At 64.2% G+C, this 55,949-nt stretch carries 55 protein-coding genes (1 of these 55 running past the window's edge); 25 read left to right on the forward strand and 30 right to left on the reverse strand.

The genetic code is table 11. The features are described from left to right. From IHE39_RS25735 to IHE39_RS25745, 3 genes are all read right to left on the reverse strand, one after another. Positions 1–160 (reverse strand): leucine zipper domain-containing protein (locus IHE39_RS25735; protein ID WP_192568495.1); only part of this gene is annotated, 160 nt, incomplete at its 3' end. A 92-nt stretch (positions 161–252) separates the two neighbouring features. After that, positions 253–510: a putative hemolysin gene (locus IHE39_RS25740; RefSeq protein ID WP_184766977.1), complete on the reverse strand. Its 258-nt coding sequence runs from the start codon at positions 508–510 to the stop codon at positions 253–255. A gap of 124 nt (positions 511–634) precedes the next feature. Next, positions 635–1,717, reverse strand: a complete 1,083-nt coding sequence (locus IHE39_RS25745) for a citrate synthase (RefSeq protein WP_192568496.1) — start codon at positions 1,715–1,717, stop codon at positions 635–637. A 74-nt stretch (positions 1,718–1,791) separates the two neighbouring features. Between IHE39_RS25745 and IHE39_RS25750 the strand changes: the two genes are divergently transcribed. Both IHE39_RS25750 and IHE39_RS25755 read left to right on the forward strand, forming a co-directional pair. After that, positions 1,792–3,003 carry a citrate synthase family protein gene (locus IHE39_RS25750; RefSeq protein ID WP_192568497.1) on the forward strand — a complete coding sequence of 404 codons (1,212 nt, stop codon included), beginning with the start codon at positions 1,792–1,794 and terminating at the stop codon, positions 3,001–3,003. 64 nt (positions 3,004–3,067) lie between these two features. Further along, positions 3,068–3,454 (forward strand): DUF1801 domain-containing protein, encoded by a 387-nt coding sequence (locus IHE39_RS25755; protein WP_192568498.1) that lies wholly within the window; start codon positions 3,068–3,070, stop codon positions 3,452–3,454. Positions 3,455–3,470: 16 nt separating this feature from the next. Here IHE39_RS25755 and IHE39_RS25760 read toward each other — a convergent pair whose 3' ends face one another. Then, a complete protein-coding gene (locus IHE39_RS25760) occupies positions 3,471–4,067 on the reverse strand; it encodes a TetR/AcrR family transcriptional regulator (RefSeq protein WP_192568499.1) in 597 nt (198 codons plus the stop codon). A gap of 95 nt (positions 4,068–4,162) precedes the next feature. Here IHE39_RS25760 and IHE39_RS25765 point away from each other — a divergent pair, with 95 nt between their 5' ends. The 3 genes from IHE39_RS25765 to IHE39_RS25775 all read left to right on the forward strand — a co-directional run bounded on the left by IHE39_RS25765 (position 4,163) and on the right by IHE39_RS25775 (position 6,341). After that, on the forward strand, positions 4,163–4,921 hold the full coding sequence (locus IHE39_RS25765; RefSeq protein ID WP_192568500.1) for an SDR family oxidoreductase: 759 nt from the start codon (positions 4,163–4,165) through the stop codon (positions 4,919–4,921). Positions 4,922–4,951: 30 nt separating this feature from the next. Next, positions 4,952–5,509: a class I SAM-dependent methyltransferase gene (locus IHE39_RS25770; protein WP_192568501.1), complete on the forward strand. Its 558-nt coding sequence runs from the start codon at positions 4,952–4,954 to the stop codon at positions 5,507–5,509. A gap of 175 nt (positions 5,510–5,684) precedes the next feature. Then, the gene (locus tag IHE39_RS25775; protein WP_192568502.1) at positions 5,685–6,341 is read left to right on the forward strand and encodes a DUF930 domain-containing protein; all 657 of its coding nucleotides are present in this window, start codon (positions 5,685–5,687) and stop codon (positions 6,339–6,341) included. 56 nt (positions 6,342–6,397) lie between these two features. On the opposite strand, the gene rpoD is transcribed toward IHE39_RS25775, so the two are convergent. Next, entirely contained in the window at positions 6,398–8,422 is a 2,025-nt protein-coding gene (gene rpoD, locus IHE39_RS25780) for an RNA polymerase sigma factor RpoD (RefSeq protein ID WP_184766970.1), read from the reverse strand. 324 nt (positions 8,423–8,746) lie between these two features. Next, entirely contained in the window at positions 8,747–10,705 is a 1,959-nt protein-coding gene (gene dnaG / locus IHE39_RS25785; RefSeq protein ID WP_192568503.1) for a DNA primase, read from the reverse strand. Positions 10,706–11,034: 329 nt separating this feature from the next. Here dnaG and IHE39_RS25790 point away from each other — a divergent pair, with 329 nt between their 5' ends. Together IHE39_RS25790 and IHE39_RS25795 are read left to right on the forward strand one after the other, a co-directional pair. Then, entirely contained in the window at positions 11,035–12,699 is a 1,665-nt protein-coding gene (locus tag IHE39_RS25790; RefSeq protein ID WP_192568504.1) for a Na/Pi cotransporter family protein, read from the forward strand. A 120-nt stretch (positions 12,700–12,819) separates the two neighbouring features. Further along, positions 12,820–14,046 (forward strand): amidohydrolase, encoded by a 1,227-nt coding sequence (locus tag IHE39_RS25795; protein ID WP_192568505.1) that lies wholly within the window; start codon positions 12,820–12,822, stop codon positions 14,044–14,046. 12 nt (positions 14,047–14,058) lie between these two features. Here the strand turns inward: IHE39_RS25795 and IHE39_RS25800 are convergent, their stop codons facing one another. Then, positions 14,059–14,508, reverse strand: coding sequence for a GatB/YqeY domain-containing protein (locus IHE39_RS25800; protein WP_184766966.1), 450 nt, complete (start codon positions 14,506–14,508; stop codon positions 14,059–14,061). A gap of 288 nt (positions 14,509–14,796) precedes the next feature. On the opposite strand from IHE39_RS25800, the gene carA reads away from it, so the two are divergent. Beyond that, the gene (carA, locus tag IHE39_RS25805; protein WP_192568506.1) at positions 14,797–15,999 is read left to right on the forward strand and encodes a glutamine-hydrolyzing carbamoyl-phosphate synthase small subunit; all 1,203 of its coding nucleotides are present in this window, start codon (positions 14,797–14,799) and stop codon (positions 15,997–15,999) included. A 105-nt stretch (positions 16,000–16,104) separates the two neighbouring features. Here the strand turns inward: carA and IHE39_RS25810 are convergent, their stop codons facing one another. The 10 genes from IHE39_RS25810 to IHE39_RS25855 form a co-directional block, all read right to left on the reverse strand. Continuing rightward, complete coding sequence (locus IHE39_RS25810; RefSeq protein WP_192568507.1) at positions 16,105–16,956, reverse strand: alpha/beta fold hydrolase; 852 nt, start codon at positions 16,954–16,956, stop codon at positions 16,105–16,107. 108 nt (positions 16,957–17,064) lie between these two features. After that, complete coding sequence (locus IHE39_RS25815; protein WP_192568508.1) at positions 17,065–17,550, reverse strand: SRPBCC family protein; 486 nt, start codon at positions 17,548–17,550, stop codon at positions 17,065–17,067. Between the two features lie 28 nt (positions 17,551–17,578). After that, positions 17,579–17,920, reverse strand: coding sequence for an ArsR/SmtB family transcription factor (locus tag IHE39_RS25820; RefSeq protein ID WP_192568509.1), 342 nt, complete (start codon positions 17,918–17,920; stop codon positions 17,579–17,581). Between the two features lie 270 nt (positions 17,921–18,190). Further along, positions 18,191–18,790, reverse strand: a complete 600-nt coding sequence (locus IHE39_RS25825) for a YdeI/OmpD-associated family protein (protein ID WP_192568510.1) — start codon at positions 18,788–18,790, stop codon at positions 18,191–18,193. Then, positions 18,790–20,046, reverse strand: a complete 1,257-nt coding sequence (locus IHE39_RS25830; RefSeq protein WP_192568511.1) for a TCR/Tet family MFS transporter — start codon at positions 20,044–20,046, stop codon at positions 18,790–18,792. Before IHE39_RS25830 ends, IHE39_RS25825 begins: the two co-directional genes overlap by 1 nt. A 195-nt stretch (positions 20,047–20,241) precedes the next feature. Next, positions 20,242–21,159, reverse strand: a complete 918-nt coding sequence (locus IHE39_RS25835) for an aldo/keto reductase (RefSeq protein WP_192568512.1) — start codon at positions 21,157–21,159, stop codon at positions 20,242–20,244. Continuing rightward, positions 21,159–22,070: a KPN_02809 family neutral zinc metallopeptidase gene (gene ypfJ, locus IHE39_RS25840; RefSeq protein WP_184766959.1), complete on the reverse strand. Its 912-nt coding sequence runs from the start codon at positions 22,068–22,070 to the stop codon at positions 21,159–21,161. The genes IHE39_RS25835 and ypfJ overlap by 1 nt, the downstream gene beginning before the upstream one ends. Before the next feature lie 118 nt (positions 22,071–22,188). After that, positions 22,189–22,377 (reverse strand): hypothetical protein, encoded by a 189-nt coding sequence (locus IHE39_RS25845; protein ID WP_184766958.1) that lies wholly within the window; start codon positions 22,375–22,377, stop codon positions 22,189–22,191. Between the two features lie 25 nt (positions 22,378–22,402). Continuing rightward, the gene (locus IHE39_RS31190; protein ID WP_210327694.1) at positions 22,403–22,549 is read right to left on the reverse strand and encodes a DUF418 domain-containing protein; all 147 of its coding nucleotides are present in this window, start codon (positions 22,547–22,549) and stop codon (positions 22,403–22,405) included. Between the two features lie 174 nt (positions 22,550–22,723). After that, positions 22,724–23,896 (reverse strand): MFS transporter, encoded by a 1,173-nt coding sequence (locus IHE39_RS25855; RefSeq protein ID WP_192568513.1) that lies wholly within the window; start codon positions 23,894–23,896, stop codon positions 22,724–22,726. A gap of 146 nt (positions 23,897–24,042) precedes the next feature. On the opposite strand from IHE39_RS25855, the gene IHE39_RS25860 reads away from it, so the two are divergent. Then, on the forward strand, positions 24,043–24,384 hold the full coding sequence (locus IHE39_RS25860) for an ArsR/SmtB family transcription factor (protein ID WP_184766955.1): 342 nt from the start codon (positions 24,043–24,045) through the stop codon (positions 24,382–24,384). Between the two features lie 10 nt (positions 24,385–24,394). Further along, entirely contained in the window at positions 24,395–25,150 is a 756-nt protein-coding gene (locus tag IHE39_RS25865; protein WP_192568514.1) for a metallophosphoesterase family protein, read from the forward strand. Between the two features lie 47 nt (positions 25,151–25,197). On the opposite strand, the gene IHE39_RS25870 is transcribed toward IHE39_RS25865, so the two are convergent. Both IHE39_RS25870 and IHE39_RS25875 read right to left on the reverse strand, forming a co-directional pair. Further along, positions 25,198–27,600, reverse strand: a complete 2,403-nt coding sequence (locus IHE39_RS25870) for a DNA/RNA non-specific endonuclease (RefSeq protein ID WP_192568515.1) — start codon at positions 27,598–27,600, stop codon at positions 25,198–25,200. Positions 27,601–27,695: 95 nt separating this feature from the next. Then, positions 27,696–28,292 (reverse strand): TetR/AcrR family transcriptional regulator, encoded by a 597-nt coding sequence (locus IHE39_RS25875; RefSeq protein ID WP_192568516.1) that lies wholly within the window; start codon positions 28,290–28,292, stop codon positions 27,696–27,698. A gap of 130 nt (positions 28,293–28,422) precedes the next feature. Here IHE39_RS25875 and IHE39_RS25880 point away from each other — a divergent pair, with 130 nt between their 5' ends. From IHE39_RS25880 to IHE39_RS25900, 5 genes are all read left to right on the forward strand, one after another. Beyond that, positions 28,423–29,427 (forward strand): NADP-dependent oxidoreductase, encoded by a 1,005-nt coding sequence (locus tag IHE39_RS25880; RefSeq protein ID WP_192568517.1) that lies wholly within the window; start codon positions 28,423–28,425, stop codon positions 29,425–29,427. 97 nt (positions 29,428–29,524) lie between these two features. After that, on the forward strand, positions 29,525–30,526 hold the full coding sequence (locus IHE39_RS25885) for an NAD(P)-dependent oxidoreductase (RefSeq protein ID WP_192568518.1): 1,002 nt from the start codon (positions 29,525–29,527) through the stop codon (positions 30,524–30,526). A gap of 248 nt (positions 30,527–30,774) precedes the next feature. Next, positions 30,775–34,269 (forward strand): carbamoyl-phosphate synthase large subunit, encoded by a 3,495-nt coding sequence (gene carB, locus IHE39_RS25890; protein WP_192568519.1) that lies wholly within the window; start codon positions 30,775–30,777, stop codon positions 34,267–34,269. 304 nt (positions 34,270–34,573) lie between these two features. Beyond that, complete coding sequence (locus tag IHE39_RS25895; RefSeq protein ID WP_246470505.1) at positions 34,574–34,948, forward strand: hypothetical protein; 375 nt, start codon at positions 34,574–34,576, stop codon at positions 34,946–34,948. A gap of 243 nt (positions 34,949–35,191) precedes the next feature. Continuing rightward, the gene (locus IHE39_RS25900) at positions 35,192–35,560 is read left to right on the forward strand and encodes a hypothetical protein (protein ID WP_246485637.1); all 369 of its coding nucleotides are present in this window, start codon (positions 35,192–35,194) and stop codon (positions 35,558–35,560) included. A gap of 119 nt (positions 35,561–35,679) precedes the next feature. Here IHE39_RS25900 and IHE39_RS25905 read toward each other — a convergent pair whose 3' ends face one another. Continuing rightward, entirely contained in the window at positions 35,680–36,162 is a 483-nt protein-coding gene (locus IHE39_RS25905) for a GNAT family N-acetyltransferase (protein WP_192568520.1), read from the reverse strand. Between the two features lie 8 nt (positions 36,163–36,170). Beyond that, positions 36,171–37,232 carry a lytic transglycosylase domain-containing protein gene (locus IHE39_RS25910; RefSeq protein WP_192568521.1) on the reverse strand — a complete coding sequence of 354 codons (1,062 nt, stop codon included), beginning with the start codon at positions 37,230–37,232 and terminating at the stop codon, positions 36,171–36,173. A gap of 172 nt (positions 37,233–37,404) precedes the next feature. Here IHE39_RS25910 and IHE39_RS25915 point away from each other — a divergent pair, with 172 nt between their 5' ends. After that, positions 37,405–37,986, forward strand: a complete 582-nt coding sequence (locus IHE39_RS25915; protein ID WP_192568522.1) for a methylated-DNA--[protein]-cysteine S-methyltransferase — start codon at positions 37,405–37,407, stop codon at positions 37,984–37,986. Between the two features lie 109 nt (positions 37,987–38,095). Here the strand turns inward: IHE39_RS25915 and IHE39_RS25920 are convergent, their stop codons facing one another. Then, on the reverse strand, positions 38,096–38,422 hold the full coding sequence (locus IHE39_RS25920; protein WP_192568523.1) for a hypothetical protein: 327 nt from the start codon (positions 38,420–38,422) through the stop codon (positions 38,096–38,098). Positions 38,423–38,767: 345 nt separating this feature from the next. Here IHE39_RS25920 and IHE39_RS25925 point away from each other — a divergent pair, with 345 nt between their 5' ends. Beyond that, positions 38,768–38,977, forward strand: coding sequence for a cold-shock protein (locus tag IHE39_RS25925; RefSeq protein WP_109575191.1), 210 nt, complete (start codon positions 38,768–38,770; stop codon positions 38,975–38,977). Positions 38,978–39,277: 300 nt separating this feature from the next. On the opposite strand, the gene IHE39_RS25930 is transcribed toward IHE39_RS25925, so the two are convergent. From IHE39_RS25930 to IHE39_RS25940, 3 genes are all read right to left on the reverse strand, one after another. Then, positions 39,278–39,889, reverse strand: coding sequence for a glutathione S-transferase family protein (locus tag IHE39_RS25930; protein WP_192568524.1), 612 nt, complete (start codon positions 39,887–39,889; stop codon positions 39,278–39,280). A gap of 103 nt (positions 39,890–39,992) precedes the next feature. Further along, positions 39,993–40,754 carry an EAL domain-containing protein gene (locus IHE39_RS25935; RefSeq protein WP_192568525.1) on the reverse strand — a complete coding sequence of 254 codons (762 nt, stop codon included), beginning with the start codon at positions 40,752–40,754 and terminating at the stop codon, positions 39,993–39,995. 67 nt (positions 40,755–40,821) lie between these two features. Beyond that, positions 40,822–41,733, reverse strand: a complete 912-nt coding sequence (locus tag IHE39_RS25940; RefSeq protein ID WP_192568526.1) for an EAL domain-containing protein — start codon at positions 41,731–41,733, stop codon at positions 40,822–40,824. Between the two features lie 281 nt (positions 41,734–42,014). Between IHE39_RS25940 and IHE39_RS25945 the strand changes: the two genes are divergently transcribed. From IHE39_RS25945 to IHE39_RS25960, 4 genes are all read left to right on the forward strand, one after another. Beyond that, a complete protein-coding gene (locus IHE39_RS25945; RefSeq protein WP_192568527.1) occupies positions 42,015–43,217 on the forward strand; it encodes a pyridoxal phosphate-dependent aminotransferase in 1,203 nt (400 codons plus the stop codon). A 265-nt stretch (positions 43,218–43,482) separates the two neighbouring features. Further along, positions 43,483–43,830, forward strand: coding sequence for a hypothetical protein (locus IHE39_RS25950; protein WP_192568528.1), 348 nt, complete (start codon positions 43,483–43,485; stop codon positions 43,828–43,830). Between the two features lie 120 nt (positions 43,831–43,950). Beyond that, positions 43,951–44,121, forward strand: a complete 171-nt coding sequence (locus tag IHE39_RS25955; protein ID WP_018428911.1) for a type II toxin-antitoxin system antitoxin — start codon at positions 43,951–43,953, stop codon at positions 44,119–44,121. Positions 44,122–44,450: 329 nt separating this feature from the next. Next, the gene (locus IHE39_RS25960; protein WP_192568529.1) at positions 44,451–46,337 is read left to right on the forward strand and encodes an MFS transporter; all 1,887 of its coding nucleotides are present in this window, start codon (positions 44,451–44,453) and stop codon (positions 46,335–46,337) included. 73 nt (positions 46,338–46,410) lie between these two features. On the opposite strand, the gene IHE39_RS25965 is transcribed toward IHE39_RS25960, so the two are convergent. After that, positions 46,411–47,304 (reverse strand): NAD(P)/FAD-dependent oxidoreductase, encoded by an 894-nt coding sequence (locus IHE39_RS25965; RefSeq protein WP_192568530.1) that lies wholly within the window; start codon positions 47,302–47,304, stop codon positions 46,411–46,413. Between the two features lie 187 nt (positions 47,305–47,491). Between IHE39_RS25965 and IHE39_RS25970 the strand changes: the two genes are divergently transcribed. Continuing rightward, positions 47,492–47,938 (forward strand): Rrf2 family transcriptional regulator, encoded by a 447-nt coding sequence (locus IHE39_RS25970; protein ID WP_184766938.1) that lies wholly within the window; start codon positions 47,492–47,494, stop codon positions 47,936–47,938. A 135-nt stretch (positions 47,939–48,073) separates the two neighbouring features. Here IHE39_RS25970 and IHE39_RS25975 read toward each other — a convergent pair whose 3' ends face one another. Together IHE39_RS25975 and IHE39_RS25980 are read right to left on the reverse strand one after the other, a co-directional pair. Beyond that, on the reverse strand, positions 48,074–48,532 hold the full coding sequence (locus IHE39_RS25975) for a hypothetical protein (RefSeq protein ID WP_184766937.1): 459 nt from the start codon (positions 48,530–48,532) through the stop codon (positions 48,074–48,076). A gap of 255 nt (positions 48,533–48,787) precedes the next feature. After that, a complete protein-coding gene (locus IHE39_RS25980) occupies positions 48,788–50,335 on the reverse strand; it encodes an MFS transporter (RefSeq protein WP_246485638.1) in 1,548 nt (515 codons plus the stop codon). 42 nt (positions 50,336–50,377) lie between these two features. Here IHE39_RS25980 and IHE39_RS25985 point away from each other — a divergent pair, with 42 nt between their 5' ends. Further along, the gene (locus tag IHE39_RS25985) at positions 50,378–51,055 is read left to right on the forward strand and encodes a winged helix-turn-helix transcriptional regulator (RefSeq protein WP_192568531.1); all 678 of its coding nucleotides are present in this window, start codon (positions 50,378–50,380) and stop codon (positions 51,053–51,055) included. Between the two features lie 110 nt (positions 51,056–51,165). Continuing rightward, positions 51,166–52,080, forward strand: coding sequence for a pyridoxal-phosphate dependent enzyme (locus tag IHE39_RS25990; RefSeq protein ID WP_184766934.1), 915 nt, complete (start codon positions 51,166–51,168; stop codon positions 52,078–52,080). 22 nt (positions 52,081–52,102) lie between these two features. On the opposite strand, the gene arsK is transcribed toward IHE39_RS25990, so the two are convergent. Both arsK and IHE39_RS26000 read right to left on the reverse strand, forming a co-directional pair. Then, entirely contained in the window at positions 52,103–53,290 is a 1,188-nt protein-coding gene (gene arsK / locus IHE39_RS25995; RefSeq protein ID WP_192568532.1) for an arsenite efflux MFS transporter ArsK, read from the reverse strand. 293 nt (positions 53,291–53,583) lie between these two features. Further along, positions 53,584–55,173, reverse strand: a complete 1,590-nt coding sequence (locus IHE39_RS26000; protein WP_192568533.1) for an ABC transporter substrate-binding protein — start codon at positions 55,171–55,173, stop codon at positions 53,584–53,586. 298 nt (positions 55,174–55,471) lie between these two features. Here IHE39_RS26000 and IHE39_RS26005 point away from each other — a divergent pair, with 298 nt between their 5' ends. Further along, positions 55,472–55,949, forward strand: the 5' end (the start) of a protein-coding gene (locus IHE39_RS26005) for an elongation factor G (RefSeq protein WP_192568534.1). The gene runs 1,574 nt beyond the window's last position; only the first 478 of its 2,052 coding nucleotides appear in the window; it begins with the start codon at positions 55,472–55,474; the stop codon falls past the right edge of the window.

The following is a 55,949-nucleotide window of genomic DNA, read 5'->3' on the forward strand; positions in this document are numbered from 1 at the left end:
CCCGGTCGCCGGCCCGGTAGCGGCCGAGCCAGCGATGGGCCGTCCGTTCCGAAACCCCGGCCGAACCGGCAGCACACCGCACGCTCCAGCCCTGTTCAATCCGTTGCACCAAAAGCACTCGACCTGAAGGCGTCAGACGCGCATTCTTATGGACGTTCATTCGAGGAGCCCCACTGAAGGTTGGTTGGCTTCGCAACCCCAGCTTCTCAGTCCCTCCTCGAATGAACAACCTTCATAGCTTCGACATCTAGGTCACTCCTTCGGCGCCACGCATTTCTGGTCGCGGAACAGCGCCCACTCCTCGCAGATGCTGCCGTCGGGCATGCGGCAGTAGCCGGTCTCGTTGCCGGCCCCATCCTTGCGGATCTCGAGCTTGCCGCCGATGTTGCCGCAGTGCACCGAGGCCGGATTGGCCATGCCGATGGGCTTTTGCGCCGGTGCCGCCGCAGCCCCCATCATCACCAGCGACATCGCCGCCAGTCCCGCCGAGCTTGCCACAAACCGCCGCATCGCGCCCTCCCTTCAAGCTTGCTCTCCAATCGCTGCAACTAGAGTTGCTCCAGGCAAAGGCAATTGCCAATGAAAAAGCCCGGGCTCGGGCCCGGGCTTTTCGGAAGTGCTCGTGCCGGCCGCCTCAGGCGGGCATCGGCCCGGTATAGACCGAGGCCGGACGCAGCAGGCGGCCGGTGCGCTGCTGTTCCAGCGCATGCGCGACCCAGCCGGCCGTGCGGCCGACAGCAAAGACCGGCGTGAACGCCTCGCGCGGAATGTCGAGCGCGCCGAGCAGGATCGCGGTGTAGAACTCGACATTGGTGTCGAGACGCCGGCCAGGCTTGGCGCGGGCCAGTGCCTCGCGGGCATAACCTTCGACCTCGGCGGCGAGGCCAAGATCCATGCCTTCGGAGCCCAGCGTGCCCACCGACCGCTTCAGCACATCGGCGCGTGGATCGCGCACCTTGTAGATGCGGTGGCCAAAGCCCATCAGCCGCTCGCCGCGCGCCAGTGCCGCGTCGATCCACGGTGCTATGTTGTCGGCCTTGCCGATTGCTTCCAGCATGTCGAGCACCGGGGCAGGTGCTCCGCCATGCAGCGGGCCCGACAGCGCGCAATAGCCAGCGGTCACCGCCATGAACAGGTCGGCCTGGGTCGAAGCGACGACACGCGCGGCGAAGGTCGAGGCATTCATGCCATGGTCGCTGACCGTCACCAGATAGGCGTCGAGTGCGGCGGCTTCCGCGTCGCTCGCAGCTTGGCCGCGCATCATCCGCAGCATGTCGGCGGCCTGGCCGAGCCTGGCATCGGGCGCCACCGGTGCAAGGCCTTCCGCACTGCGCGCCAGTGCCGCCGCCAACACCGGCATCGCGCCCAGAAGCATGACCTCGTCGTCGAGCCCTTCTTCCCGGTCGATCGCCGCGATGGCCGCGCGGAAGCCTGCGCCGAGTGCGAGGGCCTCCGTCGCCGGCAGAATTTTGTCCAGCCGCGCAAAGGCACGCCGACGTGCTTCACCAAGCTTCGCCCGCAACTCGCTGGCGTCGGTCTGTTTGCCCGCAGCCGAAAGCAGCCGCGCGGCGGCGCCTTCGAAATCCGTCTCGGCGGCCAGTTGCGCGACGCGGCTGCCGGCAATGATCAGTTCCCCGCCCTCGCCGTCGACATGGGAAAGCGCGGTCATGGCCGCGGTCACGCCGTCCAGTCCGGCGGTGGTCTGATGAAGTGTCATGGGCTTGCTCCTTGCTGCACTGCAGAAAGATGCGGCTCTTTTCATATTGATCAATCTTGATTAGCTTGATCAATATGAAAAAAGCCTCCGAACCGCTCTACCTCTCCGCTCGCGAGGCCGCAGGCGAGCTCGCCGTCTCGCCGGCTACACTTTATGCCTATGTCAGCCGAGGCCTGATCCGTTCCGAACCATCCGACGACGCCCGCGCCCGGCGCTACCGCGCCGACGACGTCCGCGCACTCCTGGCGCGGCGCGCACCTGCGGGCCCGGCTAGTGCCGGCGAAACCGAGGCGCCGGTTCTCGACTCCGCCATCTCGACCATAACAAGCGAAGGCTCGGTCTATCGCGGTGTCCAGGCGGTGGCGCTGGCCGAACACGCGACGCTGGAGCAGGCAGCGACTTTGTTGTGGGACATGAACGATGCCGATCCCTTCGCCGCCACAAACATGCCTGTCGTCAGCGACACCATGCGCGCGGTGGCTTCGGTCACAGCTGGCGAAGCGCCCATTCCCCGCGCCATCGCCATGCTGGCGCTGGCCGGCGGCAACGATTCACGCGCCTTCAACCGCTCGCGCCAGGGCCGCGTCGAGGTAGGGGCGCGGGCCGTCCGATTGCTCACTTCCGGCATCCTCGGCACCAACCCCTCGCCCGCCCCGGTCCATCTGCAGGTCGCCGGCGCCTGGGCACCCGACAATCCGCATGCCGAGGCGATCTTCCGCCGCGCACTCGTGCTGCTCGCCGACCACGAGCTCAACCCGTCGACCTGGACGGTGCGCTGCGCAGCCTCCACCGGGATCAATATCTACGACGCGTTGATATCAGGCCTGGTCGCGCTGAAAGGCCCCAGGCATGGCGGGGCCGGACCGCTGGCCGCGCATATGGTGGCCGATTTCGCCGCCACCGACGTCGCCGCCAACATCCGTGAGCGCGTCGCAATCGGCGACCGCATCCCCGGCTTCGGCCACACCGTCTACCGCGACGGCGACCCGCGCGCCGACAGCCTGCTTGCAGCCCTGGCCGGGGCCGGGGCCGACAGGCGCCTGGCCGTCGAGGCGCCGGCTCTGATCACCGAAGCCACCGGCCTGCACCCCAACATCGACTATGCGCTGGCGGTGATGGTACGCATGTTCGGGCTGCCTATCGGTTACGAAACGGCGTTTTTCGCCATCGCGCGTTCCACCGGCTGGGTCGCCCATGCCATCGAACAGCTGACCTCTGGGGTGTTGATCCGCCCGCGTGCCCGCTATGTCGGCCCCGCGCTGGGGCGCGGCGGCAGCCAGGCCTGAACGCTGGCAGCATGGCGCGGGCGACACGATCGGGATAGCTTCCCGGCACGGGGAGGACAGCCGGATGATGCGCAAGGAAGTTCCAGCCGAAAGCCCGCACGCCTATGTCGAAGCGCTCGATGGCTGGCGCCGCGACATCGTCGCGGCCTTGCGCACCGCCGTCCGTGCCGGCGGCGATCCTGAGGTGCGCATCAAATGGGGCCACATCGTCTGCTTTTCCAACGGCCCGGTGCTGCTTATCCGCGCGGAAGACGCCCGCGTGCTGTTCGGCTTCTGGCGCGGCAAGCGGCTGCGCGGCATCGAGCCACGGCTGAAGGCCAGCGGCAAGTACGAGCTCGCCACAATGACTTTTCGCGAAGGCGATACGGTCGACATCACACGCGCTGAAAAGTTGGTCCGGGAAGCGGTGCGGCTGAACGCCGAGGCCGGCGACCCGACGAAGAGCAGCTAGAACAGCAGAAGCAGCTCTAGGCAGCGATACCGAGATAGCCGGCGACTGCCCGGCGCATTCGCGCCTTGAGGTCGTCGAAATCACGCTCGCCAGCCTGGACGGCGGCATCGACGATGCCCCGCGACAACGACATCAGGTCGAAGGCCGTTCGCTCCGGCTGTTCGATGCCGTGGTCGCGCAGTACGCCAACGACGAGGTCGCGCATGTCGGCCTTCAGCGCCAGCGTCTCTTTGTCGAGCTTGAGCTCGAGCTCCTCGCGCTCCAGCGCCTGCGCCAATGCCGGCCGCCTGAGATGATGGCGCATGCTCGCAGCCACCATCGCATCGACCGCGTGGGCAAGATCCTTGCCTTCGGCCTCGCGCGCAGCAGCCGTGAAATCGGCCAGCATGTCCTGCCGCTGGCGGACCAGCGCCGCCAGTATCGCCTCCTTCGCCGGGAAGTACTGATAGAGCGTGCCGACAGAAACGCCGGCCAGGGCAGCGACATGATTGGTGGTGAGTCCCTGGCTGCCCGACGTCTCCAAAATGCGAGCAGCCGCCTCCAGGATCGCGGCACAAGTGACCGCGCTGCGCTCTTGCCGCGGTGTCTTGCGGGGGTTCAGCCTGGATTTCAAAGGGGTTCTCGGATGCGAGTAGAGGGGCGAGCGAATATTCGCAATATTCCCTCCACCCGAGCACGGGTCAACAGGCAAGCCGACCGGGTCAGGGAATGCGCCACAGTTTCGACTTCAACAACAAGACGGTGCTCGTCACCGGCGGCGCGCGCGGCATCGGCCTGGAACTATCTCGCCAATTGGTCTCCAAGGGGGCGCACGTCATTGCGATCGGACGCGACGCGGCATCGCTGGATGCGTTGGCGATGCAGTTCCATGGTTCGGTCACCATCATGCAGGCCGACCTCGGCACCCCGGGCAGTGCCAGGGCCCTGTCACAATGGGTACGCGAAACGCGCCCAGAATGCAGCGTCCTGATCAACAACGCAGCGATCATGCATCACACCGACCTGACGGTGGACAGCCCGGCACGGCTCGCCGCTATTTCAGCCGAGATTACGGTCAACCTGACTGCACCGCTGCAGCTGTCGGTCGCGATGCTGCCCGTGCTGTCCGCCCACCCCGCCCCAGCCATCGTCAACATCACCTCCGGGCTCGCCATCGCGCCAAAGCGCGAGGCCGCCGTCTACTGCGCCAGCAAGGCCGCCCTGCGCAGCTTCACCCGCTCGCTGCGTGACCAGTGCCGGGCGTCGAAGCTGCCGATCCAGGTCAGCGAAGCTGTCATGACGCTGGTCGACACCACGCTGTCGCGCGCCGGCTCGTTCAGGAAGTACCCGCCGGTACGCGCGGCCGCCGACCTGATTGCCGGTGTCGAACGCGGCCTCGACGAGATCTGGATCGAAAAGACGAAGCTGCTGCGCATCGTGCACCGGCTTTCGCCAGAGCTTGCCTACCGCATCATGCGCGACCGCTGACCGCACATCTCCCAGCCAGGAACCAAAATCATGACCGAATTCAATGCGTTTGCAGCCCAGCTGTTGCGCAGGCCCCGTCAGGTATCCGCCCTTGCCCCCTCCTCGCCGACGCTGTGCCAACTGATGGCAGGCCAGCTCCCGCGCTGGGCGCGGCGGGTCGCCGAATTCGGGCCCGGCACCGGCAACATCACCCGTGAAATCCTAAAGCTCGGCATCGACCCGGGCGAACTCTTCCTCTACGAGGTCAACCCGGTCTTCTGCCGCATGCTGCGCGACCGCCATCCCGACGTGACGGTCTTCTACGAACCTGCCGAGGCACTGGCGTATCACGGGCCGCAACAGGTCGATGCCGTCGTCTCAGGCCTGCCGCTGCTGTCGATGTCGGCGGCCCAGCAGCAGGCGATCCTTACCGCCGCATTCTCGCGGCTCGGACCCGACGGCGTCTACATCCAGTTCACCTATGGGCTGTTTTCGCCGCTGCGCAGGAGCGTTGCCGACAGCCTCGGCCTGGAGTTCACGCGCTCGCCCCGTGTCTGGCGCAACCTGCCCCCGGCAGTCGTCTACGTCTACAGGCGCAAGCGCAACTAGGCAGGCGCGGCACCAAGGAAAGGCTCGGGACATGCCCGGGCTTTTTCGCCTGTTCCTCCACGGTACAGGAGCTGCTTCACCTACGATTGCGTCGTGCACCGATCCGATACCCGGCGCCGCAATGGCGCCACAGTGACAGGCGAACCAACGGGCTGCATCAGAAGAACCCGGTTGCATGACGCCTGCCGCGAAACTGAATCCCAGCTGGCCCGCCTCGCTCGCATTGCATGCCTTGCTGCTGGCGGCCATCGTGCTGTCTCCCAGGCCGCAGCCGTTCAAATTGCCGGCCGAAGACGTGGTGCCGATCGAACTGGTCGCGCCCCGGCCCGAGCCAGCTGACATCCCATTGCCGCGCCAGCCGGACGCTCCTGCGGCAGCGCTGGCACCTGCCCGCAGCACTGCGGTCATGCCAAGGCCCGAGGCGCCGGCGGCGCAGCGCCCCGCCATGGTCGAGGCCCACAGTTTCTACGCCGCGAAGCTGCTTGCCGACCCGCGCAGCCGTCGCGCCAGGGCGGCGCTCGCCACCTTTGCCCCAAGCGAACGCACAATCCAGTTGTGCAACATCGAGGCCATGGAACAGATCCGTCGCTGGAAAGCCGAACTCCGCCCCGATCTCGTGGTCCCCTACGCAACCAGCAACCTCAGAATGGACAGCAACTCGATCCAGGCGGATGGCGCAGCGTTCCGGTCCGCCCGACGCTGGTACGGCGTGAAATTCACCTGCGCTGTCACCGACGGCGCTGTCACTGCCTTCACGTTCAGCGTCGGCGAGACAATTCCCGAGACCAAATGGGCCGAATACAATCTTGTCGCCGGCGACCCGGAAGATTAGGCCCTCAAACAAAAAAGCCCGGGACATGCCCGGGCTTTTTTGTTTTCGTTCCAACCTCAGCTGTCGAGGAAGCTTCTGAGCTTGCGCGAGCGGCTTGGGTGCTTGAGCTTGCGCAGCGCCTTCGCCTCGATCTGGCGGATACGTTCGCGTGTCACCGAGAACTGCTGGCCGACTTCTTCCAGCGTGTGGTCGGTGTTCATGCCGATGCCGAAGCGCATGCGCAGCACGCGTTCTTCACGCGGGGTCAGCGAGGCGAGCACGCGCGTGGTGGTCTCGCGCAGGTTCGCCTGGATCGCCGCATCGATCGGCAGGATTGCCATCTTGTCTTCGATGAAGTCGCCGAGGTGCGAATCCTCCTCGTCGCCGACTGGCGTTTCGAGCGAGATCGGCTCCTTGGCGATCTTCAGCACCTTGCGCACTTTTTCGAGCGGCATGGCGAGCTTTTCGGCCAGTTCTTCCGGCGTCGGCTCGCGGCCGATCTCGTGCAGCATCTGGCGCGATGTTCTCACGATCTTGTTGATCGTTTCGATCATGTGCACCGGAATGCGGATAGTGCGGGCCTGGTCGGCGATCGAACGCGTGATCGCCTGCCTGATCCACCATGTCGCATAGGTCGAGAACTTGTAGCCGCGGCGGTACTCGAACTTGTCGACGGCCTTCATCAGGCCGATGTTGCCTTCCTGGATCAGGTCCAGGAACTGCAGGCCGCGGTTGGTGTACTTCTTGGCGATCGAAATCACGAGACGCAGGTTGGCCTCGACCATTTCCTTCTTGGCGATAGCGGCTTCGCGCTCACCCTTCTGGACCTGGTTGACGATCTTGCGGAATTCCAGGATCGAGATCGCCGTTTCGGTGGCGAGGTTCTGGATCTCGGCGCGCAGGTCGCGGATCGTATCCTTCTCGTTCTTGGTGAACTCCTTCCAGCCGCGGCTGGACAGGTTGGCGATCGAACGGGTCCAGTTCGGGTCGAGCTCGGAACCCTGATATTCCTTCAGGAACTCCTCGCGGCGCACGCCATAGCTTTCGGCGAGACGCAGCAGCTTGCCTTCGTTCTGCACCAGGCGCTTGTTGATGTCGTAGAGCTGCTCGACAAGTGCCTCGATACGGGCGTTGTTGAGCGACAGCGACTTCACGGCCTTGACGAGCTGGTCCTTCAGCTCCTTGAGGCGGCGGTCCTGGCTCGGCGACAGCGTGCCGGCGGCAGCAAGGCGGTTCTCGACCTGTTGGTCCTGCAGCTTGCGCAGCTTCTTGTAGGTGTCAGCGATGACGTCGAGGGTTTCCATGACCTGCGGACGCAGTTCCGCTTCCATGGCAGCCAGCGACAGGCTTGCCTCGTCTTCGTCTTCCTCGTCATCCTCGCCACGGGTGTCGCCACCCACATTGGTGATGTCGTCTTCTTCGTCGCCACCGCGGCGGCGGCCGCCCTTTGGCTCTTCCTTGGCCTTGGCGTCTTCTTCGACGCGCTCGACGATCGGCGCCTGCTTGGCCTCGGGGCCGGCATAGGTCGCTTCGAGATCGATGATCTCGCGCAGCAGGATCTTGGCTTCGTTGAGCTCGTCGCGCCAGATGATGATGGCCTGGAAGGTCAGCGGGCTTTCGCACAGGCCGGCAATCATCGTCTCGCGGCCGGCTTCGATGCGCTTGGCGATGGCGATTTCGCCTTCACGCGACAGAAGCTCCACCGAGCCCATTTCGCGCAGATACATGCGCACCGGATCGTCGGTGCGGTCTGTCGGCTCTTTTTTGGTCGTGGTCGCGGCAACGGCCGTGCCGGTCTGCTCGGCAAGTTCGTTGGCATCTTCCTCGGCATCGCCTTCGGCGGCCTCGGCTTCCTCGCCCTGCTCGTCGTCCTCGACCACATTGATGCCCATGTCGGAGAGCATCGCCATGGTGTCTTCGATCTGTTCGGAGGTCACTTCCTCCGACGGAAGCACCGCGTTGAGCTCGTCCATGGTGACATAGCCGCGCTTCTTCGCGACTTTGATCATCTTCTTGACAGCGTCATCGGAAAGGTCGAGCAAAGGTCCGTCTGGGGCGCCTTCGCGTTCGGTCTCGACCTCTTCCTTTTCTTTTGTCGCCATTCTTCGCTTTCTCCAGGCGGCCCGTCAGCCGCTTAAACTCTTGGACAGTGCAAATCAGATGCGCTCATCGAACCTGCGCCTGAACTGCCAGTAGCTGCACCTGTGTTAAGTCCAGATTAACCGTGATATCTGTGGCGGAATATCTTCCTGTCCAGTGACAAGTGTCCCAATCCGCATTTCAGGCCATCGACACGACTGGCGACCTGGCCGCCGGTTAACTTTTTCGAATCGACCTGATTCCGTCATTCCGGCGGAAGGTCAAGCGCCTCTCGCATGATTCGCGCCAAAAAAGCGAATCAATTGCGGGATATTCGGTCCGCAGCGTCAGTTACGCCCGCTTCGGCCCGAAGACACCCCGAAGCCTTCGATAAGCGCTTCGGTGGCCTGCACGTCGTGAAACTGCGCCTGAACTTCCACCAGATGTCGGTAGTTTTCGTCGGTAGGATCTGTAGCCAGCGCAACTTCGGCCTGTTTCAGCTCCTTATGTAAGGTGCGGGCGCTGCGGTGCAAGTGCAACGTCTGTGCGAAGGCGTCGCGGGCGTCCTCGATCGCCGCGTCTTCGAACGCCGTCCATTGCCGGGCGCGCCGCGCCAGCGTCACGGCACGCTCCCACATCTCGGCGCATGAAGCACGCTCGATCGCCGCCACCACCGCCTCGCGTGTGTTGGCCTCGCCATGCGCCATCGCGTCGATCAGCACCGAATGCAGCTGCTTGAGTTCGCCATGGCTGAGGTCGAGCCGCTCGACATGCTCGAAATTCTCATCGATCAGCGAGGGGTGATTGACCAGCGCCACAACGAGGGCCGCTTCGCGCAGCGGCATGATGCCGGCGGTACGCTTGACCATCGCCGAACGCGTCAGGCTGTCCGACACTGCGAGCCGGCCGGCTGCGGCACCTGCCCCCCCCTTGTTCCATTGGCCGCGCTCACCGCCGCCCTTGTTGAATGAGCCCTTGTTGTACGAGCCCTTGCCGCCGCCCTGCCCTTGCTGGCGGCCGCGCTGGTTGCCGAAGAAACTCAGCACCCGTTCGCGCATTTCCTGCTGGTAGTGATAACGGACGCTCTCGTCCTTGATCCTGCTGGTCAGCTCGCGCAACGTCTTTTCAAGCTCGGCGCGACGCTCCGGCGTGTCGAACACCCCGCCCGACGTCTCACGCATCCAGATCAGATCGGACAAAGGCCGCGCCGCGTTGAGCACGGTGCGGAACGCCTCCGGTCCTTCCGCCTTGACCAGGTCGTCGGGGTCCTTGCCCTCGGGCAACAGCGCGAAGCGCGCCGTATGTCCGGGCGCCACCAGCGGCAGCGCCAGGTCGGCGGCACGATAGGCGGCCTTGAGGCCGGCCTTGTCGCCGTCGAAACACAGCACCGGCTCGCCCGACATGCGCCACAGCAGGCTAAGCTGGTTTTCCGTCAGCGCGGTTCCGAGCGGCGCAACCACGTTTTCAAAACCGGCCTGGGCCAGCGCGATCACGTCCATGTAGCCTTCGACGGCGATCACCGCCCCGCCCTTCTGCAGCGCCTTGCGGGCCCGGGCGAAGTTGTAGAGCACGTTGCCCTTGTGGAAGAGTTCGGTCTCCGGCGAATTCAGGTACTTGGCCGAGATCTCGGCCGACATCGCACGTCCGCCAAAGGCGATGATGCGGCCGCGTGAATCCGGAATCGGAAACATGATGCGGTCGCGGAAGCGGTCGTAGGAAACCGGAACGTCCTCGAAGACGGTCAGCCCGCAAGCCTCCATCTGCGCCTTCTCGATGCCCTTGGAGGCGAGGAATTCCTTGAGCGCGTTGCGGCTGTCGGGCGCGAAGCCGAGCCGGAACTGCTGCTGCGTCGTCTGCGCCAGGCCACGGTCGCGCAGATAGGCACGCGCACGCGCTCCATCCGATGTCTGCAGGCAGTCCTCGAAGAACGTGGTCGCCAGCTCCATGACGTCGTGCAACGAGGCACGTTCGCGTTCGCGCTGCTCTTCCTGGGCATCGCGCGCCGGCATCGGCACGCCGGCCATCTCGGCGATACGCTCGACCGCCTCGGGGAAGGTCATGCCGTCGAGTTCGGTCAGGAAGCGGAAATGATCGCCGGTGACGCCGCAGCCGAAGCAGTGATAGCGGCCCTTGCGGTCCTCGCAGTGAAACGACGGCGATTTTTCGCCGTGGAACGGGCAGCAAGCCCAGAAATCACCGCGCTGGGTGTTGGTCTTCTTGCGGTCCCAGGTCACGCGTTGGCCAATCACGGCCGAAATCGGCACGCGGTCGCGTATCTCGCTCAAAAATCCGTCGGAAAAGCGCATCGGGTCCTGCTTGTTTCATCCTGATATAGGCGCTCGCCTCGTCGGACACTAACCCTAATCGCCGCCATACCCGCTGTTCACAGCCCTTGCCCGCGAAAACATCCAGATTGCGCCCTCCGCCGGTCGCTGTGGAACCGGAATCGAAGCCGCGCGTATCACTATATCGACGATCGCATCTTGCGATCCTATGCACACGTGTGCACTATGGACGAAAAATATTATCCGGCTAATCTAAATGGCATGCTTATGACAGTGATTCGCATCCGCGCCCGAACCGCCGCGGCCGCCTCCTCGACCGCCCCTGGATGCAGGCCCATCGGGTGCTCGCGATGAGCGGCTCGGTCGTCCTGCTACACCTCGCAGGTGCTGTCGCCCTGCTGTTGTTTGCCACCCGCATGGTGCGCACCGGCGTCGAGCGCGCCTATGGCGACGTTTTGCGCCACAAGCTGCGCAACACCATGCGCAACCCGATCCTCGCCGTGCTCGCCGGTACCGCGCTTGCCATCGCCTTCCAGAGCTCGACCGCCGTCACCTTGCTCGTCGGCTCCTTCGCCGGCGCCGGCATCGTCAGCGGCATCGCCGGCCAGCTTGCCGTGCGTGGCGCCGAAATCGGCTCGGCGCTGGTCATCAAGATCCTGAGCTTCGACCTGTCGCTGCTGGTTCCGCTGTGCCTCGTCGCCGGCACGACGATGTTCCTGGCCACCGACCGGCGCAGCTGGCAGCAGACCGGTCGCATCCTTGTCGGCATCGGCCTGCTCGTGCTGTCGCTCGAAATGGTCGGCCAGGCCTCCGAGCCGCTGCGCGAAAGCAAGCTTCTGCCAGTCATCATCGACTATTTCGCCGGCGACCCCATTACCGCCTACCTGCTTGCGGCCATCGTCACCTGGCTGTTCCACTCCTCGATCGCCGCCGTGCTTTTGATCGTCACGCTTGCCGGCCGCGGTTTCGTTCCGCCAGAGCTCGGCATCGTTTTGGTGCTTGGCGTCAACCTCGGCAGCTCGATCATCGCGCCCTTGCTTACCCGCAACGCCGAACCCGGCGTGCGTGTCGTGCCCATCGGCAATCTTCTGATGCGCGGCGCCGGCTCGCTGGTCATGCTGGTGGCATTCCTGTGGACCAAGCCCTCGACCGCCTTCCTCGGCTCGACCGGCCCCGACCAGATCATCAACGCCCACATCCTGTTCAACTGCATCATCCTGGTGGCCGGCATTCCGCTCGCCAAGCTCGTCTACAGCGCCTCGGAGAAGATCGTGGCGCTGGGCACCAAGACCGATCCGGCCAAGGAGATGGCGATCGCCGAACTCAGCGCGCTCAATGAAGCCGCCCTCGACACGCCGTCGCAGGCGCTTGCCAACGCGACGCGCGAAACCGTGCGCGTCTGCGAAACAGTCGAGATCATGCTCCAGCGCATCATCGAGCTCTACGAGAAGCCCGACGCCGACAAGATCAAGGCACTTGCCTCGCTCGACGACCGGGTCGACCGCAAGCATGCGGCGATCAAGCTCTACCTCGCCAAGGCGACGATCCGGCCGATGACCGAGGACGAGGCGCTGCGTTGCCAGGAACTGCTCGGCGCCTGCGTCAAACTCGAGCAGGTCGGCGACATCATCGTGCGCAACATGCTCGCTCATGTGCAAAAGAAGCTCGATCGCGGCCTCGAATTCACCCCAGAGGGCTGGCGCGAGCTGACCTCTTTCCATGCCTCGGTCATGGCTAATGCGCGCCTTGCCTTCAACGTGCTGGTCTCCCGCGACGCCAACACCGCCCGCCAGCTCGTGCTCGAAAAGGACAGGCTGCGCGATGTCGAGAAGCAGACCAGCCAGAGCCACTTCCTGCGCCTGCGCGACGGCACCATCAAGAGCGTCGAGACGAGCTCGATCCACCTCGATACCATCCGCGACCTCAAGCAGATCAACTCGATGCTCGCCTCGATGGCCTATCCCGTGCTCGAGGAACAGGGCTTGCTTCGTGGTTCGCGCCTCAAGGCGAGCTAAGCTGCGCAGTTCGTCTTCGCTGTGGCAGAAGGAACCCCCATTCCTGGCCCCACCGACAAGCCTTGCCTGCCACCGCCAATCCGGGCGACGCTGCACCCTCCAAACCAGGGATCAGCAAAAATGGCCGCGCTCGACCAGAAAGACCTCGTCGCCGAGATGACCGCCTGGCGGCGCGACCTGCACGCCCATCCCGAGTTCGGCTTCGAGGAAAAGCGCACAAGCGCCTTTGTGGCTGCCCAACTCAGGACCTTCGGCCTCGACGAGGTGGTCGAGGGCATCGGCGGGACCGGCGTCGTCGGCACCCTGCGCCGCGGCAGCGGCAACCGCGCCGTGGCACTCAGGGCCGACATGGACGCGCTGCGCATCACCGAGCAGGCGAGCCACGACCACGCCTCGCAAAATCCCGGCGTCATGCATGCTTGCGGCCATGACGGCCACACCACGATGCTCTTGGGAGCAGCAAAGCTGCTCGCGAGCGAGGGCGGCTTCGACGGCACCGTGCGCTTCATCTTCCAGCCGGCCGAGGAGTGGGGCAAGGGCGCGCTCGCCATGCTCGACGACGGCCTGATGGCGCGCTTTCCCTTCGACGAGATCTATGGCCTGCACAACATGCCCGGCCTGCCGGTCGGCCATTTCGAGACGCGGGCCGGCCCGATCATGTCGGCGGAGGACAATTTCGAGATCGTGCTGCGCGGCCTGGGCGGCCACGCCGCCCGCCCGCATCTTGGCCGCGAAGTGCTGGTCGCCGCCTGCGCCGTCGTCACCAACCTGCAGACCATCGTTTCGCGCCGGCTCAGCCCGGCCGACATATCGGTGGTTTCGGTGACAGAACTCATCACGGACGGCACCCGCAACGCCCTACCCGGCTTCGCCCGCATTCTCGGCGATGCCAGAAGCTTCCGCCCCGAGGTCAGCGCCGAGATCGAAAAGCAGATGCGCATCATCGCCGAAGGCACGGCACTGACCCACAACTGCACGGCTGAGGTCGCCTACAGCAGGGAATTCGTGCCCCTGATCAACGACACGGAGGCTACGGCCGCCGCGGTCGAAGCCGCCGCTTCGGTGTTTGCCACGGGCGCGGTCAACGGCAAGGGCGAGATCGTCACCGCCTCGGAAGATTTCGCCCGCTTCCTCGACCATGTACCCGGCTGCTTCGCCTATATCGGCAATGGCGAAGCCTCGGCGCCGCTGCACAATGCGTCCTTCGATTTCAATGACGAAGCCCTGATCCACGGCACCCGCTTTCACGCGGCGATCGCACGCCAGCGCCTGCCGGCATCGGAACACCGCCAAAGAAAACGCCCCAAGCTGAAGCCAGCCGGGGCGTCTTTTGCTCATTTGGCCTGAGCCGACAAGAGCCTACTGCAGCAGGTCCTTGACGATGCCGCTCGCCTTGCCAAAATCCATCTGGCCGGGATAGCGCTCCTTGAGCGCGTTCATGCAGCGGCCCATGTCGCGCAGGCCATCGGCACCGACATCCGCGATCACCTTCTGGGCGGCGTCGCGCACCGCACCTTCCTCCATCTGCCTGGGCAGGAAGTCGCTGATGATGACGATCTCGTCGCGCTCCTGGGCGGCAAGCTCCAGCCGCGAGCCTTCCTCGAAGGCCTTGGCCGATTCCTGGCGCTGCTTCACCATCTTGGTCAGGATCTGCAGGATTTCCTCATCGGTGACCGGGTCCTTGCCGGCACCGCGATGGGCGATATCGCGATCCTGGATGGCAGCCTGGATCAGCCTGAGCGTCGAGGTGCGGCGCTTGTCGCCGGTCTTCAATGCAGTCTTCAGTGCCTCGGCGAGTGTCTCGCGCATGGCCGTTACTCCTGAACGTGTCGCAAACAATAGCGCCGACCTGCCACAGTGGCAAACCGAATGACAATGGCCAACTTCCTGTTTTTGCTAGGAAAAATAATTAGCCACGAATCCCGGCCCAGTCATTGACCATATGCCGGCCTTCGCCTATTGTCCGCGCCTTGCAAGGACTTGTTTGTTTTGTGCACGGGGCCCGCCTGACGGTGGTCGTCCGTGCTTTTCGCTGCGCGATATGGCCCCTTGCGAGCCATTTTTCAAGTCGCGGCCTAGTTACGCAGGAGCATCGCCATGGCCGCAGAGACCGCCCCCTGGGCAACCGAAGTGCCGACCGCCGTTCTGGTTCTGGCCGACGGGACGGTGATTACCGGCCGAGGCCTGGGCGCCACCGGCAGTGCCGTCGCCGAAGTCTGCTTCAACACAGCGCTGACCGGCTACCAGGAGGTCCTCACCGACCCTTCCTATGCCAGCCAGATCGTCACCTTCACCTTCCCGCATATCGGCAACATCGGCACCAATGATGAAGACATCGAGGACCTGAACCCAGCGGCCCGCTTCGGCGCGGTCGGTGCGGTGTTCAAGGCCGACGTCACCAACCCGTCGAGCTATCGCGCCGCCGGTCATCTCGACCAGTGGCTGAAGCGGCGCGGCATCGTCGCCATGTCGGGCGTCGACACCCGTGCGCTGACAGCACTTATCCGCGAAAAGGGCATGCCCAACGCCGTCATCGCGCATGCGCCCGACGGCAAGTTCGACATCGACAAGCTCAAGGCCCAGGCCCGCGCCTGGTCCGGTCTCGTCGGCCTCGACCTCGCCAAGGAAGTCACCTCGGGCCAATCCTCGTCCTGGACCGAGACGCCCTGGGTCTGGAACGAGGGTTATGGCGAGCGTGCTGAAGAAACCATGCACGTCGTTGCCATCGACTATGGCGTCAAGCGCAACATCTTGCGCCTGCTCGCCGGCCTCGGCGCCAAGGTGACGGTCGTTCCGGCCAAGACCTCGGCCGACGACATCCTGGCGATGAAGCCCGATGGCATCTTCCTGTCCAACGGCCCCGGCGATCCGGCAGCAACGGGCGAGTATTCGGTGCCTGTCATCAAGGACCTGCTCAAGACCGAGCTGCCGGTGTTCGGCATCTGCCTCGGCCACCAGATGCTGGCGCTGGCCCTTGGCGGCAAGACGGCAAAGATGCATCAGGGCCACCATGGCGCCAACCACCCGGTCAAGGACCACACCACCGGCAAGGTCGAGATCGTGTCGATGAACCACGGCTTCGCGGTCGATGCCGGGTCGCTGCCGGAAGGCGTCGAAGAGACCCACGTCTCGCTGTTTGACGGCACCAATTGCGGCATCGCGCTGACCGGCCGCCCGGTGTTTTCGGTCCAGCACCATCCCGAGGCGTCGCCCGGCCCGCAGGACTCGCACTACCTTTTCCGCCGTTTCGCCAATTTGATCCGCGAGCGGCAGGGCGAACCGGCGCTCGCCGAACGCTGAGCCAGTCGGCAGTCAACAATGCAAAGAGGCCTCGTCAAAACGGGGCCTCTTTCTTTTGCCGATGCGAGTGGCTTGGAGCCGCCAGCGCGCCGAAGCAAGCCGGCCCTACTTCGGCGCCGGCGCGTTCAGGAAGACATTGGCGGCAGCCGCAACCTGCTGCGCTTTTGCCGGGTCGGCGAGGATGCCCATATGCGTCGTGCCTGAGAGCACCAGCAACTGGCTGCGGGACGGGCCGTTAATGTCGCCATTGTCGTGACCACCGAGCGCCGCGTGCATGTCGGCGAGATGGCCAAGCGTCACCACATCGGCGTCGCCGGCGACCAGCAGCACCGGTGCCTTGACCTTGGCGAGCTCCGCTGTCCAGTCGAACGGCTTCAGCTCCAGCTGCTTGATCTTGTCGACAAGTGCTGGGAAATCCGGTTTGGGCGAGAGCTTCTGGTACTCCGCGACCATCGGCGCGCCGGTGAACATATCTGCCGTCAGGCGCTGCACCATTTCCTTGTGCCCCGGCGCCAGCCCCTTGTCGCTGGCGGCAGCCGACACGGCGACGATGCGATCGACACGATCGGGATGGCGCAACGCCATCTGCAGGGCAACGTTGCCGCCCATCGAATAACCCATCACGGACGCCTTCTCGATTCCCAGCTTGTCGAGCAGTCCGGCGACGTCGTCGGCCATGGTCTCGTAGCCGAGTTCACCGTTGCGGTCGGCCGTGCGGCCGTGGCCCTGCAGCTCGACGGCGATGACCTTGTTGTACTTGGCCAGCTCTTCAAGGCTTGTTACCCAGTTGGTCTCAATGGTCATGAAGGCGCCGTGCAGGAGAACCAGCGGTGGCCCCTCCCCGTGGACCTGGTGATGCAGTTCGAGCGGTGCGGGCTCCTGTGCCGAAAGAACAGCCGGGGCGATGGCGGAAAAAAGCGCGAGCAGGGCCGCGCCCGCGATGGATAGCGGTTTCATGGTCATTACCTTGTTTTGAGAGGATGAGCGATCCCGCCCGGCCGCCTCGCGGCCGGTTGGGTCGTAGCTGACGATGGCAGGAAAGCCGGTCCCGCGACCGGCGGAAGATCAGGCGGAGACGAGTTCGCCGAGCAGCTCTTCGAGCTGGTTCATGCTGTCCTGGGCGCCGGCTTCCATGCCCGAGGCAACCATGCCGTCGCGGTCGTCGATGCTGTCGAAGCGGGTGACGCCGCTATAGTGGGTCTTGCCGTCCTTCTCTTCGAAACGATGGGTCTCGATGACATTCTTGTCTTCGAACATGCCTTCGAGCGCGAAAGTGTTGACCAGCTTTTCCGGCTCGTCGACCTCGATGTACTTGCCGATGAAGGCAAAGACGGTGCCGTCTGGCGTCGTCTGCTCGAAGCGCCATTCGCCGCCAGGGCGGACGTCGAGCTTGACCACCCTGGTCGCGCCCATGGCACGCGAACCCCACCAGCGCGCCACATGCTCGGGCCGGGTCCAGGCCCGCCAGACCAGCGCGCGCGGCGCATCGAAGGTGCGGCTCATGCGGATGATGGGTTCGCCTTCCGGCGTCTCGACTGTCATCTTGTTCATGTCATTTTCCTTGTCGTGTTCCGTGAATTCACTGCTTGGCGGTGTCGTCGCCGCGCTGCATGTCGGCGAGGAAAGAGTCGAGCTGGTCGAGATTGTCGCGCCACAGTTCGCGATAGGCGCCGACCCAACCGTCGATGTCCTGGAGCGGGCCGGCCTGGAGCTTGCAGTAGCGATACTGCGCGTCCTTCTCGCGGGCGATCAGGCCGGCGTTTTCGAGCACCTTGATGTGCTTCGACACCGCCGCCAGGCTCATGTCATAGGGCGCTGCCAGTTCGCCGACGCTGGCCTGCCCCTGGGCAAGCCGTGCCAGGATGGCGCGGCGCGTCGGATCCGCAAGCGCGGAAAAAGTAAGGGAGAGAGTATCGGTCATGCCATTATTCAACCCATAAGTTGTTAACTTTACGGTTGAATAACATTCACCCAAAATGTTGTCAACCAGTTGGTTGAGAACGTCGCACGAAATGTCTCCGGCCTGTGCAACAAGAACAGGCCGTCCCCCGCGGCAGCTCTTCCGTCCGGCATCTTGCGTGAGTGAAGCGCCCGCGAAAGCCAGCCAGACGCGGCCGTGCGCGAGTTCGGCCTTCATTGAACGAAGCTGAGCGAACGAAGCAGAGCGCGTCGGGCGCTCCACCGTTGCAGCTCACTTCTTGCCCTGCGGATAAATCGTTTCGCCGCGCTTGAGCATGGCGACGAAGGTCTCGATCTTCTTCTTCCGCCCCGCTTCGGTCTTCATGTTGTGGGTGCGGAAAGCCAGCGCGAAGCGGTTCTGCTCGCTGAGTCTGCCGAGCATCGCCTTCGCCTCCGGCTCGGCGTCGATCGCGGCCTGGAGATCGTTTGGGATCAGCATGTCCTTGCCGCTCTTGTAGGCGCGGTCCCAGCGCCCGTCCGCCTTGGCCGCCGCGACTTGCTTCATCCCATGCTCGGTCATCCGCCCCTCGGCAATCAGGCGCGCCACGCTGTCGACATTGATCTGGCTCCAGGTGCCCTTCTTGCCGCGCGGCGAGTAGCGCTGCAGGAAGCTCTTGTCGTCGAGGCCCTTGCGCACGCCGTCGATCCAGCCCCAGCACAACACGACCTCGATCGCCTCCTTCGGGGTGATCGACTTCAGCCCCGATCCGACCTTGTGGACCTTGATCCAGACCTCGTCCTGGGTGTCGTGGTGCTGGCCTAGCCAGGCATAAAAACGCGCGGCATCGACGAATTCTTGAACCTTGCTTGGATCGACATAGACCGGTGCCATCAGTTGACCTGCTCCATTTCGGCGGCAGCGACTTTATCCCGCGTTGGCCGCTCGACCTTGAAAATGAGCACCAGCAGCGACAGTGCGAGGAAGATGCCGCCGACCGCATAAGGCGCGCCGGCGAACGTCACCGGCGCGCTCGGCCCGGTGAACCAGGCGAAGATGCCGGTGTAAAGCAGCGGTGTGATGATGCTGGTGATCGAAAACAGGCTGGTCATCGCGCCCTGCAATTCGCCTTGCGCATCGGGCGGCACCTTGGCCGCGGCCAGGCTCCTCAGCGGCGGGTCAGCGAGTGCTTCCAGGCAGGTCACGACGATCACCGCATAGATCATCCAGCCTTGCCAGGCGGCGGCGTAGCCGAAGGCGGCGATGGTGGTGAAGCCGAGGCCGAGCGCTGCCGTGCGCCACTCGCCGAGCCTCGGGATGACCCGCGGCAGCACCAGTGCCATGACAAGCGCGCCGCCAAGGCCGAACACGCCGAGCGAAAAGCCGATCTGCCGTTCGCTCCAGCCATAACGATAGCTGCTGACGAACGACCACACCGCCGGATACATCATGTGGCCGAGCGCCATCAGGAAGAACACCAGGCCGATCCAGCCGATGCCCTTGTATTTGCGCATCTGCTTGAGCGCGCCGAGCGGATTGGCGCGGCGCCATTCGAAGGCGCGCCTGTTGTGGCGGGCCAGTGTCTCGGGCAGGAAAAACAGCGCCACCACGAAGTTGACGAAGGCCAGTGCCGCAGCGCCCCAAAACGGCACGCGCGGCCCGAATTCGCCAAGGAAGCCGCCGAGCACCGGCCCGATGATGAAGCCGACACCGAAGGCGATGCCGAGCAGGCCGAAATTCTTGGCCCGGTTGCCGTCGTTCGACACGTCGGCGATGAAGGCCGCGGCCGTCGAGTAGCTCGCGCCGCTGATGCCGGCGAGCACGCGACCTACGAACAGCATGGGATACGACCAGGCCAGCGCGCAGATGGCATTGTCGATGGCGAAGGTGAGTACCGAGGCGAGCAGGATCGGCCGACGTCCGAAGCGGTCGCTGAGATTGCCCATCAGCGGCGCAAACAGGAACTGCATCGCGGCATAGACGAAAAACAGCCAGCCGCCTTCGATCGCCGCCTCGCCGACGCCGACGCCGGTCAGTTCCTGCAGGAAAGCCGGCAGCACCGGCATGATGATGCCGAAGCCGATGATGTCGAGCAGCAATGTGACGAAGACGAGCGCAAGGCCTCGTCTGGCGGTCTTTTCATCAACCATGTCGAACCCACAAGCGCCCCTTCGAATCCCGAAAGTCACGCCAAATCGAGCCATTCAGCACCCTGCAACGAATGCACGGGCGCTGCCTCAAACCGCCGGGGGCATGCGGAGAACTGCTTATAAGCGAAGCAGCCATCAAGAACAATACAAGAACATATCAATTTTGTTCATAGCCGGACGTCATCCGGCGGAACATTACGGGACCGCGCGGCCCTCGCTCGCCTCGAGAATGGCGAACCATTGCTGCCGGTCGAGCGCAACGTCCAGCGCCTTGACCAGACCGGCCAGCCGCTCCGGCTTCATCGTGCCGAGCACCGGTACCAGCCGCGCCGGATGCCTGAGCAGCCAGGCGATGGCGACAGTCGAGACATCGCCGACACCGGTCTCGGCGGCGACGTCCCGCAGCGCCACCCGCACCTTTTGCTCGCGGACACCCTCGCCGGTGAACAGCGAACCGCCACCCAGCGGCGACCAGATCATCGGCGCGTAACCCAGCCGTTGCGCATGGTCGAGCCGTCCGTCGGTCAGCGCCGAGGTCTCCAGCACCGAATGCTCGATCTGGTTGGTGACAAGAGGAAATGGCAGCCGCGAGGCCAGCAGGTCGAACTGCGCGGGCGTAAAATTCGACACGCCGACCGCACGCACCTTGCCGGCTGAAACCAGCCGCTCGAAGGCGCGCGCCGTGTCGTCGGCGTCCATCAGCGGGTCGGGCCGGTGGATCAGCAGCAGGTCGAGATAGTCGGTGCGAAGGTTCTTCAGCGAGCGCTCGACCGAAGCCTCGAGGTGGGCGGCACCGGTGTCATAATGCTTCAGCCGGTTCTGCGGCCGGTTGGGCATGGCCAACATGATGCCGCATTTGGAGATCAGCTCGATGCCGTCGCGCCGGCCCTTCCAGCGCGCCAGCCCGGCGCCGAAGGCTTCCTCGACCGCGTAGCCGCCATAGATGTCGGCATGGTCGAAGCTGGTCAGGCCGAGATCGACTGCCGTATCGATCAACCGCGCCACCGCATCGGCATCGGGGCTTTGGCCATCGAGCAGCCGCCAGGCGCCGAAGACCAGCCGCGACAGCGACAGGCCACCGGCCGTCAGTTCGATGCGTTTCGGCGTGGTCATCAGATCGGATTGTTGAAGGTGTCGCACTCCGACAGCTTGCCGCTCTTGAAGCCGGCGGCAAACCAGCGCTGGCGCTGCTGCGAGGTGCCGTGGTTGAAGCTCTCCGGCACGACATAGCCCTGCATGCGCTTCTGCAGCGTGTCGTCGCCGATCTGCTGAGCGGCGTTCAGCGCTTCTTCGATGTCGCCCTGCTCGAGCAGGCCCTTCTGGTCGGTGTAGTGGCCCCACACGCCGGCGAAGCAGTCGGCCTGCAGCTCTACACGCATCGACATCTGGTTGGCATCGGCCTCGCTCATCTGCTGCCGCATCTGGTTGAATTTGGGCAGGATGCCGGTCAGGTTCTGGACGTGGTGACCGACCTCGTGGGCAATGACATAAGCCTGGGCAAAATCACCGGCAGCGCCGAACTGCTTGGCCAGCTGGCCGAAGAAGGCGGTGTCGAGATAGACCTTCTGGTCGCCGGGGCAATAGAACGGACCGGATGCCGACGAGGCGAAACCGCAGGCCGAACGTACCTGGCCCGAAAACAGCACCAGCTTCGGCTCCTGGTATTTCAGCCCTTCGGCTTGGAAGATGCCGTTCCAGGTGTCTTCGGTCTCGGCCAATACGGTCGAGACGAACTGGGTCATCTCGTCATTGGCCGGAGCGCCGCCTTCGCTGACCTGGCCACCACCGGAAACCGGGCCGCCATCGCCGCCAGCCAGAATCTGCATCGGATCGATGCCGCAGGCACGCAGCGCAAAGAACAGCACGACGAGGATGATGATGCCGGAAAGCCCGCCACCGCCGGTCGACATGCGCGGTCCCATCGGCAAGCGTCCGCCACCGAGGCCTCCGCCCAGTCCACCTCCGCCACCCTGGCCGCGCGTATCCTGGACATTGTCACTCTGGCGGCGGCCTCTCCAGCGCATAGGCGTATCCCTCAATGTTTGTCGCGGGCGACCCCGCTCACTGCAGACAATTAGCTTAACCCCTGCGGCAAGTCACAGGGTTTTTGCTTGTGCCACCCGTTGGCCGGGCGCTGCAAAATCAGCTTTTCTGCTTAGTGCCGGCGCTCTTGCCGTCGGAGCTTTTGGAACGCTCCTCGAAGCGCTTTTCGCCTTTCGCGAATTCGCGGCCAGTCTTGGCCTCGACCTTGCGCTCCTGCTTGGCCGCAGCCTGGCGCAGGCCTTTGGCGGCCTGTTTTCCCTTGGCGGTCGGGGCTTGTGTGATGGCCATTTTCGCTTCCTCCCAGGCGCCGCGACTACACGGCGCTCAGGCTAACGCGAAGCGGCGGCACTCGTTCCCTGCTTGCGCCAGCTTGGCCACACGCCGCGATCGTCACCGCCCGCAGCAGCCACTCCAGCGGACCATATACGAAACGCGTCATCCACCAGCAGCTGAGCATCATCAAAGATCGCCGCGGCCAGCAGCAGCCCGCCCGGCGGCGACACCTCGCCCATCAGCCTGAAGCCGTAGGCTACACATGTCCAATGCTCTTCGTCGCTTTTCATCTCGTCCATCCCGGCCGGTCGCGTCTAAGACTGTTCGGCCGGCGGGAAAAGCGGCGCCTGTTAGGCCAGCCTCACCGGGCGGCGGCGTGCCGGATCGACCTGCTGCTGGCCGCAAGCACGGCCAGTGCCACCAGCGGAAAGGCCGCCGCGACGAGGCCAAGGTCCGACGGCCGGGCGAATTCCAGCACGCGGCCGCCAATGACGGTGCCCAAGGCGATGCCGAAATAGAGCGCGGAGGCGTTGAGCGACAGCGTCAGATGCGCGATCTCAGGGCCGAAGCCGACGATGCGGCTCGCCTGCGCCGGCGGGAACGCCCAGCCGATGATGCCCCACGGCACCATCAGCGCGATCAGCACGGGACCGGCGACGTGGTGCGGCAAGAGCTTCAAGGTCAGCGCAATGGCAATGCAGAAGCCCGACGACATCAACAGCGAGATCACCACCATGCGCGTCGCGCCGATGCGGTCGGCAAGATAGCCGCTCGACAAGTTGCCGATCACGGCACCGACGCCGAAGGCCAGCAACATACCCGGAAGGGCGATCGCCGGCAGCCCGGCCCCTTCCAGCGCCAGCGGCGCGATATAGGAAATCACGGTGAAGCCACCGGCGAGATAGAGCAGCGTCACCAGCAGCGACGGCAGGATGCCCGGCCGGGCAATGGCGGTGAAGCGCTCGGCCAGCGTCAGCTTGATGCCGCGCGAGCCCCGGGGCAGCCGCACCCACAGGATGGCGGCGCAGGAGATGCCAAGCAGTGCAATGGCAACGAAGGTGCCGCGCCAGCCCCACATGGTGGCGATCAGCGAGCCCACGGGCGCGCCCAGTGCTACGGCGAATGTCGTGCCGCCGACGACGACCGCAATCGCCCGCGCCCGGTATTCGGGCCCGGCCAACGACACGGCGGTCGCCTGGGCGGTGGCGGCATAGAGCCCGGCCGACATGCCCATCACGATCTGCGCGACCATAAGCCCGGCAAACGAACTGCTCATAGCTGCGATGATATTGCCGGCGACGAATACCAGCATGGTCGCGGCGAGCACACGGCGACGGTCGATCTCGCCGGCCAGCGCCGACAAGACAGGCGCACCGATCGCATAAGCGAGCGAGAACGCCATGATCAGGTAACCCGCGAACGGTATCGAAACATGCGCGTCGCCGGCGATCATCGGCAGCAGGCTGGAAAATACGAAGCCGACGGTGCTCATGGCGAACGAGCCGACCGCCAGCCAGATAAGGCGCTTGTCCATGACGGGGTCCTTAGTTCAAAATATATTGAACTATTGAACTTCCCGTCGCGGCATGTCAATCTGCATCTCGTCGGCTCCTGCCAGCCTGGTGTCAGCAGCCGGCACCGAGCCTTGAACCGCCGCAACCGCACAGCTACCTTCCGACAATGTCCCTGCCGCACCCCAATCTCGACCAGATCAACCTCGCCAACGTGCTATCAGTGCTCGGCGACCAGACCCGCCTCGCCGTCGTCGGCTATCTCGCCCGCAACGAGGGCGTGGCGATGAGCTGCGGCCAGTTTTCCGAGTTCGGCTCCAAGACCAACCTGTCCTACCACCTCGCCAAGCTGCGCGAGGCCGGCATCACCCGCACCGAGGTCTCGGGCACCAGCCGGCTGATCTCGCTGCGCCGCGACGACCTCGACAGCCGCTTCCCAGGCCTGCTCGATTCGATTATCACCGCGGCACAGGAACTCCCCGCATTCGAGCGCCTCCGCGACGAGGCCTGAGGACATCGCCTTGCGTATCGCCGTCATCGCCGACATCCATGGCAACATCCTTGCGCTGGAAGCGGTGCTCGCCGACCTCGCCCGCCGTGGCGGCGCCGACCTCGTCGTCAATCTCGGCGATCTCGTCTCCGGCCCGCTCTGGCCCGGCGAAACCGTCGCGCGACTGCGGGCGCTCGCCTGGCCGACCGTTCGCGGCAACCACGACCGCCGCGTCGCCACCGACCCGCTCGCCGAAATGGGCCCGTCCGACCGCTTCGCCCATGACCGCCTGTCGCAGGCCCAGCGCGACTGGCTGGAGGCGCTGCCGCTGACACTGGAGATCGCCCCGTCGGCGCTCGCCTTCCACGCCCGCCCCGATCACGACGAGCGCTACCTCTCCGAGGTCATCGACGAAGGCCAGCTCATACGCGCGCCGCTGAAGGTCATCGAAAGCCGCCTCAGGCGGATCGATCCGAAGTATCGGCTGCTGCTTGCCGGCCATAGCCACCGCGCCGATCTCGTCCAGCTCTCCGACGGGCGCCTGCTTTTCAATCCCGGCAGCGTCGGCATTCCGGCCTACAGCGACGACACCGCACCCACCCATGTCTCCGAACAGGGATCGCCGCTGGCGCGCTACGGTCTCGTCGAGCTCGATGGGACAGGCGCCGTCGCCGGCATCGACACGCTTGCCGTCACCTACGACCACGAGGCCGCGGCCCGCCGCGCCGAAGAGGGTGACCGCCCGGAATGGGCGCATGCCCTACGCACCGGCTTCATGCCGGACTGATCCGGCTGCTCGCTGCGGCCATCGGCTCTGGCTCGCGGCTGACTCGCCTACTTCCGCCGGCGCCCCGGCTTCGACGACCTCTTTACGCCACCCGAGCGCGCCGGCTTCGCCGCCGGTTTGCGCGTTCCATCCCTTGCCAGATCCTCCGCCTTCAGCGTCATCGCCGGCCTGCCGATCGCCTCCTGCCCGGCGCGGACATCGGCGTCGCGCAGAGTGTCGCCGAAATCGAGCCCGGTCAGGCTCTCGATATGGGCGACAGTCGTCAGGAACTCCGACACCCGCGCCAGTTCCTCGGCATCGCCGAACGCCTCCGCCATGCCCTCGGGCATCACCTCGATCAGTGGCCCCTGGTCGGCGAGCAGCGCGATCGATCGCAGCTCGGTGCCGTCATTCCACGCCGCGATCTTCCAGAATTTCAGCGGCACCTTGCTTTCGAAGCGATAGGGCGGATCGCTGTCGGCAAACACCGGTCCGGCAAACACCGTCACCCTTTGGCGCATGGTCACCGCGTTGCGCAGCACATAGGTCTCGACCGCCCGCCAGCGCAGCTTGCCTTTCGAGCCCGGCCGGTTGAGCGCGCTGCCCTGGTTGAAGAAGCCGAGCTGCGGTGCCGCGTTGGTGTAGAAGAACGTGTCGCGCTCGGCGGCCACGGCTTCCGCATCGGTGCCCCAGGCCGGGTCGCCGCGCAACGTGATGTGGCCTTTCTGGAAGATCCGCGCCTTGCGCTCGTTCGACGTCGCAACCGGGAACCCCGCCACTTTCTGCGCGTCGTAGAACGGCTTGTTCATCTGTTCTTCGAGGAGCACGCGGCGGTCGGGGCGGAAATCGTCGCTGGCTTCGGCCCCGCCGATCGACTCGATCCCGAGTTCGCTCAGGCTTGGATCCTCGGTCACCGTCTTGTCGTCGCGGTTGACCGCCTTGATGCGGGAACCGTCGATGTTGCAGGCGGTGTAATAGGCCAGCCGCCGTTCGGCGTTGATGACGACGGAAAAATGGTGGTAGGGCAGCTCGAAAGGGTCGTCGCCCGGCTTGGCCAGCAGGTTCTTGGCGGCGCGCCCCGGTGCACGGTCGTGCTTGGGCAGCGGCAGGATGAAGCCGGGCACAAAGCCCGGCTCATAGCCGCCACGGTCGTCGAAATTCTCCGTCTTCCAGCTCGCCGCCTCGGCTCCTGGACCGCCCGTCCTGACACCGCCCTCGCCGGACCTCGGCGCGTAGCCAGTCGATGCCTGCGCCATCAACGGCGCGCGCACGGAAATCTCGATCGGAAACGTCCAGGTCACCGAGCCGTCCTCGCCCAGCCGTGCCTTGGGCTCGCGGTCCCCGCCCGATGTCACGGCCTGCGCCTTGCCGGTTTTCGCCATCGTCCTGTCCGCCTCGCCCGCTCCCTCCGGCACCGGCTGCAGCTTCAGCCGCCCGGCCTCCTCCCAGATGTCGAGCAGCTGCGTCACCGCCGCGCGGCTGGCGGCATCCATGCCGGCAAGCCGCGTCTCGAGATCGTTGACGATTGCGCTGATGCGGATGCCTTCGTTGATCTCCTTGGCCAGCGGCTTGCCGTCGGTGCCCATCACTTCGTGCCACGGCCCACCCCAGTGATGCAGGGCGATCGGCTCCCATTCGTTGTTGAACACCGGCGACCCCGACGAGCCCTGCTCGGTATCGGCAACATAATGGAGCACATGCAGCGTCTCGTTGCGCGCTACCAGGTGGTTTTCGCGCAGCACCAGCTCCTTGTGCCGGCCATCGGGGTGCTGGACGACATTGGCGATCTCACCCAGCATATGCTTGTCGCCGGCACTGGACAGCACCAAGAAGCCGAACTCGTCGAGCGCGCGTTGTCCGCGGCGGCGCTGGCCGATCCCGATCAGCGTATAGTCGAGCCCGTCGATGTCGTCGGTGACGAAACACAGATCCGGATCGAGGAAAAACGACGTCGGCTGCCTGAGCTCGTTGAGCTTGTCGCGCTCATAGTCGAACTGCACTTGGAACCGCGCCGCGTCGGCCGCCGTGTGGATGACATGATGATTGGTCAAAAACAGGTTCGGCCCGACCAGGAAGCCGGTGCCCTGCGGCATCTCGTTGAGAAAGGCGACCCGCCCGACGGCATCGGCCGCGCGGCGCCCGCGCTCGAGAAAGGCAACGCCGACAAAATCCAGCGTCGAACCCTGGATCGCTTCGGGTCCCATCGGCTTTGCAGCCACCATCGCAGGCTTTCGCCCTGCTTTGGCCGGCTCGGCAACGGCTTCGATCGCCGTCGAGATCATCTCCGCCTGTTCACGGGTGAGATCGGCCTTGACCTGGAGACGCTCGACGCGGCGGCGGCGCTCCGGCTCGGCCGCCAGCGGGTTGCCCTCGGCAATCCGCGCCAGCGATGTGTCTATTTCAGGTCTTGTTTTCTTCAACCTTTCACGAACGACACGTTCAACTTCACCGAAGGTCTGGATATCAACCATGCCCGCCCCCTCTTGCTGAAGACCCCAAGTATAACTGGAGAACCTATAGGGAGGTAGCGACGTTTTGTTGACAGCCCGGAACGCCAGCGTAGCGGTCAGCGGCGAAACCGCTCGAGCGTTGCGGTGAACAGCTCGGTCAATGCGGCAACGGCGGCTTCATGGGAAATCCGGCCGGACCCGACATCCCGCGACACGGCCTCGGCCGCCCCAAGAAGCCCCGAAAGCACCGGGACGCCGATATCCTCGGGCAGGTCGACGAAGCGTGAAACTGCGTCGCGATACTCGGCGAGATAGCCATCCCGCAACGACTGACGAAATTCGTCCATCTCTTCGGTGGCCGAGAGTGCGGCATAGATCGCGCCCGCTTCGGGCCCGGCCCGGCTGGCGCAGCGCACATAAGCCTCGCCCAGAATGCCGGCCACGTCGCGCAGTGTCTTGCCGCAGGCGGCGAGTGCCTCGCGCTGCGTCTCCAGCTGCAGATCGTTGTAAGAGGAAAACAGCGCCATCAGCAGCCCCGCCCTGGTGCCAAAATGCTCGTAGGCGATCGGCTTGCTCACCCCTGCCCGCTCGGCGACCCGGGCAAGCGTCAGCGCGTCGGTGCCTTCTTCGCGCACGATCTCCTGCGCGGCTTCCAGCAACTGCGCGCGCCGCTCGGCCTTCGGCAGTTTTTTCATCGAACTTGCAGTCGTCATCGCCTTCGCATCCGGCTCGAATTTTTTTTGCCCGCGGCTTGAACATCGCCGCACGCCGCTTATGTTACGACTAGTAACTTACAAAGAGTAAGCTACACTTGGTAGATGACTACACATATAGGGGAATTCAATGTCCATTGCAGCCCGTGAAATCCACCTGAAGAGCCGCCCGGCCGGTTTGCCGGGAGCTGACAATTTCCAGTTGGTCGAACGCAGCTTGCCAGCCCCCGCAGCGGGCCAATTGCTGGTCAAGACGCTGTTCATGTCGGTCGACCCCTACATGCGCGGCCGCATGACCGATCGGCCGAGCTACATCGCCCCCTTCGAGATCGGCCAGCCGCTTGAAGGCTCCGCCGTCGGCATCGTCGAGCAGTCCGCCCATCCCGATTTCAAGGCGGGCGATCTCGTCAGCCACTTCTCCGGCTGGCGCGACCTCGTTCTTGTCGATGCCGCCACGGCAAACAAGATCGACGCCACCCAGGCGCCGGCCGAAGCCTGGCTCGGCCCGTTGGGTATTCCCGGCCATACCGCTTATGTCGGCCTGCTCCGGATCGCCGGGCTCAAGGCAGGCGAAACCGTGTTCATCTCGGCGGCCGCCGGTGCCGTCGGTTCGATGGCGGTCCAGATCGCCAAGCTCAAGGGCGCCCGCGTCGTCGCCTCGGTCGGCTCGGAAGAAAAGGCCCGATGGGTCAAGGAACTCGGCGCCGACGCCGTCATCAACTACCGTACCGCGGGTGACCTGACCGAGGCGCTGAAAAAAGCCGCGCCCGAAGGCATCGACGTCTATTTCGACAATGTCGGCGGCGACCATCTCAGGGCAGCGCTCGAAGTCGCCAAGCCCCGTGCCCGCTTCGCCATTTGCGGCATGATCTCCGGCTACAACGACGAGAAGCCCGTTCCCGGCCCCGACAATCTCGCTGCGATGGTCATCAAGAGCATAAGCATGCGCGGCTTTCTCGTACTGGATCACTTCGACATCCTGCCTGAATTCATCGCCGACATGGCCGGCTGGCTGGCCGATGGTCGCGTGACCTACCGCGACACCGTCGTTTCGGGGCTCGAAAACGCGCCCCAGGCCTTCATCGGGCTCTTTTCCGGCGAAAACCTCGGCAAGATGCTGGTCAAGCTCGCCTGACCCCCAAGGCGGCGAGTTCGCTCGCCGCCGCCTTCCCCCCTTCCGCTTCAGACGTCACAGCGCCGCTTCAACGCGGCCACAGAGGAGTATTGCCCAAATGACCACGCACAAGCCTGTCCTGATCATCGGCGGTTCCGGTTTCGTCGGCGTGCTCGCCGCCCGAACGCTGCGCAAGCTGCATCCCGCACTGCCCATCGCCATCGGCGGGCGCAATCTCGAAAAGGCCGAGGCAGTCGCCAAGGAGATCGGCAACGCCGAAGCAGTCGTCATCGACCTCAACCGCAAGGACCTTGGCGTACCGGCGCAAAAAGGCTTCGGCGCCATCGTCATGTTCGTCTATGACAACACGATCAACGCGCTGCACTATGCCCAGACCAACGCGGTGCCATATCTCGGCGTCTCGACCGGCATCCAGGAGATCGGACCGGAGATAGCGCTTTACGCCCACAAGGCGACCGCGCCATTCCTGTTGGGCAGCAGCTGGCTCGGCGGTGCCGCGAGCCTCGCCGTCGTGCATTTTGCCAGACAGTTCGAGACGGTGGATTCGGTCGAAATCACTGCCCTTCTCGACGAACAAGACATGGGCGGCCCCGCCGCCGAAGCCGACTTCAACCGCCTCACCATGATGTCCAGCACACTGGGCCTTGATGACGGCAAATGGCACTGGAAGCCCTCCAGCGAACAGGGCCGCACCGTGACCAGTGTCGACGGCAGGCAGGTCCCCGGTCTGAGCTACTCACCATTCGACGTCTTCAGCCTGCCGATCACAACCGGCGCCGAGACGGTACGGTTCGATTTCGCGCTCGGTGAAACCGCAAGCCGCCATCGCGGCGAGCATTTCTCCACCGAGATCACCATCGCCATCTCGGGCAAGAGGAAAGACGGCACCGCCGGCCGCAGCCGCTACGAATTTGTCCACCCTGAGGGACAGGCGCCGGTCACTGCACTCGCCGTTGCCTTGGCGGTCGAGCGGCTGATCGGCCTCGATGGCAAGGCGCCGACGCCACCTGGGCTGTACTTCGCCGAAATGCTGGTCGCAGCGGACTATGCGATCAAGCGCTTCAAGGAATTCGGCGCCAGCATCACCCAGGCAGCGTAGCCGAAACACCGGCCAAACGGGCAGTCGCTGACCTCGGCGGCTGCCCTTCCGTTAGTTCAGGCAGGCCGTGCGCGGATCAGACACGTCCCAATCCCGCATCCAGGGTTAGGAAAAGCATTTTTCGGGGTTCCCCACTCCCCATCCTTCCCCTATAAGGCGCGCCTAGCCTGATACTCGAATCTCACTGCGCACCGGCCGGGAATATCCCGTCCCGGTTCTTCGCGCAGGCCTACTTACGGACGCACGCCATGCCAAGACGCACCGACATCAAGTCCATCCTGATCATCGGCGCCGGTCCCATTGTCATCGGCCAGGCCTGCGAGTTCGATTACTCCGGCACCCAGGCCTGCAAGGCGCTGAAGGAGGAAGGCTACCGGGTCATCCTGGTCAACTCCAACCCGGCCACCATCATGACCGATCCGGAGCTGGCCGACGCCACCTACATCGAGCCGATCACCCCCGAGGTCGTCGCCAAGATCATCGCCAAGGAGCGCCCCGACGCGCTGCTGCCGACAATGGGCGGCCAGACCGCGCTCAACACCGCGCTGTCGCTGCGCCGCATGGGCGTGCTCGAACGCTACAATGTCGAGATGATCGGCGCCGACGCGCACGCCATCGACAAGGCCGAAGACCGCTCGCTGTTCCGCGAAGCCATGGCCAAGATCGGCCTGGAAACCCCGCGCTCGATGCTGGCCAACGCCTCAGACGTCAAGGACGCCGACCGCAAGAAGCACGAGGCCGAGCGCGCAGCCCTCAAGGCCGAGGCGCCCGCCGATCTCGATGCAGCGCTCGATGCGCTCGAAACCCAGTGGAACCTCGGCGAGGGCGACCGCAAGCAGCGCTACATCAACCACGGTATGGCGATCGGTGCCCAGGCGCTCGACCATGTCGGCCTGCCTGCCATCATCCGCCCGTCCTTCACCATGGGCGGCACCGGCGGCGGCATCGCCTTCAATCGCCAGGAATTCTTCGACATCGTACAAAGCGGTCTCGACGCCTCCCCCACCACCGAAGTGCTGATCGAAGAATCGGTGCTCGGCTGGAAGGAATACGAGATGGAGGTCGTGCGCGACCGCGCCGACAACTGCATCATCATCTGCTCGATCGAAAACATCGACCCGATGGGCGTGCACACCGGCGACTCGATCACCGTCGCCCCTGCGCTGACGCTGACCGACAAGGAATACCAGATCATGCGCAACGCCTCGATCGCGGTGCTGCGCGAGATCGGCGTTGAAACCGGCGGCTCCAACGTCCAGTTCGCCGTCAACCCGGCCGACGGTCGCCTCGTCGTCATCGAGATGAACCCGCGCGTCTCGCGCTCCTCCGCACTTGCCTCCAAGGCGACCGGCTTCCCGATTGCCAAGATCGCCGCCAAGCTCGCCGTCGGCTATACGCTCGACGAGCTCGAAAACGACATCACCGGCGGTGCGACGCCGGCCTCGTTCGAGCCGTCGATCGACTATGTCGTGACCAAGATCCCGCGCTTTGCCTTCGAAAAGTTCCCCGGCGCCTCGCCGGTGCTGACCACCGCGATGAAATCGGTCGGCGAGGTCATGGCGATCGGCCGCACCTTCCAGGAATCGCTGCAGAAGGCGCTGCGTGGTCTTGAAACCGGCCTCACCGGCCTCGACGAGATCGAGATCCCCGGCATCGGCACCGATGGCGACAGCGGCGACGACCGCAACGCAATCCGCGCAGCCTTGGGCACCCCGACACCCGACCGTCTGCGCATGGTCGCCCAGGCGATCCGCATGGGCACCTCGCTCGAAGACGTGCACGCCATGTGCAAGATCGACCCGTGGTTCCTCGAGCAGATCGCCGGCATCATTGCAATGGAAGCCCGCGTTCGCGAGCACGGCCTGCCGCAGGATGCCGAAAACCTGCGCATGCTGAAGTCCATGGGCTTCTCCGATGCCCGCCTCGCGTCCTTGACGAAGACCGAAGCCGAAGCCGTTCAGAAGACTCGTCAAAAGCTCGGCGTCCACCCGGTCTACAAGCGCATCGACACCTGCGCTGCCGAATTCGCCTCACCCACCGCCTACATGTATTCGACCTATGAAGTGCCTTTCGCCGGCGCTGTGGCGGACGAGGCCCAGGTCTCATCCGCCAAGAAGGTCGTCATCCTTGGCGGCGGTCCCAACCGCATCGGCCAGGGCATCGAGTTCGACTATTGCTGCGTCCATGCCGCCTATGCGCTGCGCGAGGCCGGCTACGAGTCGATCATGATCAACTGCAACCCCGAGACCGTGTCGACCGACTACGACACTTCGGACCGGCTCTATTTCGAGTCGCTGACGGCCGAGGACGTGCTCGAAATCCTACGCGCCGAGCAGGCTGCCGGCACGCTGCACGGCGTCATCGTCCAGTTCGGCGGCCAGACCCCGCTTAAGCTGGCGGACGCGCTCGAAAAGGCAGGCATCCCGATCCTCGGGACCTCGCCCGACGCGATCGATCTCGCCGAGGACCGCGACCGCTTCCAGAAGCTGCTACACAAGCTCGACCTCAAGCAGCCCAAGAACGGCATCGCCTATTCGGTCGAGCAGGCCCGCACCGTCGCCGGCGAACTCGGCTTCCCGCTGGTGGTGCGCCCATCCTACGTGCTCGGCGGCCGCGCCATGCAGATCATCCACAATGAGGGCATGCTGCAGTCCTACCTGCTCGACACCGTCCCGGGGCTGGTGCCCGAGGACATCAAGCAGAAATACCCCAACGACAAGACGGGCCAGATCAACACCCTGCTCGGCAAGAATCCGCTTTTGTTCGACACCTATCTCTCCGGTGCCATCGAGGTCGACGTCGACTGCCTCTGCGACGGCAAGGCGACGTACGTCTCCGGCATCATGGAACACATCGAGGAAGCCGGCATCCACTCGGGCGACTCGGCCTGCTCGCTGCCAGTCCATTCGCTTTCCACCGAGCTCGTCGACGAACTCGAGCGCCAGACCTCGGCCATGGCGCGCGCGCTCAATGTCGGCGGCCTGATGAACGTCCAATACGCCATCAAGGACGGCACAATCTACGTGCTCGAAGTCAACCCGCGTGCCAGCCGCACAGTGCCGTTTGTTGCCAAGACGGTCGGCAAGCCGATCGCCAAGATCGCCGCCCGCATCATGTCGGGCGAGAGCCTCGACGAGGCCTTCGCCCACTATGGCGCCAAACCAGATGCCCGCAATCCCGGCCACATCGCGGTCAAGGAGGCGGTGTTCCCGTTCGCCCGCTTCCCCGGCGTAGACATCCTGCTCGGACCCGAGATGAAGTCGACCGGCGAGGTCATGGGCCTCGACCGCGACTATGCGCTCGCCTTCGCCAAAGCCCAGCTTGGTGCCGGCGTCGACCTGCCGCGCTCGGGCACGCTGTTCGTCTCGGTCCGCGACGAGGACAAGGCCGGCATCCTGGGTGCCGTCCAGCGCCTGTCAGGCCTCGGCTTCAGGGTGCTGGCAACCTCCGGCACCGCGCGCTTCCTGGTTGAAAACGGCGTCCCGGCCGAAAAGATCAACAAGGTTCTGGAAGGCCGTCCGCACATTGAGGACGCCATCCGCAACCGCCAGATCCAGATCGTCTTCAACACCACCGACGGCCAGAAGGCGGTGTCGGACTCGAAGTCGATCCGCCGCGCCACGCTGATGCAGAAGGTGCCCTACTACACCACGCTCTCAGGCGCGGCGGCCGTCGCCGAAGCCATCGCCGCCCTCAAGGCCGGCTCGCTCGAAGTCCGCCCGCTGCAGGACTACTTCAAGTAAAAGCCGGGACGTCGCTGCAGCTTCTCTTCTCCCCGTTTACGGGGAGAAGATGCCGGCAGGCAGATGGGGGCGGCGAAACGCTGGCACACTTGCCACTTGGTGCATTCATCTGCAGCGCAGAAGAAGAGCCTCACAAGCGCATAACCCGCCCAAGGCGCCTTTCGGCTTTCTATCGGCAAAGCACTACGGCAGCACTGAAATACGCAAGCCTCGTCTTAACGAAACTGCACGAAACGCCTCGCCCCATCTTTCCACCCGCATAGATTGCAGCTAACTCTCACCGTCAGGTGGGGAGTATTTGCGAATGAAACTGAAAACCATGCGGCTGGCACTGGCATCGGTGCTGGCAGGACTTCTGGTTGCGGCCGTACCGGTCGCGGCAATCGCCAAGGACAAGGGCTCGCTGGCCGGCAACGAAGGCAAGAAGCGCTACGCGGCGCAGTTCGGCCAGACCACCGGCCCGTGTAAGGACGGCTACAAGAAGTATGTCGCCGCAGCCGGCCACTCGGCCTACGCCCAGACGCATCTGGGCGCCGTTGAAGCCTTCTACTGCGGCGCTTCCCTCAACGCGCCGTCCCAGGCGGCGGCAGAAAAGCAGGCCCTGGAGCGCTGCAATTCGGTCGGCAAGAAGTACAAGATGAAAACAACCGGCAACTGCGCCATCTACGCTTCGAAATGAGACTGCGCGCCGCGCTTACCCCTCCCCTCGTGGGGAGGGTCGATCTGCAAAGAGGATCGGGTGGGGGTGCCCGAAGCAGCGCACAGCCGCCGATCCCTCCTGACTGGCACCACAACAGCCCTTTTTGGCAGCTTCAAAGCCGCTAGGGGACGGAGGCCGGTTACTGACCGTCGCCACCACCGCGCCGCCCCCTCGTCATCCCAACGCCATCCCGCTACCCTGCCCCAAAGCAGGAATCGCCGCATGCCCATCGCCTACGACCCGTTCGACGAGATCCGCCGCGAGGCATCGGGCACAAGCCTGATTCCGCCGAAGGTGGTCGCCGACAACGCCGCCAAGGGGCTTGCGCTCAGAAAACAGTTCGGCCGCGGCGGCACCGAGATCGGCGTCGCCCGCGCCGAGGAGCTTGTCGCCCGATCCGAGCTTTCGCCTCACACCATCAAGCGCATGGTCAGCTACTTCGCCCGCCACGAGGTCGACAAGCGCGGCAAGAATTATGGCAACGAGCAGAACCCCTCAGCCGGCTACATCGCCTGGCTACTCTGGGGCGGGGATGAAGGGCGGGAATGGGCACTGGAAATAAAGGGGGTAAACAGCGCCCCTGGCGCGTAATGGTGCCGGCGCGGCATCACTGGCGAATAGCCACCACCATCTGCCTTCCACACGTACCAAACGACACCTGGCTCACGGCGATCACCATTCGCATCGAAGGCCAGCTTTAGTTGCCGTCCTCAGCCACCCCAATCGACTTCGACCATGCCAAGCCTGGCATAGAGCCGAACAGCCGCGGCGTTGTCGACAAGGTTGGTCTTGAGGTCGATATGGCTCACCCCACGGGCGGCGAAACTGGCAAAGACGTGCCACAGCAGCGCCTCGGCGATGCCCTTGCCGCGAAAGGCGGGGTCGACAGCAAGGTCTTTCAGGAAGCCGCTGGTCCAGCTCAGTGCCGCACCAGCCAGCCGGCCATCGTGATCGAACACGAGGAAACACAATTCGGGATCGAATTCGGAATCAGCTTCAAGGCGCGACCACCACTGGTCGAACGAGCCATTCATGCCGTCGTCGAAGACGAGCTCCAGCAATTCGTAAAGTGCGGCAGCGTCGGAGGCCTGGAAGGTCCGCATCACAAAGCCGGCTGGCCAGCGCGCCGGCAGCAAGTCGCCCGGCAACAGCCGGCGCAGGCGAACGTCGTTCTCCCCCTGCGGCGACGGCATCGGCAAGGCTAGCCGCGATGGCGGACGCGGTCGCGTCCCAGGCCGGTCTCGTCGAGCAGGCCCTTGCGCTTGGCGTGGTAATAGTAGCCGCTCTGGTAGAGCTTGTCGGCCTGGTCCTCGTTACCGTCGGCCACCATCCAGGCGCCGCGCAGATATTTGACCGCATACTTCAAATTGGTCTCGGCATCGAACAGGCCGCGCGCCGGGCCGTCATAGCCCATGCCGCGCGCCGTGGCGTGCTTGATTTGCATCAGACCCCAATGGCCCCTGTTGTAGGCCAGCGGATTGAAGGTGCTCTCGCGGTTGACCACGCGGCGCACCAGCCGTTCCGGCACCTCGTAGAGGGCGGCATATTTCGAGATCAGCTCGTCGATCTTGCCGCGCGAGGCAAGGGTCGGGCTGTCGGGCGCGGCATAGGACGAGGTGGCGAAGCTTTCGGGCGCGACATTGCCGAGCGACGCAACCTGGTAGCTGCGCGGCACCGGCGCGCTGGCCGGCAAGGCATAGTCGGCAATCGTCGGCGCGGATGGGAACGCGCCCGTCAGCTTCGGCGCGCCGGCAACGACGACGACATCGCCGCCGGCCATCGGCACCGACATCGGATCGACGGGGGTCTTGGCCAAAGCCGGAAACACAGGCTGAGTTGCCGCGGCGGCGACAGGCTTGGCGGCATCCGCAACAGGCACTGCCAGGGCAGCCGCGACATTCTTTTCAGTACTGGTGGCGGGCGCAGCAGCCACGGTCACGGCAGCGGCTTCGCCGGCTGCCGGCGCCGTGGCGTCAGCGGCAACCGCGACATCCGCAGCCTCGGCTGCCGGAACAGCAGCGGCCAGCACGGCTGTCGCCGCCGACGTTTCGGCCGAAGCGTATGAGGTGGGAACCACCGCCACGGTTTCAGGCAACGCCAGGTCGGCTGCGGTGGATGAGGCAAGGGCCGTGTCGGCGCTCAAGGCCACGTCGGCGCCCGTCGACAGATCGGTGCTGAGGGCCGCTGTGTTGGTCTGGCAGCCCGACAGCAGAGCCGTCGCCAATGCCGCCGAGATCAGCAGGTGGGTCTTTATCGCCGGCAAATGCACACTCTGTTAATGATTTCGTCCCGCCCGAACCTCTCTACAACAACGTATGAGCCCGGGCAATCCACAGGCGAATGCGGTTTTCGGGTGGCATGCGGTCGCAGATCATGCCAAATTGTTCCCTCTTTGTACCGAATTCACGGATGCCACGAGGACGAAAGGAACGGTCATGGACACCACTATCTCTTACCCCTTGCCCGCTCATGCCGTCTTCGAAACAACGCTCGGCTTCATGGCGCTGGCATGGAGCGACACCGGGCTGACCCGGCTTTGCCTGCCCGAAAAAACCCACGCCGCCGCAGAGCGCCGGCTGCTGCGCCTGGCCGGTCACGACGTAGTGGCAGGCGACCGAACACCGCCGCAATGGATTGTCACCCTGATCGCCGACATCAGGCGTTATGCCGACGGTGCCGACGTCGACTTCTCCGCAGTACCGGTCGATCTCGACGGCGTCGACGATTTCCGCCGCGACATCTATGCCGCCGCCAGAGACCTTCATTATGGCGAGACCACCACCTATGGCGGACTGGCGGAAAAGGCCGGCCGCAAGGGGCTGTTCCGCGAAACCGGCTCGGCACTTGGTTCCAATCCGATTCCCCTTGTTATCCCGTGCCACCGCATCCTCGCCGCCGGCGGCAAGATCGGTGGCTTCTCGGCGACGGGCGGGTCGAACATGAAGGAAAAGATGCTGGTGCTCGAAGGCGTGCGTGTAGGCCCACCGCCGGCCACTCAAGCATCATTCGGGTTTTGACCGGCGATTGAAAAGCAGCTGACGCCGCAGCCGCGCAGCTATGAGCCCAAAGCTGCGACCAAGTGCGCAAAAGACGTCCAGCTTCTCAAGAAAAATGGCCTGAGTGCGTTCAGTGGCGAAGCGGAAACAGCCGGCGCTTGAAGAAGTCACGCTCGATTCGCTTGCAGTTGTAGACCGGGCAGGACCGCGCATCGGCGGTTGGCACATATGCCCGGCGCGCCTCTTCGCCGGCCGAGCAGAAGTGGTCGTTGGCGACATAACGATCATAACGTGGCACGCCAGATGTCGGCGACGTCCAGCGCAGGATCACGGCCCCCTGGTTGCGCACCACGCTCTGCGTCTGGGCGCAGCTCATTTTCGTCGACACATAGCGCGAAACGGCCTGCGCTTCGGCGGCCAGCAGTGTCAGGCACGCGGCAAGCAAAATGGTTTTCATGACGACCTCCCAGGACTTCAAAAAGCGGCGGCCCACCTGCCGATTGTACATCAAGGCGCCGCATGTGCGCCTCAAAGCGCCTGCGATGCTACAGCGCCACGCAATATAACACCCTGCGCCCGCCATGGTTGCATGCCAATTGGGGCCGGTTTCAGGCATCCACTATTTGGAAGGGCTTGCACTTGGCGCCAATTGCCCTTATATCCGGCACGTTGATATTTCGGCCGACAGATCCGTGCCCCGCGACACTCTCGCGTTTGCAGACGTCTCTCCCCAAAATCTCGATACAACGACTAGGCATGCTCGCTTGGTCAAGAATAACTGCAAACGACAAGGATATTCAAAATGGCAACTGGCACCGTTAAGTGGTTTAACGCAACCAAGGGCTTCGGCTTCATTCAGCCCGACGCCGGTGGCGCGGACGTTTTCGTCCACATCTCCGCTGTTGAGCGTTCGGGCATGGGCTCGCTGGCCGACGGCCAGAAGGTCAGCTTCGAAATCGAGCAGGACCGTCGCACGGGCCGTTCGTCGGCTGGCGCTCTGAAGGCAGTCTGATTTAAGGCGCGCAGGAGCGAAAGCTCCGATTGCGTTGCAAGTCACGGATGTACTGGCGGCTGCGCGACAAGCGCGCCGGAACCGGGACCTGGAAGGACGATGCGGCAGATTGCCGTGAGCCTCGGGTCTGTGGAACCAGGATCAGCTGCTGACAGCGGAAGGCGGGGTTACACCCCGCCTTTTTCTTTTCGCACCCAGGAACGACATGGCGACTGCGCTATCTCGACGCCGAACGCGACATAGAAAGAGGCCCGAAGATCAATCCGATCTTCGGGCCTTTTCTAATTCAGAGGCGCGAGCTCAGGGCAGCCAGGTAAGCGGCACGTGGCCCGCGTCGGCCGCAACGCGGGCAAGCCAGGCCTTCACGGCGGGAAACGTATCCAGGTCATAGCCGCCCATAGTCGCATCATGGGTGTAGGCATAGAGCGCGATGTCGGCGACACTCATCGCATCGCCTGCCAGGAACGGCGTCTTTTCCAGCTGCACCTGCATCACGCCGAGCGCCTTGTTGCCGCCATCGAGCAACACCTGCATGCGTTCCGGCGTCGCCTGAGCGGCGCGCTCGGGATAGAGATACATCGTCCGCCTGACAGCAACGAAGGGTTCGTGGCTGTATTGTTCGAAGAACAGCCATTGATAGACCAGCGCCCGTTCGTAGGCGTCAGTCGGCAGCAGCCGGGTTCCCTCGGCCATGTGCAACAGTATGGCATTGGATTCGGCCAGGAATCGGCCATCCTCGAGCTCCAGCAGCGGCACCTTGCCGTTGGCGTTCTTGGCGAGGTAGGCGGCCGAGCGAGTCGAGCCGTCGCGCGAGCTGGTTTCGACGTGCCGGAACGGTCGCCCGAGCTTGGCCATCAGCAGGCGCGGCTTGTAGCTGTTGCCGCTGTCGTTCATTCCATAGATCGTGATCATCGCATTCACCCCGTTTGGTGAGCGATTATCGTCCCCAGAGTGCGTCGATCCAGAGAATTGTTCTGGTGCGAGACATCAGCTTTGGTGATGTTTCGCCCTGATGTCAGCCGAACAGTGGCACCACCACGCATTCGCCGCGGCGATATTGCGAGGTCTCGCGCGGCCCTTCGGCAAAGATGCTGCCGACCAGCTTTGCCGGTTCGAGCAGGTCGCCTTGCAACAGGTCGACACCGGCACCAAGCGCGATCTCGAGACGGCTTTCGCTGTCGATGCCCTCGACGAGCACGTCGGCACCAAGCGTCTTGAGTTCCGAAACCACGGGGCGCAGCAGCCGCCCGGTCGAGGCATCGGCGCAGAAACGTTCAAACGCGGCACGATCGAGCCTGACAATGTCAGGCATCACGCGCTTGACAGCGTCGCCGTCATGCTGTGCTGCGCCATGATCGCCCAGGGCGACGCGCATGCCGAGCGCGCGCAGCGAACAGGCAAGATTTTCGTCGCCGCCGATCTCGCAGATCAGCTGCGAAGCCTCAAAACCTTCGCCTTTGAGGCGGCGAACCATGAAGCCCAGATCATCAAGATCGGGCGCCTCGCCATTGACGTCCTGCCTGAACAGCAGCGCAATACCTTCAACGCCCATATTGTGAACGTTGGCAAGCGGCAGCACCGCCCAGACGCGACCGACGATCGCGCGGTCTTCATCAGCCACTTCGGCCAGGAACTCCGTGACAGTCACGGACCGCCCTTCGCGGTAAGGCACGACCTGAGCGTCGGCGGCGATTGGCGTCAGGCGGCCGTCTTCATGCCGGAAGATCGGCTGTATCGTACAACGCAGACGAAAATCGCCGTGGACAGCAAACTCCAATCCAACTTCGTCAGCGACGATTCTGGCGGTCAGATCCCGAGGCAGCTCGCCAAACCCGAAAGACGCGTCACTCATGCAATGTCCTCTTGCCGAAACTTCGGCTTGATCGCGGCGTGCGCACTGCAACCGCATCGGCAACACCGACGGGCAGCAGCTCCGCCCTGCGGTCTCCGGCGGCTTCAGGCGCCACCGGTTCGAAGTGGGAAAAGTTCGCCGGCACGATTTCCGGCAAAGCCAGAACGAAGCCCTGGACCATCGAGGCGCCGGAACGCTCGGCCAGCTGCAGCTGCCAGCTTTCCTCGAGCCCTTCGAAAACCGTGCGGATGCCCTTGTCCTCGAAATTCGCCACCATCTCCTTGAGCAGCGCGAAGCCGGCACCCGATTCCATCAGGCGGCTGATCCAGTGGGCATCAAACTTGACGATGTCGGGCTTGATGTCGCGGATGCGCTTGATGTCGGACTCGTCCGAGCCGAAATCGTCGACGGCGATGCGGAAACCTCCGCCCTTGAGCGCCCTGACAAATTCGAACAGCGCGTCTTCCGACGCCGGCTTTTTCTCGGTGACCTCGCAGACGATGCGGCGCGGATCGATGCCGGTTTCGTTGAGCACCTGACGGATGTCGTGCAGCGCGTGCTCCGAGATCGAACGGTCGAGAAACACCGAGGGATCGAAGTTGATGAAGATCGACGCTTCCTTGGGCAGGAACACGGCGGCGTTCAGCAGATGCAGCGTGCGGGTCAGCGTTTCGACATGTAGCCGTTCGATACCGTCCACAGTGGCGAAGAAGATGCCAGGCGGCACGGCTTCGGCGCCGCGAAACGGCCTGATCAGTCCTTCGAAGGCGGTGACCAGCAAGCGGCCCGACTGAAAGGCGAAAATCGGTTGAAACGCGCTGCGCAGGGCATGCACGCCCCAGACGCCGGACGCAGATCCGTCGTCGTGCCGGATGATTTGGGCGAGCCCGATGCTCTTCGACACGGTCCGTCCTATTTCCGGAAAGCTGCGAAATTGCTCCGCCAAAATCTCATCGAAGATTTGATCGGCGGTTAACGCAATGCCTCAAACTTGAACGAACGCCGGCCAGCCGACTGTTTATGCACAAGCTTCCAACAGCCCCTGGACCAGCACATCCAGGGTGCGGGAAACGTCAATCCGCTTGCGATTCCCTGCGTCATGCGACATTACAGCGCCGCGCATTCCGTTGGATGCGCAAAGGCGGTCGCGCGACCGCGTCATTTCCGAACCGGAGACCTGAAGTCATGGCCTTTCTTGCCGATGCCCTTTCCCGCGTTAAGCCTTCCGCGACCATCGCGGTCACGCAGAAAGCGCGCGAGCTGAAAAATGCCGGTCGAGACATCATTGGCCTGGGCGCAGGCGAGCCGGACTTCGACACGCCGGACAATATCAAGAACGCGGCGATCGAAGCGATCCGCCGCGGCGAGACCAAGTATCCGCCGGTATCAGGCATCGTGCCGCTGCGCGAGGCGATCGCCAAGAAGTTCAAGCGCGAGAACAATCTCGACTACAAGCCTGAGCAGACGATCGTCGGCACCGGCGGCAAGCAGATCCTGTTCAACGCCTTCATGGCGACGCTGAACCCCGGCGACGAGGTCATCATCCCCCGCCCCTACTGGGTCAGCTATCCCGAAATGGTGGCGATCTGCGGCGGCACCTCGGTGTTTGCCGAGACCTCGATCGACAACGGCTTCAAGCTGACGGCGGCAGAGCTCGAAAAGGCGATCACGCCAAAGACCAAGTGGCTGTTGATGAACTCGCCGTCGAACCCGTCGGGTGCGGCCTACACGGAAGCCGAGCTGCGCGCGCTTGCCGACGTGCTGCTCAAGCATCCGCATGTCTGGACGCTGACCGACGACATGTACGAGCACCTGACCTATGGCGACTTCGTCTTCAAAACCATCGCCGAGGTCGAGCCGAAACTTTACGACCGCACGCTGACGATGAACGGCGTGTCGAAAGCCTATGCCATGACCGGCTGGCGCATCGGCTATGCCGCGGGTCCCGTCGCGCTGATCAAGGCGATGGACATGATCCAGGGCCAGCAGACCTCGGGCGCCTGCACCATTGCGCAGTGGGCATCGGTTGAAGCGCTCAACGGCCCGCAGGACTTCATCGCCAAGAACAAGGCGATCTTCCAGAATCGCCGTGACCTCGTCGTGTCGATGCTCAACCAGGCACGTGGCATCACCTGCCCGTCACCGGAAGGCGCGTTCTACGTCTACCCGTCCTGCGCTGGCCTGATTGGCAAGAAGACGCAAAGCGGCAAGGTCATCGACAATGACGAGACCTTTTGCTCCGAGTTGCTCGAAGCCGAAGGCGTGGCGGTGGTGTTCGGTTCGGCCTTCGGCCTTGGCCCGAACTTCCGCATCTCCTACGCCACCTCGGAAGCACTGCTTGAAGAGGCCTGCACGCGCATCCAGCGCTTCACCGCCTCGCTTGCCTGAGCAAGCCCGTCAGAGTGAACGGAAACCCGGTTTCGGCCGGGTTTTCATTTACCGGTTGCATAAAGCAACCTGAAATTGTATGCAGACATCAACAGAAACCTGCTGAATCTCATACGCTGTCATACATTTGCATATTGCCGTGCCGGTCTAATCTGTTACTCTAAAATAACTATATCCGCCCTGTCGGACGGAGGTATGCAGAGGCAGTCAGAGGCAGCAATTGTATCAGCGCAGACAGCAGCAGCAGGGACGAAGGAGCACAAGTTTGCTCACGCGCCTGTTCTTGTTGCTTTTGCCGGTTTTTGCTGCCCTCACGGCCTCGGTTGCATCGAGCCACGCTCAAGCTGTCGGCTATCATCCTGAAGCACGCCTGTCGGCCGCCGATAGCTCCTATCGCCTCGCCGACGACCCGTTTGCGCTTCCTGCCTGCAGCGACACCTGCCTGCCCGTCGCCGAAAGCAGCGGCGATGGCAGTGACGACGGCGCCTTGCTGCGCATCTCCAGTGCCGTTCCAGCCGTCGACCTGAGCAGCGGTTTGCTGTCGATCGACCCGTTTTTCAGCTTCCTGCGCTACCGAACCAGCGAGCCGCGCGCGCCACCTGCGCAAGCCTGACGGCGCAACGCGCCCCACCTGCGCCGCATGACCGGATGACCGCGACCACGCCTGCGGGCTGTCGTCGCCATTCGGCCCTCATCCCCCCGGGACATTCCCGAAACAGTCTCAGGAATTATCATGTCTAAGACTCATCCTCTCGGATTCCGTATCGAACGCGACCTCAAGGAGGCGCTCGTCAAGGCAGCCAAGGACGACCACCGTTCGGTGTCGTCGATGGTTGAAATCATCATCGCAAGGTGGCTGCGCGATCGCGGCTACCTCGTCGAAAAGGAAGAACGGGCAGCCTAGGTCCGTTCCCCTTCTACCCTGCCCGGCGGCGCAACTCGGCGCCGGGCAGCATCTGCCAGAATGTTCCGAAATCGGCGGCCCCAGCTACTTGGGCCGCGCCAAGCTCGCGGCCCGTCTGTTCTCGGTCAAGCCGCTGCATCGTCGTCTGCAACGCAACATGAATGGTTGAAACGACTTCGCGTTTGCCTCTACGACCAAAGTCATAATCCCAAAGCAGCGATGGATAATGCCCGCCTCGCGGCACTATCACTTCGTCGTCGTTAGGTTGGCGGATTCGCGTGGAGGCTGCTCTCCAGGTCCTGCCGCCGGCACTCTGGGAGGAGACATCTATGGCAATTTCGGCAACAGCCGACGCCCGCGGGCGCGGCATGACGCGAGAAGAGAAGAAGGTCATCTTCGCTTCCTCGCTCGGCACCGTTTTCGAATGGTATGATTTTTATCTCTACGGTTCACTCGCAGCCTTCATCGGCGCGACCTTCTTTGCCTCGTATCCCGAGGCCACGCGCAACATCTTCGCGCTGCTCGCCTTCGCCGCCGGCTTCCTGGTCCGCCCGTTCGGCGCGCTGGTCTTCGGCCGCATCGGCGATCTCGTCGGCCGCAAATACACCTTCCTCGTCACCATCCTGATCATGGGCCTGTCGACCTTCTTCGTCGGCCTGCTGCCCGGCTCGGCCACCATCGGCATCGCCGCTCCGATCATCCTGATCGTGCTGCGCATGCTGCAGGGCCTGGCGCTCGGCGGTGAATATGGCGGTGCCGCGACCTATGTCGCCGAGCATGCCCCCGACGATCGTCGCGGCTACTACACCTCGTGGATCCAGACCACCGCAACGCTCGGCCTGTTCCTGTCGCTGGTCGTCATCCTGTTGGTGCAGACCTGGCTCGGCAAGGAAGCCTTCGCCGCCTGGGGCTGGCGCGTTCCGTTCCTGCTATCGTTCATCCTGCTCGGCATCTCGGTTTGGATCCGTTTGTCGCTGTCGGAATCGCCGACCTTCCAGCGCATGAAGGAAGAGGGCAAGGGCTCCAAGGCGCCGCTGTCGGAAGCCTTCGGCCAGTGGAAGAACGCCAAGATCGCCCTGCTCGCTCTGTTCGGTCTCACCGCCGGCCAGGCTGTGGTGTGGTACTCGGGCCAGTTCTACGCCCTGTTCTTCCTGCAGAACGTGCTCAAGGTCGACTCGCAGGCGGTCAACATCATGATCGCGATCTCGCTGCTGCTCGGCACCGGCTTCTTCTTGCTGTTCGGCTGGCTGTCCGACAAGATCGGCCGCAAGCCAATCATCATGGCAGGTCTCGCACTCGCCATCGTCACCTACTTCCCGCTGTTCAAGGCGCTGACCTGGGCCGCAAACCCGGCACTCGCCACCGCACAGCAGAACGTTCGCGCCACTGTCACCGCCGCTCCTGGCGACTGCAAGTTCCAGTTCAACCCGGTGGGCACCGCGAAGTTCACGACCTCTTGCGATATCGCAACTTCGTTCCTGACCAAGAACTCAGTTCCTTATGACGTCGTCACCACGGCGGCTCCAGGCACCGCAGCCAGCGTCAAGATCGGCAACGAGACCGTCACCTCCTATGACGCCATCGCCGCTGGCGATGCTGCAAAGGCGAATGACGCAGCCTTCGTCAAAGCGGTGAACATCGCCCTCCACGCTGGCGGTTATCCGCTTGTCCGCGGCGCGGCCAAGGTTGCCGACCAGAAGCTCGACGCCTTCATCACCGCCAACCCCGAGCTCAAGCTCGACGCCGCCGCCATCCGCGCCGGTGAAAAGGTAACGGTGCCTGCCGCTCAGGCGATCAAGGACAAGATCGTCACCGCCGAAGAGGCAGCCAGTGCTCCGGAAATCGGCTTCTTCAACATCCCCGCCGGCGGTTCCTTCGCCATGGTCGCCGATCCGGCCGCAGTGAGCTGGCCGGGCGTCATCGCCATCCTCACCGTGCTGGTCATCTACGTGACCATGGTCTACGGCCCTATCGCCGCGATCCTGGTCGAAATGTTCCCGACCCGGATCCGCTACACCGGCATGTCGCTGCCCTACCACATCGGCAACGGCTGGTTCGGCGGCCTGCTGCCGGCAACCGCCTTCGCCATGAGTGCCGCGGCCGGCGACATCTACTACGGCCTCTGGTACCCGATCGCGATTGCCGCCATGACGCTGATCATCGGCACGCTGTTCGTCAAGGACACGCTCGGAACCAACCTCAACGCCAAGGACTGATTGCGGTCATTCCTGACAACAAGAAGCCCGGCAGGATCGCTCCTGCCGGGCTTTTTCTTTGGGCGCATAGCGTTCAGTCGGCCTCGAACATCAGTGAGCGATGCGTGGCCGCCCCTGCCATGGCGCCGTCGCCGACCGACAGCGCCACCGAGCCGGCAGCCCGCGCAATGTCGCCGCAGGCGAACACGCCCCTCGCCGTTGTCTGCTTCATCGCGTCGGTCCTGATGAAAGCCCCCATCGGCCCGGCATCCAGCTCGCAGCCCAGTTGTTCGACCCAAGGGATCTGGAGCGAGGTCCTGGGCATGGTGAACAGCCCGTCCAGTGCGACCACCCGGCCGTCTTCCAGAACGACATCGGCGCTTTCGCCCCTGATCTCACGGACCAGTGCCGGCTCCACCGTCGTGCCGCGCGCAGCAAGCTGTCGTAGCTGCTCGGCATCAGGAACGAAGACGCCATTGGTGAACAGCGTCGTCGTGCCCCAGTCCGGCAGCATCAGCCCGTGGTGGATGGAGTGCTCCGACACGGCGAGCACCCCGATGCGGCCCTGCTCCAATTCGTAGCCGTGGCAATAGGGACAGTGGAAGACGGAACGGCCCCAGCGCTCACGCAGGCCGGGGATATCAGGCAGGCTGTCGGAGACCCCAGCCGCCAGCACCAGCCGCCGGGCTGTTTTCACGCGGCCGTTGCCGAGATCGACGGCGAAGCCACCCTCGATCCGCCGCGCGCCCTCCGCCCTGCCCTCGACCCACGCCACGCTGGGATAGCGCTCGAGCTGCACCCGCGCCTCGGCGGCAATCGCCCCAGGCTCGCGCCCATCCTGGCCAAGGAAGCCATGTGATTGCGCCGCGAAGCGATTGCGGCGCTCGCCGGCGTCGACCACCAGGATCTTGCGCCGGGCACGGGCAAGCTGCAGCCCCGCAGAAATCCCCGCATAACTCCCCCCGACAATGACGACGTCGAAATTCATGGTTTCGTTTCCTTGATGCGTTGCGCCTGCCCGACAGGCCTGATGGCCTTCCCGGAATATCACGCCACTTATTATGTTACATGATTGACGTCGTCAAGTTCACGCAACTCCTGTTGTTGCGTGATTGCTCATCTGTTAGGTCTGCTCAGCCGCCGAAGGCGACCGAACCGTGCCGAAAGAACAGATGATGAGACCCGACACCCGCCTCTCCCGCATGCTGCATGTGCTGATCCACATGCAGCACCACGAGGGCACCGCCACGTCAGACGCCATAGCAACCATGCTCGGCACCAACCCTGTCGTCGTGCGCCGGACCATGGCCGGACTGCGCGACCAGGGTTATGTCCGCTCCGAGAAAGGCCATGGCGGCGGCTGGCTCTTGGCGCGGCCGCTGGAGGAGATTACGTTACTCGACATCCACAAGGCGCTCGGCGCGCCGCAACTTTTCGCCATCGGTCTCGCAGGCGACAACCCAAACTGCACCGTCGAACAAGCGGTCAACGTCTCGCTCGCCGAGGCGATGAACGAGGCCGAGACGATCCTGCTGGCAAAATTCGGCAAGGTCACGCTGGCGGAGCTGGCCGAAGGTGCTGCAAAGGCCTCCACGCGCAAGCTCACGATGGAGCACTTCTAGGGACGCGCCCGGGCTCGGGCAAGTACGCCGCGCAGGCGGGCCCTAAGCTATTGATGCGCGAGGTTTGGTACGGACCAAAACCGACGACATCAAATGCCCGTCACCTCCATTGGCGAGGTCGCGCTCACAGCAGGTCTATTTGCCGGGGCCTTCCTGGATCGTGATGATCTTTGCGTCGAATTCCTTGCAGGCATTGTCGTGGCAGATACCGTTGATCCAGACCTGCCCGTCACCGAACATGATGCCTTTGTAGTTGACGAACAGGTCGTCGTACTTCTGGTCGGTGACCGCCTTGGCGATTGTCGGCGTGAAGATCGCGTCATAGTTTTCGGCAAACGCCTTGGCCGACTTGATATGGGTTTCTTTGCCGTTGACGCGCACGCCGATCGGGTAGCTCACAAGTTCGGCCACGCCCGCCGCATCATGTGCCGCAACCGCCGCCTGCAACGCCTTGATCACCGCCTCGTATTTGGTGTGATCGCCTAGTTGTTGGTCAATGGTCTGATTGGTCGTTTCACTCTGCGCGCCAGCGGGGGCGACCAAGACCAGCGCGAAGGTGGTAGCAAGAAGTACGTGCCGCATCGATTTCAGCATGTCCGCAGTCCTTTCAGGTGCCATTGCAGTTTCAATCTGTTGGATCGCAGTTCTAAGGCTGGCCTCTACAGGGGGCGTCCATACGATTTCACAGTCGACACATCAGGGCAACGCGGGAACACTTGAACCAACTGCCACCATTGCCGGCAATTTCATTTATGGTGAATGCGGCACCGCTGACATACGGAGCAAAAGCCGGCAGGCGCGCGCCTGCCGGCTTTTCATGTGCTGCGCACGATACCCCGCACCCACGCCTCAGGTGCCTTGCGTTTCGGTCTGCAGGCCGTCGCGGTTGCGGATGATCAAGGTCAGCGCAGCGCCGCAGATGGCGATGGCGCTGCACAGATAGGCCGCCATCTCGATCGCTTGGCCCAAGGCATGGCGCGCCGCCTCCAATTGCGCGCCTGAACTGTCCGGCCCCAGCGCCGCGCTCATCGGCATATCAGCGAGCTGTGGGTAGTCGACGAGCGCCAGCCGATAGACCAGCGTCAGCAGGCTGCCGAGCACGGCAATGCCAAAGGCGCCGCCGAGCTCCGTGCTCGCCTCGGACAAGCCGGCGGCAGCACCGGCATGCGAAGACGGCACGGAGCCGACGATGACATCGGTCGTCATGGTGAAAACCGGGGCGAGCCCGAGTGAGAACAGGCAGTAGGCGCCGATCATCAGCGCGCGGTCGCCGCTTGAGACGGCGGCACCAGCCAGCGCGAAGCCGCCGGCGGCAACGAGGAAGCCCAAGGCCATGAGTCCGGCCGTGCCGAGGCGCGGCGCAATCGCCGGCGCGGCAAGCGCGCCGACAATGAAGGCAATGCCCGACGGCGCCGCAGCAAGGCCTGCCTGCAACTGTGTCAGGCCGAGCCCGAACTGCAAGTACAGCGCCACCAGAAGGAACATGCCGAAGGCGACGAAGAAGCCCAAAATGTTGATCGTCAGCGCTGCCGAGAAGCGCGGCGAGGCAAACATCTTGAGATCGAGGAACGGAACTGCCAGCCGCTGCTGCCGACGGCAAAACAGCACAGCGGCAACGATGCTCAGCGTCAGCGCGATGCCGGCCTCGCCGCTCCAGCCGTCCGTCGCCACCTTCTTGATCGCATAGACGAGGCCAAGCACCGCCACGAGCAGGCCGAATGCGCTCGCCATATCGGGGCGCGGCGCGGAGCTGTCGCGCGCTTCCGGCAGCAACTTCGGACCGCAGACCAGCAACAGCGCCATGACAGGCAGGTTGATCAGAAATACCGAACCCCACCAGAAATATTCGAGCAACAGGCCGCCGATCAACGGGCCGATGGCGCCGCCGGCGGAGAAGCTGGCGATCCAGACGCCGATCGCCTTGCTGCGGTCTTCGGGATGCGGAAACAGGTTGCTGACCATCGACAGCGTCGAAGGCGCGAGCGTCGCCGCCGCAAGTCCCATCAGCGCCCGCGCCGCGATCATCATCGGCGCGGAACTGGAAAAAGCAGCGATCAGCGACGCGGCGCCGAACGCGAAGGCGCCCCACAGGAGCAGCCGCCGGCGGCCGATGCGGTCGCCGAAGACGCCCATAGGGATCAGCGCCGCGGCCAGGATGAAGCCGTATATGTCCACCATCCACAACAGCTGGGCCGGGCTTGGATCGAGGTCGGCGGCGAGTTCGGGCACGGCAAGGTTCAACACCGTCAGGTCCATCGAATACAGCAGGCAAGGCAGAGCGAGGATCGCCATCGCAAGCCATTCGCGCCGCCCTGCCCGCGGCAAATCACCCTGCTTTTCCATCATCGCCTCCCTGGCGCGCTTGATCGTCACTTGTCGGCGTGACAATGTGAACATAAGTGAACTGCGTAGTCCTAAAAAGCAACTATAGAGTTTTTAATGAGAACCAACAAGAGCCGCAGCTACGACGACGGCTGCGCGACAGCCCATGCCCTGGACCTGATCGGCGAGCGCTGGGCGCTGCTTGTCGTGCGCGAGCTGCTCTTCGGACCGAAACGCTTCACCGACCTGCGCACCGACTTGCGCACCATCAGCCCCAACGTGCTGACGCAGCGCCTGGAAACGCTGGAGGAGACAGGCATCGTACGCCGGCGCAAGCTGCCGCCGCCGGCCGCCTCGTGGATCTATGAGCTGACCGAATGGGGCAGCGATCTTGAGAACACCATCGTGACGCTGGGCAAATGGGCGGCGCGCTCACCGTTTCTGGAACAAGGCCTGCCGATCAGCCGGGCCGGGCTGCTTCTGGCCATGCGGGCGATGTATGCGCTGAGCAACGATGGCGGTTTCTGCGTGCGCCTCGACATGCCCGACGGCACGGCAACAGTTGCCGGCACACCGGACGGTTTCGAAATTCATACCGGGGACGACACATCGAAGGCCGCGCAGGCCATGTTCTCCGGCACGTCGGGCGTGCTCGACAGTATCCTGTTCGGCAACGTGACCATCGACGCGGCAGTGACGGCTGGAGACGCCAAGATAGCCGGCGACAGGACCGCCATCGACAGGTTTCTACGCGCTTTCCCCATGCCGGCCGCCACGCCCGACATCACCCCATGAGCGCGACGCGACGTGGACCGAGGGAGTGCGGCGCCCCCTCCTGCCCTGCTGGCGCCGGTTTTGGAATTGCCGCATAAGCACCTGACATCTCTTCCACAGGTCGGATCACCATGCCCCTGCACATCAACACGCCGCTGCTCGAATCCCGCCCGCTGAGCCTGGCCGCCGGGCGGTCGATCTGGCTGAAGATGGACGCCTTGCAACCATCGGGCTCGTTCAAGATCCGCGGCATCGGTGCAGCCTGCGAACATCATGCCAAGGGCGGCCAGCGCCGCTTCGTCTCGTCTTCTGGCGGCAACGCCGGCATCGCGGTCGCCTATGCCGGACGCCGCCTGTCGATCCCCGTAGCGGTCTTCGTTCCCGAAACGACGACCGGCAAGGCCAAGGCCCTGATCCGCCAGGAAGGTGCCGAGGTGATTATCCACGGTGCCTCCTGGCAGGAGGCGAATGAGCGCGCCATGTCGGCCCTCGACCCCGACACCGCCTTCATCCACCCCTTCGACGATCCCCTGCTTTGGACGGGCCACGCAACGATGATCGACGAGGTCGTCGCGCAAGGACTTTCCTTCGATGCTGTCGTTCTGTCGGTCGGCGGCGGCGGGCTCATGTCAGGCGTGGTCGAGGGACTGGCGCGCAACGGGCTGGAACACATCCCGATCGTTGCCGTCGAGACCGACGGCGCGGCGTCGTTGGCTGCCGCGATGGAGGCAGGTCGGCGGGTGCAACTGCCCGCCATCACCAGCATCGCCACCTCGCTCGGTGCCCGCATGGTCAGCGAGCGCGCCTTCGAGCTGACGCAGAGCCGGCCTGTCGAGAGTGTGGTGGTCAGCGATCGCACTGCAGTCGACGCATGCCTGCGCTTCCTCGACGATCACCGCGTGCTGGTCGAGCCGGCCTGCGGCGCGACGCTCGCACTTGCCTATGCGCATTCAGCTTCGCTGGCGCGCTATGAGCGCGTGCTGATGATCGCCTGCGGCGGCGCAACCGCATCGCTCGCCCAGTTGCAGGCCTGGCACGCTGCCTGAGCCTGACCGCACCGGCCTTGCGCTACGGGCGCCCGGCCAGCCTGCCGATAGCGGCGAAGATCAGCAGCGCTGAAACGCCGAGCAGCATGGTGAAGGACAGCGACCACGAAATGCCTATTTTGGCCATGGCGAATGCCAGTGCGAACGGCGCGACCGCCGAGACGATCAGCCGGGCCGACATGGCGCGGCCCTGCAGCCTGCCATAGCCGTCGCTGCCGAACAGCGCCAACGGCAGCGCGCCGGTGACGATGCTGAACAGGCCATTGCCCATGCCGAAGATGATCGCAAACGTCATCGCACCGGCGATCGACGGCGCGGTCGCCACCAACACGCCGACGCCTGAAGTCATCAGCGCCGCCGAAATCGCTGCAAGCGTCAGCGGCGGCAGGTTGATACCGACCACCATGTTGATGAAGCGGCTGAGCACCTGGGCGGGTCCGAACAGCGTGCCGACGACAGCAGCGCTGGCGCCGAGCCCGAGGCCTGAGAGCAGCGGCACCATGTGGACAAGCACCGCAGCGCTCACCAGGTTTTGCACCGAAAGGGCAATCACCATCAGAGCGAAACCGACAGGTCGCACGGCGGCCGCAAGCGAGCCCTCGACATGGTGGTGCGGTTCGGTAGCGACCTGGCCTTGTCCTGTCCGGCCAAACGACAGCCAGGCATGCAGCGGCAGGCAGACGGAGAGGTTGAGGGCGGCGAAAACGAGATAGACTGATTGCCACGACATCTGCGCATGCAGTGCCGTGGTGATCGGCCAGAAGGCGGTCGAGGCGAAGCCGGCGATCAAGGTCAGATAGGTGATGTTGCGCTGCGCGTCGCGTGGCGAGATCTGGACGAGCAGCGCGAAGGCCGCGCCATACTGGACAAGGTTCGAAGCGACCTGGACCGCCACCAGCGCGACGACGAAGCTGATCGTATCAGGTGCTGCCGCGCAGGCGACAAGGGCTGCTGCAGCTGCGGCCGAACCGGCCGTCATGATGCGACCGGCGCCATAGCGGTCGATCCAGTTGCCGAGCCAGGGCGCTGTCAGCCCGCCGACGAGCAGTGCCGCCGAAAGCGCGCCGAACAGCCACTCGACCGGCCACGACAAGTCCTTGGCCATGTCAGCGGCGAGAATGGAAAAGCTGTAATAGAGCGTGCCGTAGCCGATGATCTGGGTGATGCCGAGGGCGATGACGGCGGCAATCGGCGAACGCACGGCGGTCATCAGGAATTCGGCTCGCTCTCGGGCTTCGCTGCGCCCTCCTTCCGATTTCCGCTCTGACAGGTCAAGCAACATCGCGTGCTGGTACAAGCACACCTCGGCGCACCGATCCAGGTCACGCCCAGGCCCGGCCTGTCATCGAGGCGGAGTCACGATGGTGGTGTTCGGCAGCCCCTACCGGGGTGTCCCGAGCTAGGGCCGAGCGGGCCGGCACGCACCGGTGCCGAGCCCTCGCCGCGCTGTCTACTCGATGCCAGAGGCCTGTCACAGGGGAACAGGCAGTCGCCCGGCTTGGCCTAGGCGTTGACCCAGCACTTGGTCAGCGCGTGGCCGCCCATCAGGTCGCCATTCGGATCGTCGACCCAGCCGCGAACCCGAGTGCCGGTCGCATCGATGTAGTTGTTGAACATCGGCACGATGACCCCGCCCTCGTCGCGCAGCATCACGGCCGCCTGGCGGTAGAGATCCTTGCGCTTGGCCTGGTCGAGTTCGCCGCGCGCCGCAAAGATCAGCTTGTCGAAGTCCTCGCGCAGGAAACGCGTGTCGTTCCACTCGGCCTTGGACAGGTAGGCGATCGAATAGACCTGGTCCTGCGTCGGCCGCCCGGTCCAGTAGGACATCGAAAACGGCTGCTTGTTCCACACTTCCGACCAGTAGCCGTCGCCAGGCTCGCGTTTGACCTCTAGCGTAATGCCCGCCTTGGCGGCACTTTGCTGGTAGAGCTGTGCGGCATCGACGGCACCGGGGAAGGCCACATCGGAGGTGCGCAGCAGCACAGGTCCGCTGTGGCCCGACTTCTTGTAGTGGAACGCCGCCTTGTCGGGATCGTATGTGCGCTGCTCGATGTCGTCGGAGAACATCGCATAGGCAGATGTCACCGGCATGTCGTTGCCGACCGAGCCGTAGCCGCTGAGGATCTTCTGCACCATCTCCTCGCGGTCGACGGCGTATTTCAGCGCAAGCCGAAGGTCGTTGTTGTCGAACGGTGCGGTGTTGCAATGGGCGATGAAGACATAGTGCCCCTTGCCCGGCACGTTGCGGATCGTCACGCCCGGCACGCGCTTGATCAGGTCGACGATCTTGGGTTCGACGCGGTTGATCATGTCGACCTGCCCGCCCTGCAGTGCCGATGTGCGGGCCGTGGCGTCGTTGATGACGACGATCTCGACCTGGTCGGCATGGCCGCGCTTGTCCGATCCCCAGTAACCCTTGTGCAGTTCACCGACATGGCGCACGCCCGGCTCGTTGACCACCACCTTGTAAGGCCCGGTGCCGATGGCTTCGGTCGGATTGTCCTTGCCACCATTGGGCTGGATCATAAGGTGATAGTCGCTGACCACGTAAGGCAGGTCGGCATTCGGCTCCTTCAGCGTGATGATGACAGTGTCGCCATCGGCCTTGACGGTGTCGAACTGCTGCACGAAGGCAAGTGCAGCCGATTTGGAGTTGGCGTCGGCATGACGCTCCAGCGTCGCCACGACATCGGCAGGCGTCAGGTCCTTGCCATTGTGGAAGGTCACGCCCTTGCGGATCTTGAAGGTCCAGGTCTTGGCATCGTCGGAGGCGCTGTACTCCTCGGCCAGCCTGTGCTCGATCTCACCGGTCGGCGACGTTTCCAGCATCTGCTCGCCCCAGCAGCGGCCGATGGTGTAGGGCACCTGGCTCGCCCAGGTCGCCGGGTCCTGGCTGTCGGTGGCGGCACCACCGACCATGCCGGCCTTCAATATGCCGCCCTTGACCGGCGCTTGCGCCAGCGCGGCACCGCTCAGCAGCGTGTTGGCCGACAGGGCCGTCACGCCGAGCGCTGCGGCACGGCCGAGAAAGTCGCGCCGCGACAGCTGGCCGCTGACAACGAGGCGGCTGAGATGATCGAGTTCACTGGACATTAGACTGCGTTCCTCCAGATGGGCGCGACTTGATGTCGTCATGGTTCCCCAAGGGAATATTGAGTGGGGCATCCGCCACCCAATGGACTGGGTGCGACATCAAATGCCGCTTTTGGAGCGCGGCGCATTTTGCTTGCCCCAACGTCACGCCCACCATCGCGTTGCTCTTGCCCTGCCTTCAAAGCCGTGTGACGATGTGGGCGACGGGGAGGAAGTCCACAGACGTTGTTGCCCGCGACGGCCGAACAGGCCGGCCGCCGCATTCAGGGAAAAAATGCCTGAGTGGAGGTCAGCTCTCATGGGTAGTCGCGCCGGAGGAAGACGCACGGGACCGAAGTGCATTGCCATCGTCGGTCCCTTCGCCAGCGGTAAAACCACACTTCTCGAAGCCCTTCTCGCCCGCACGGGCGCCATCTCCAAGCAGCATCCGGTCGCGTCGGGCAACACGGTCTCCGACCACTCCGCCGAGGCCAAGGCCCACGCCATGAGCGTCGAGGCGGTCTTTGCCACCACCCAATTCATGGGCGAAAGCATCACCTTCGTCGACTGCCCCGGCTCGGTCGAGTTCGCCTTCGAGGCCGACCCCATCCTGGCCGCCTGCGACCTTGCCGTGGTCGTTGCGGAGCCCGACGAGAAGAAGATCCCCGCCTTGCAGCTGATCATGCGCAAGCTCGACGATCTGGGCGTGCCGCGCATCCTGTTCCTCAACAAGATCGACAAGGCTGCATCAGGCGTGCGCGATACGCTGAAGCTGCTGCAGCCAGTCAGCCGCACGC

This window comes from Aminobacter carboxidus, assembly GCF_014863355.1.
Classification (GTDB): domain Bacteria; phylum Pseudomonadota; class Alphaproteobacteria; order Rhizobiales; family Rhizobiaceae; genus Aminobacter; species Aminobacter carboxidus.

Bases quoted from the DNA above. Each gene is read 5' to 3' on its own strand.
- IHE39_RS25885 (WP_192568518.1), top strand. From the start codon at position 29,525: ATGACCACGCACAAGCCTGTCCTGATCATCGGCGGTTCCGGTTTCGTC.
- IHE39_RS25740 (WP_184766977.1), bottom strand. From the start codon at position 510: ATGCGGCGGTTTGTGGCAAGCTCGGCGGGACTGGCGGCGATGTCGCTG.
- IHE39_RS25745 (WP_192568496.1), bottom strand. From the start codon at position 1,717: ATGACACTTCATCAGACCACCGCCGGACTGGACGGCGTGACCGCGGCC.
- IHE39_RS25790 (WP_192568504.1), top strand. From the start codon at position 11,035: ATGAGCGGCTCGGTCGTCCTGCTACACCTCGCAGGTGCTGTCGCCCTG.
- IHE39_RS25810 (WP_192568507.1), bottom strand. From the start codon at position 16,956: ATGAAACCGCTATCCATCGCGGGCGCGGCCCTGCTCGCGCTTTTTTCC.
- carB (WP_192568519.1), top strand. From the start codon at position 30,775: ATGCCAAGACGCACCGACATCAAGTCCATCCTGATCATCGGCGCCGGT.
- IHE39_RS25955 (WP_018428911.1), top strand. From the start codon at position 43,951: ATGTCTAAGACTCATCCTCTCGGATTCCGTATCGAACGCGACCTCAAG.
- IHE39_RS25835 (WP_192568512.1), bottom strand. From the start codon at position 21,159: ATGACCACGCCGAAACGCATCGAACTGACGGCCGGTGGCCTGTCGCTG.
- IHE39_RS25945 (WP_192568527.1), top strand. From the start codon at position 42,015: ATGGCCTTTCTTGCCGATGCCCTTTCCCGCGTTAAGCCTTCCGCGACC.
- IHE39_RS25765 (WP_192568500.1), top strand. From the start codon at position 4,163: ATGCGCCACAGTTTCGACTTCAACAACAAGACGGTGCTCGTCACCGGC.
- IHE39_RS25990 (WP_184766934.1), top strand. From the start codon at position 51,166: ATGCCCCTGCACATCAACACGCCGCTGCTCGAATCCCGCCCGCTGAGC.
- IHE39_RS25960 (WP_192568529.1), top strand. From the start codon at position 44,451: ATGGCAATTTCGGCAACAGCCGACGCCCGCGGGCGCGGCATGACGCGA.
- IHE39_RS25845 (WP_184766958.1), bottom strand. From the start codon at position 22,377: ATGGCCATCACACAAGCCCCGACCGCCAAGGGAAAACAGGCCGCCAAA.
- IHE39_RS25870 (WP_192568515.1), bottom strand. From the start codon at position 27,600: ATGGTTGATATCCAGACCTTCGGTGAAGTTGAACGTGTCGTTCGTGAA.
- IHE39_RS25925 (WP_109575191.1), top strand. From the start codon at position 38,768: ATGGCAACTGGCACCGTTAAGTGGTTTAACGCAACCAAGGGCTTCGGC.
- IHE39_RS25875 (WP_192568516.1), bottom strand. From the start codon at position 28,292: ATGACGACTGCAAGTTCGATGAAAAAACTGCCGAAGGCCGAGCGGCGC.
- IHE39_RS25770 (WP_192568501.1), top strand. From the start codon at position 4,952: ATGACCGAATTCAATGCGTTTGCAGCCCAGCTGTTGCGCAGGCCCCGT.
- IHE39_RS25800 (WP_184766966.1), bottom strand. From the start codon at position 14,508: ATGCGCGAGACACTCGCCGAGGCACTGAAGACTGCATTGAAGACCGGC.
- IHE39_RS25930 (WP_192568524.1), bottom strand. From the start codon at position 39,889: ATGATCACGATCTATGGAATGAACGACAGCGGCAACAGCTACAAGCCG.
- IHE39_RS25895 (WP_246470505.1), top strand. From the start codon at position 34,574: ATGAAACTGAAAACCATGCGGCTGGCACTGGCATCGGTGCTGGCAGGA.
- arsK (WP_192568532.1), bottom strand. From the start codon at position 53,290: ATGACCGCCGTGCGTTCGCCGATTGCCGCCGTCATCGCCCTCGGCATC.
- rpoD (WP_184766970.1), bottom strand. From the start codon at position 8,422: ATGGCGACAAAAGAAAAGGAAGAGGTCGAGACCGAACGCGAAGGCGCC.
- IHE39_RS25830 (WP_192568511.1), bottom strand. From the start codon at position 20,046: ATGGTTGATGAAAAGACCGCCAGACGAGGCCTTGCGCTCGTCTTCGTC.
- dnaG (WP_192568503.1), bottom strand. From the start codon at position 10,705: ATGCGCTTTTCCGACGGATTTTTGAGCGAGATACGCGACCGCGTGCCG.
- IHE39_RS25985 (WP_192568531.1), top strand. From the start codon at position 50,378: ATGAGAACCAACAAGAGCCGCAGCTACGACGACGGCTGCGCGACAGCC.
- IHE39_RS25970 (WP_184766938.1), top strand. From the start codon at position 47,492: ATGAGACCCGACACCCGCCTCTCCCGCATGCTGCATGTGCTGATCCAC.
- IHE39_RS25980 (WP_246485638.1), bottom strand. From the start codon at position 50,335: ATGTTCACATTGTCACGCCGACAAGTGACGATCAAGCGCGCCAGGGAG.
- IHE39_RS25855 (WP_192568513.1), bottom strand. From the start codon at position 23,896: ATGGACAAGCGCCTTATCTGGCTGGCGGTCGGCTCGTTCGCCATGAGC.
- IHE39_RS25860 (WP_184766955.1), top strand. From the start codon at position 24,043: ATGTCCCTGCCGCACCCCAATCTCGACCAGATCAACCTCGCCAACGTG.
- IHE39_RS25905 (WP_192568520.1), bottom strand. From the start codon at position 36,162: ATGCCGTCGCCGCAGGGGGAGAACGACGTTCGCCTGCGCCGGCTGTTG.
- IHE39_RS25815 (WP_192568508.1), bottom strand. From the start codon at position 17,550: ATGAACAAGATGACAGTCGAGACGCCGGAAGGCGAACCCATCATCCGC.
- IHE39_RS25820 (WP_192568509.1), bottom strand. From the start codon at position 17,920: ATGACCGATACTCTCTCCCTTACTTTTTCCGCGCTTGCGGATCCGACG.
- IHE39_RS25880 (WP_192568517.1), top strand. From the start codon at position 28,423: ATGTCCATTGCAGCCCGTGAAATCCACCTGAAGAGCCGCCCGGCCGGT.
- IHE39_RS25755 (WP_192568498.1), top strand. From the start codon at position 3,068: ATGATGCGCAAGGAAGTTCCAGCCGAAAGCCCGCACGCCTATGTCGAA.
- IHE39_RS31190 (WP_210327694.1), bottom strand. From the start codon at position 22,549: ATGATGCTCAGCTGCTGGTGGATGACGCGTTTCGTATATGGTCCGCTG.
- IHE39_RS25750 (WP_192568497.1), top strand. From the start codon at position 1,792: ATGAAAAAAGCCTCCGAACCGCTCTACCTCTCCGCTCGCGAGGCCGCA.
- IHE39_RS25920 (WP_192568523.1), bottom strand. From the start codon at position 38,422: ATGAAAACCATTTTGCTTGCCGCGTGCCTGACACTGCTGGCCGCCGAA.
- ypfJ (WP_184766959.1), bottom strand. From the start codon at position 22,070: ATGCGCTGGAGAGGCCGCCGCCAGAGTGACAATGTCCAGGATACGCGC.
- IHE39_RS25900 (WP_246485637.1), top strand. From the start codon at position 35,192: ATGCCCATCGCCTACGACCCGTTCGACGAGATCCGCCGCGAGGCATCG.
- IHE39_RS25915 (WP_192568522.1), top strand. From the start codon at position 37,405: ATGGACACCACTATCTCTTACCCCTTGCCCGCTCATGCCGTCTTCGAA.
- IHE39_RS25965 (WP_192568530.1), bottom strand. From the start codon at position 47,304: ATGAATTTCGACGTCGTCATTGTCGGGGGGAGTTATGCGGGGATTTCT.
- IHE39_RS25795 (WP_192568505.1), top strand. From the start codon at position 12,820: ATGGCCGCGCTCGACCAGAAAGACCTCGTCGCCGAGATGACCGCCTGG.
- carA (WP_192568506.1), top strand. From the start codon at position 14,797: ATGGCCGCAGAGACCGCCCCCTGGGCAACCGAAGTGCCGACCGCCGTT.
- IHE39_RS25825 (WP_192568510.1), bottom strand. From the start codon at position 18,790: ATGGCACCGGTCTATGTCGATCCAAGCAAGGTTCAAGAATTCGTCGAT.
- IHE39_RS26000 (WP_192568533.1), bottom strand. From the start codon at position 55,173: ATGTCCAGTGAACTCGATCATCTCAGCCGCCTCGTTGTCAGCGGCCAG.
- IHE39_RS25975 (WP_184766937.1), bottom strand. From the start codon at position 48,532: ATGCTGAAATCGATGCGGCACGTACTTCTTGCTACCACCTTCGCGCTG.
- IHE39_RS25775 (WP_192568502.1), top strand. From the start codon at position 5,685: ATGACGCCTGCCGCGAAACTGAATCCCAGCTGGCCCGCCTCGCTCGCA.